Annotated in this window: 48 protein-coding genes and 1 pseudogene (2 of these 49 cut by a window edge); 16 read left to right on the forward strand and 33 right to left on the reverse strand. The window is 71.8% G+C overall.

The genetic code is table 11. The features are described from left to right. A protein-coding gene (locus ACSDR0_RS21045; RefSeq protein ID WP_435290560.1) for an aminotransferase class V-fold PLP-dependent enzyme crosses the window boundary here: on the reverse strand, positions 1-765 show its 5' portion. 507 nt of this gene lie to the left of the window's left edge; 765 of the gene's 1272 nt are visible here — the first part of the coding sequence; the start codon lies at positions 763-765; its stop codon lies off the left edge, out of view. Here ACSDR0_RS21045 and ACSDR0_RS21050 point away from each other — a divergent pair. After that, a complete protein-coding gene (locus ACSDR0_RS21050) occupies positions 764-2152 on the forward strand; it encodes a PLP-dependent aminotransferase family protein (protein WP_435290561.1) in 1389 nt (462 codons plus the stop codon). The two genes, ACSDR0_RS21045 and ACSDR0_RS21050, sit on opposite strands and share 2 nt — an antisense overlap. A 71-nt stretch (positions 2153-2223) precedes the next feature. On the opposite strand, the gene ACSDR0_RS21055 is transcribed toward ACSDR0_RS21050, so the two are convergent. Next, on the reverse strand, positions 2224-2988 hold the full coding sequence (locus ACSDR0_RS21055; RefSeq protein ID WP_435290562.1) for an SDR family oxidoreductase: 765 nt from the start codon (positions 2986-2988) through the stop codon (positions 2224-2226). A gap of 68 nt (positions 2989-3056) precedes the next feature. On the opposite strand from ACSDR0_RS21055, the gene ACSDR0_RS21060 reads away from it, so the two are divergent. Further along, entirely contained in the window at positions 3057-3671 is a 615-nt protein-coding gene (locus ACSDR0_RS21060) for a TetR/AcrR family transcriptional regulator (RefSeq protein ID WP_435290563.1), read from the forward strand. A 301-nt stretch (positions 3672-3972) separates the two neighbouring features. On the opposite strand, the gene ACSDR0_RS21065 is transcribed toward ACSDR0_RS21060, so the two are convergent. Beyond that, complete coding sequence (locus ACSDR0_RS21065; RefSeq protein WP_435290564.1) at positions 3973-4437, reverse strand: MarR family transcriptional regulator; 465 nt, start codon at positions 4435-4437, stop codon at positions 3973-3975. A 391-nt stretch (positions 4438-4828) separates the two neighbouring features. Here ACSDR0_RS21065 and ACSDR0_RS21070 point away from each other — a divergent pair. Next, positions 4829-4960 (forward strand): annotated as a pseudogene (locus tag ACSDR0_RS21070) (transposase); the annotation flags it as partial. Positions 4961-5156: 196 nt separating this feature from the next. Here ACSDR0_RS21070 and ACSDR0_RS21075 read toward each other — a convergent pair. From ACSDR0_RS21075 to ACSDR0_RS21090, 4 genes are all read right to left on the reverse strand, one after another. After that, positions 5157-5750 carry a dihydrofolate reductase family protein gene (locus tag ACSDR0_RS21075; RefSeq protein WP_435290565.1) on the reverse strand — a complete coding sequence of 198 codons (594 nt, stop codon included), beginning with the start codon at positions 5748-5750 and terminating at the stop codon, positions 5157-5159. Positions 5751-5774: 24 nt separating this feature from the next. Next, positions 5775-6575, reverse strand: a complete 801-nt coding sequence (locus ACSDR0_RS21080; RefSeq protein WP_435290566.1) for an SDR family oxidoreductase — start codon at positions 6573-6575, stop codon at positions 5775-5777. 292 nt (positions 6576-6867) lie between these two features. Next, on the reverse strand, positions 6868-7287 hold the full coding sequence (locus tag ACSDR0_RS21085; protein ID WP_435290567.1) for an organic hydroperoxide resistance protein: 420 nt from the start codon (positions 7285-7287) through the stop codon (positions 6868-6870). A gap of 18 nt (positions 7288-7305) precedes the next feature. Then, entirely contained in the window at positions 7306-8118 is an 813-nt protein-coding gene (locus ACSDR0_RS21090; RefSeq protein WP_435290568.1) for an SDR family NAD(P)-dependent oxidoreductase, read from the reverse strand. 136 nt (positions 8119-8254) lie between these two features. On the opposite strand from ACSDR0_RS21090, the gene ACSDR0_RS21095 reads away from it, so the two are divergent. From ACSDR0_RS21095 to ACSDR0_RS21105, 3 genes are all read left to right on the forward strand, one after another. After that, positions 8255-8533, forward strand: coding sequence for a sigma-70 family RNA polymerase sigma factor (locus ACSDR0_RS21095; protein ID WP_435290569.1), 279 nt, complete (start codon positions 8255-8257; stop codon positions 8531-8533). 3 nt (positions 8534-8536) lie between these two features. Next, positions 8537-9241: an RNA polymerase subunit sigma-70 gene (locus ACSDR0_RS21100; protein WP_435290570.1), complete on the forward strand. Its 705-nt coding sequence runs from the start codon at positions 8537-8539 to the stop codon at positions 9239-9241. A 66-nt stretch (positions 9242-9307) separates the two neighbouring features. Beyond that, on the forward strand, positions 9308-10927 hold the full coding sequence (locus tag ACSDR0_RS21105) for an IS1634 family transposase (protein WP_435290571.1): 1620 nt from the start codon (positions 9308-9310) through the stop codon (positions 10925-10927). Positions 10928-10953: 26 nt separating this feature from the next. Here the strand turns inward: ACSDR0_RS21105 and ACSDR0_RS21110 are convergent, their stop codons facing one another. From ACSDR0_RS21110 to ACSDR0_RS21130, 5 genes are all read right to left on the reverse strand, one after another. Then, positions 10954-11211: a hypothetical protein gene (locus tag ACSDR0_RS21110; RefSeq protein WP_435290572.1), complete on the reverse strand. Its 258-nt coding sequence runs from the start codon at positions 11209-11211 to the stop codon at positions 10954-10956. Positions 11212-11225: 14 nt separating this feature from the next. Beyond that, positions 11226-11771 carry a hypothetical protein gene (locus ACSDR0_RS21115; RefSeq protein WP_435290573.1) on the reverse strand — a complete coding sequence of 182 codons (546 nt, stop codon included), beginning with the start codon at positions 11769-11771 and terminating at the stop codon, positions 11226-11228. Between the two features lie 263 nt (positions 11772-12034). After that, positions 12035-13801, reverse strand: coding sequence for a glycoside hydrolase family 71/99-like protein (locus ACSDR0_RS21120; RefSeq protein WP_435290574.1), 1767 nt, complete (start codon positions 13799-13801; stop codon positions 12035-12037). Between the two features lie 161 nt (positions 13802-13962). After that, positions 13963-15486 carry an ROK family protein gene (locus ACSDR0_RS21125; protein ID WP_435290575.1) on the reverse strand — a complete coding sequence of 508 codons (1524 nt, stop codon included), beginning with the start codon at positions 15484-15486 and terminating at the stop codon, positions 13963-13965. A gap of 177 nt (positions 15487-15663) precedes the next feature. Next, on the reverse strand, positions 15664-16857 hold the full coding sequence (locus ACSDR0_RS21130) for an ROK family transcriptional regulator (RefSeq protein ID WP_435290576.1): 1194 nt from the start codon (positions 16855-16857) through the stop codon (positions 15664-15666). Positions 16858-17002: 145 nt separating this feature from the next. Between ACSDR0_RS21130 and zwf the strand changes: the two genes are divergently transcribed. The 7 genes from zwf (at position 17003) to ACSDR0_RS21165 (ending at position 25324) form a co-directional block, all read left to right on the forward strand. Further along, positions 17003-18478 carry a glucose-6-phosphate dehydrogenase gene (gene zwf / locus ACSDR0_RS21135; RefSeq protein ID WP_435290577.1) on the forward strand — a complete coding sequence of 492 codons (1476 nt, stop codon included), beginning with the start codon at positions 17003-17005 and terminating at the stop codon, positions 18476-18478. Positions 18479-18549: 71 nt separating this feature from the next. After that, positions 18550-20445 carry a phosphogluconate dehydratase gene (edd, locus tag ACSDR0_RS21140; RefSeq protein WP_435290618.1) on the forward strand — a complete coding sequence of 632 codons (1896 nt, stop codon included), beginning with the start codon at positions 18550-18552 and terminating at the stop codon, positions 20443-20445. 58 nt (positions 20446-20503) lie between these two features. Further along, entirely contained in the window at positions 20504-21460 is a 957-nt protein-coding gene (locus tag ACSDR0_RS21145) for a glucokinase (RefSeq protein ID WP_435290578.1), read from the forward strand. Then, the gene (eda, locus tag ACSDR0_RS21150) at positions 21457-22068 is read left to right on the forward strand and encodes a bifunctional 4-hydroxy-2-oxoglutarate aldolase/2-dehydro-3-deoxy-phosphogluconate aldolase (RefSeq protein ID WP_435290579.1); all 612 of its coding nucleotides are present in this window, start codon (positions 21457-21459) and stop codon (positions 22066-22068) included. Before ACSDR0_RS21145 ends, eda begins: the two co-directional genes overlap by 4 nt. Positions 22069-22340: 272 nt before the next feature. Then, the gene (locus ACSDR0_RS21155; RefSeq protein WP_435290580.1) at positions 22341-23591 is read left to right on the forward strand and encodes a TIGR03118 family protein; all 1251 of its coding nucleotides are present in this window, start codon (positions 22341-22343) and stop codon (positions 23589-23591) included. A gap of 717 nt (positions 23592-24308) precedes the next feature. Next, positions 24309-24929: an AAA family ATPase gene (locus tag ACSDR0_RS21160; RefSeq protein ID WP_435290581.1), complete on the forward strand. Its 621-nt coding sequence runs from the start codon at positions 24309-24311 to the stop codon at positions 24927-24929. A gap of 68 nt (positions 24930-24997) precedes the next feature. Beyond that, on the forward strand, positions 24998-25324 hold the full coding sequence (locus ACSDR0_RS21165) for a cupin (protein ID WP_435290582.1): 327 nt from the start codon (positions 24998-25000) through the stop codon (positions 25322-25324). A gap of 192 nt (positions 25325-25516) precedes the next feature. On the opposite strand, the gene ACSDR0_RS21170 is transcribed toward ACSDR0_RS21165, so the two are convergent. Next, positions 25517-26008, reverse strand: coding sequence for an Lrp/AsnC family transcriptional regulator (locus ACSDR0_RS21170; RefSeq protein WP_435290583.1), 492 nt, complete (start codon positions 26006-26008; stop codon positions 25517-25519). A 113-nt stretch (positions 26009-26121) separates the two neighbouring features. Between ACSDR0_RS21170 and ACSDR0_RS21175 the strand changes: the two genes are divergently transcribed. Further along, the gene (locus ACSDR0_RS21175; RefSeq protein ID WP_435290584.1) at positions 26122-26592 is read left to right on the forward strand and encodes a DUF2000 domain-containing protein; all 471 of its coding nucleotides are present in this window, start codon (positions 26122-26124) and stop codon (positions 26590-26592) included. A gap of 29 nt (positions 26593-26621) precedes the next feature. Here the strand turns inward: ACSDR0_RS21175 and ACSDR0_RS21180 are convergent, their stop codons facing one another. The 6 genes from ACSDR0_RS21180 to ACSDR0_RS21205 all read right to left on the reverse strand — a co-directional run bounded on the left by ACSDR0_RS21180 (position 26622) and on the right by ACSDR0_RS21205 (position 32727). Continuing rightward, complete coding sequence (locus ACSDR0_RS21180) at positions 26622-27515, reverse strand: ABC transporter ATP-binding protein (RefSeq protein WP_435290585.1); 894 nt, start codon at positions 27513-27515, stop codon at positions 26622-26624. Continuing rightward, positions 27512-28324 carry an ATP-binding cassette domain-containing protein gene (locus ACSDR0_RS21185; RefSeq protein ID WP_435290586.1) on the reverse strand — a complete coding sequence of 271 codons (813 nt, stop codon included), beginning with the start codon at positions 28322-28324 and terminating at the stop codon, positions 27512-27514. The genes ACSDR0_RS21180 and ACSDR0_RS21185 overlap by 4 nt, the downstream gene beginning before the upstream one ends. Next, the gene (locus ACSDR0_RS21190) at positions 28321-29178 is read right to left on the reverse strand and encodes an ABC transporter permease (protein WP_435290587.1); all 858 of its coding nucleotides are present in this window, start codon (positions 29176-29178) and stop codon (positions 28321-28323) included. The genes ACSDR0_RS21185 and ACSDR0_RS21190 overlap by 4 nt, the downstream gene beginning before the upstream one ends. Beyond that, complete coding sequence (locus tag ACSDR0_RS21195; protein WP_435290588.1) at positions 29175-30140, reverse strand: ABC transporter permease; 966 nt, start codon at positions 30138-30140, stop codon at positions 29175-29177. Before ACSDR0_RS21195 ends, ACSDR0_RS21190 begins: the two co-directional genes overlap by 4 nt. Before the next feature lie 300 nt (positions 30141-30440). Next, the gene (locus tag ACSDR0_RS21200) at positions 30441-31991 is read right to left on the reverse strand and encodes an ABC transporter substrate-binding protein (RefSeq protein ID WP_435290589.1); all 1551 of its coding nucleotides are present in this window, start codon (positions 31989-31991) and stop codon (positions 30441-30443) included. Between the two features lie 283 nt (positions 31992-32274). After that, complete coding sequence (locus tag ACSDR0_RS21205; protein WP_362896948.1) at positions 32275-32727, reverse strand: Lrp/AsnC family transcriptional regulator; 453 nt, start codon at positions 32725-32727, stop codon at positions 32275-32277. Positions 32728-32838: 111 nt separating this feature from the next. Between ACSDR0_RS21205 and ACSDR0_RS21210 the strand changes: the two genes are divergently transcribed. Next, positions 32839-36327 carry an indolepyruvate ferredoxin oxidoreductase family protein gene (locus ACSDR0_RS21210; RefSeq protein ID WP_435290590.1) on the forward strand — a complete coding sequence of 1163 codons (3489 nt, stop codon included), beginning with the start codon at positions 32839-32841 and terminating at the stop codon, positions 36325-36327. A 39-nt stretch (positions 36328-36366) separates the two neighbouring features. On the opposite strand, the gene ACSDR0_RS21215 is transcribed toward ACSDR0_RS21210, so the two are convergent. Both ACSDR0_RS21215 and ACSDR0_RS21220 read right to left on the reverse strand, forming a co-directional pair. Next, positions 36367-37368: a carbohydrate kinase family protein gene (locus ACSDR0_RS21215; RefSeq protein WP_435290591.1), complete on the reverse strand. Its 1002-nt coding sequence runs from the start codon at positions 37366-37368 to the stop codon at positions 36367-36369. Positions 37369-37472: 104 nt separating this feature from the next. Further along, the gene (locus ACSDR0_RS21220) at positions 37473-38537 is read right to left on the reverse strand and encodes a LacI family DNA-binding transcriptional regulator (protein WP_435290592.1); all 1065 of its coding nucleotides are present in this window, start codon (positions 38535-38537) and stop codon (positions 37473-37475) included. A gap of 294 nt (positions 38538-38831) precedes the next feature. Between ACSDR0_RS21220 and ACSDR0_RS21225 the strand changes: the two genes are divergently transcribed. Continuing rightward, positions 38832-40121 (forward strand): ABC transporter ATP-binding protein, encoded by a 1290-nt coding sequence (locus ACSDR0_RS21225; protein ID WP_435290593.1) that lies wholly within the window; start codon positions 38832-38834, stop codon positions 40119-40121. Positions 40122-40301: 180 nt separating this feature from the next. Here ACSDR0_RS21225 and ACSDR0_RS21230 read toward each other — a convergent pair whose 3' ends face one another. From ACSDR0_RS21230 to ACSDR0_RS21285, 12 genes are all read right to left on the reverse strand, one after another. Further along, a complete protein-coding gene (locus ACSDR0_RS21230) occupies positions 40302-41030 on the reverse strand; it encodes a hypothetical protein (RefSeq protein WP_435290594.1) in 729 nt (242 codons plus the stop codon). A 235-nt stretch (positions 41031-41265) separates the two neighbouring features. After that, positions 41266-41904, reverse strand: coding sequence for an amino acid-binding protein (locus ACSDR0_RS21235; protein ID WP_435290595.1), 639 nt, complete (start codon positions 41902-41904; stop codon positions 41266-41268). Between the two features lie 94 nt (positions 41905-41998). Beyond that, entirely contained in the window at positions 41999-43279 is a 1281-nt protein-coding gene (locus tag ACSDR0_RS21240; protein ID WP_435290596.1) for a hypothetical protein, read from the reverse strand. Between the two features lie 190 nt (positions 43280-43469). Beyond that, positions 43470-44501 carry a methyltransferase gene (locus ACSDR0_RS21245; protein ID WP_435290597.1) on the reverse strand — a complete coding sequence of 344 codons (1032 nt, stop codon included), beginning with the start codon at positions 44499-44501 and terminating at the stop codon, positions 43470-43472. Positions 44502-44546: 45 nt separating this feature from the next. Further along, positions 44547-45863: an MFS transporter gene (locus ACSDR0_RS21250; RefSeq protein WP_435290598.1), complete on the reverse strand. Its 1317-nt coding sequence runs from the start codon at positions 45861-45863 to the stop codon at positions 44547-44549. Continuing rightward, complete coding sequence (locus ACSDR0_RS21255) at positions 45860-50554, reverse strand: non-ribosomal peptide synthetase (protein ID WP_435290599.1); 4695 nt, start codon at positions 50552-50554, stop codon at positions 45860-45862. Before ACSDR0_RS21255 ends, ACSDR0_RS21250 begins: the two co-directional genes overlap by 4 nt. After that, a complete protein-coding gene (locus ACSDR0_RS21260) occupies positions 50554-51228 on the reverse strand; it encodes a DUF6875 domain-containing protein (protein WP_435290600.1) in 675 nt (224 codons plus the stop codon). Before ACSDR0_RS21260 ends, ACSDR0_RS21255 begins: the two co-directional genes overlap by 1 nt. Continuing rightward, positions 51225-52664: an FAD-dependent oxidoreductase gene (locus ACSDR0_RS21265; protein WP_435290601.1), complete on the reverse strand. Its 1440-nt coding sequence runs from the start codon at positions 52662-52664 to the stop codon at positions 51225-51227. Before ACSDR0_RS21265 ends, ACSDR0_RS21260 begins: the two co-directional genes overlap by 4 nt. Next, complete coding sequence (locus ACSDR0_RS21270; protein WP_435290602.1) at positions 52661-52783, reverse strand: hypothetical protein; 123 nt, start codon at positions 52781-52783, stop codon at positions 52661-52663. Before ACSDR0_RS21270 ends, ACSDR0_RS21265 begins: the two co-directional genes overlap by 4 nt. 360 nt (positions 52784-53143) lie before the next feature. Then, positions 53144-54223 carry a LacI family DNA-binding transcriptional regulator gene (locus ACSDR0_RS21275; protein ID WP_435290603.1) on the reverse strand — a complete coding sequence of 360 codons (1080 nt, stop codon included), beginning with the start codon at positions 54221-54223 and terminating at the stop codon, positions 53144-53146. Further along, positions 54213-55829 carry a glycoside hydrolase family 13 protein gene (locus ACSDR0_RS21280; protein ID WP_435290604.1) on the reverse strand — a complete coding sequence of 539 codons (1617 nt, stop codon included), beginning with the start codon at positions 55827-55829 and terminating at the stop codon, positions 54213-54215. Before ACSDR0_RS21280 ends, ACSDR0_RS21275 begins: the two co-directional genes overlap by 11 nt. A 50-nt stretch (positions 55830-55879) precedes the next feature. Next, positions 55880-56415, reverse strand: partial view of a sugar ABC transporter permease gene (locus tag ACSDR0_RS21285; RefSeq protein WP_435290605.1) — the 3' portion only. 343 nt of this gene lie beyond the right edge of the window; the window shows 536 of its 879 coding nt (coding positions 344-879); its start codon lies off the right edge, out of view; it ends in the stop codon at positions 55880-55882.

A 56415-nucleotide genomic window follows, 5' to 3' on the forward strand; every position in this document is an offset into this window, starting at 1 on the left:
GTCGATGAACAGCGGCTCGTAGCCGGCGCGCAGGACCCGGTCGGACACGTACAGAAAGCCCGAGCCGCGGGGGCCGCGCAGGAACTTGCGGCAGGTGGCGGTGAGCATGTCGCAGCCGATCTCGGCCACGTCGACGGGGTACTGGCCGACCGACTGGCAGGCGTCGACCAGGTACAGCAGGTCCAGCTCGCGGCAGTGCCGGCCGATCTCGGCGACGGGCTGGACCAGGCCGGAGTTGGTGGGGATGTGGGTGGCGGTCACCAGCCGGGGGTGGTGCGCGCGCATCAGCGCGGCCATCGCCGCCACGTCCACCCCGCCCTCGGGGGTGTCGGGCGCGTGCACGATCTCCACGCCGAACCGCTTGCGCAGCGACAGGAAGGCGATCTGGTTGGAGATGAAGTCGTTGCGGGTGGTGAGGATGACGTCGCCGGCCTGGAACGGGATCGCCGACAGGGCGGTGGCGAAAGCGTGCGTGGCGCTGCCGGCGAAGGCGACGTTACCGGGCTCGCAGTTGATCAGGGCGGCGATCTCGGTGTAGAACCCGCGGACCTCGGCCGCCCGGGCCGCCGAGGCCTCGTAACCGCCGATCCGCGCCTCCAGGTTCAGGTGGTCGAGCATCGTGGCCAGCACGGGCGCGGCCAGCAGCCCGCAGCCGGCGTTGTTGAAGTGGACGACCTGCTCGCAGCCGGGGGTGTCGGCTCGCAGAGCGGCGATGTCCGGTAGTGATTCTCCACGGGGGACAGAAGTGCTACTGTCATCTCTCATGGAAGACGGTAGCACTTCTGCAACGCTGGTGACCAGCCTGCGCGCGCTGCTGACCGGGCTGTCGCCGGGCGACCGCCTGCCGAGCAGCCGGGAGCTGACCCAGCGCTACCGGGTCGGCCCGGGGACCGTCTCGCGCGCGATCGCCGTGCTGGCCGCCGAGGGCGCCGTGCTCACCCGTCCGGGCAGCGGTACCTTCGTGGCACCGCGCACCCGGACCGGCGCCGGGGCCGCCGACACGGTCTGGCAGACGGTCGCGCTCACCGACCGCGCCGTCGACACCGGCCCGCTCACCGACGCGCTCGGGCCGCCACCCGCCGGGACGATCATGTTGGACGGCGGTTACCTGCACCGGTCACTGCGACCGACCCGGCCGCTGAGCGCGGCGCTGGCACGCGCGGCGCGCCGCCCCGACGCCTGGGACCGCGCCCCGGCGAACGGCCTGGCGGCGCTTCGGGCCGTGTTCGCCGGCATGGCCGGCGGCGGCATGACGCCCGACGACGTGCTGGTCACCGCCGGCGGGCAGAGCGCCCTGTCCATGGCGTTCCGGGCCATCGCCGGGCCGGGCAGCCCGATCCTGGTGGAGTCGCCCACCTATCCGGGCGCGCTGGCCGCCGCCCGGGCCGCCGGGCTGCGCCCGGTACCCGTCCCCCTGGACGACGACGGGGTCAGACCCGACCTGCTGGCCGAAGCGTTCGCCATGACCGGCGCGCGGGTGTTCTACTGCCAGCCGACCTACCACAATCCGACCGGCGTCGTGCTGGCGCCCGAGCGCCGCCGGCATGTCGTCGACGTGGCCCGGGCCGCGGGCGCCTTCGTCGTCGAGGACGACTTCGCGCGGTACCTCGGCCACGGCGGGCGGGTGCCGCGGCCGCTGGCGGCCGACGACCGTGACGGCACGGTCGTCTACCTGACCTCGCTCACCAAACCCGCGGCACCCAGCCTGCGCATCGGGGCGCTGGCGGCCCGCGGGCCCGTGATGGAGCGGATGAGAGCGGTCCGGATGGTCGACGACTTCTTCGTCACCCGCCCGTTGCAGGAGACCGCCCTGGAGCTGGTCGGTTCCCCCGCGTGGGATCGGCACGTTCGCGCGCTGACCCTGGCGCTGCGGGAACGCTGCGCGGAGCTGGCGGCCGCCGTCACGCGCGAGCGTCCGGACTGGACCGTCACCCAGCCCCCCGCGGGCGGGCTGCACCTGTGGATCCGCCTGCCGCCCGGCACCGACGACACGGTGATCGCCGGCGCCGCCCGCCGGCACGAGGTCGCCGTCAGCGCCGGCCGCCGATACTTCGCCGCCGAGCCCCCCGCGGCTTTCCTGCGCCTCGGGTTCGCGGCCGCCAACGACCTCACGGAGCTCACGGAGGCCGCGCGCCGGCTACGGCACGTCTGACGTCGAGGACGGCGCGGCCGCGCCGGGAACGTACGGCGCGTACGTCCGCGGCCGTCGTCGACGACCGGCGGTCAGGCGCGCGGTCCGAGGAACAGGCCACCACTCGCGTCGACGACCTGACCGGTGATCCAGCGCGCCGCGTCGGAGGCGAGGAACGCGACCACGTCGGCGACGTCGTCGGGCCCGCCCAGGCGACCGAGCGCCGTCGTTCCGGCGATGAGTTCGGCCAGGCCCGGCGCCTCGAAGAACGATCCGTTGGTCGCCGTCCGGGTGGCGCCGGGAGCGACCGCGTTCACCGTGATCCCCCGGACTCCGAGCTCGTTGGCCAGGGTCATGCTCATCGTCTCGACCGCGCCCTTCGTCATGGCGAAGGACGTCTGGGTGGGGTTGGCCATCCGGGTCGCCACGGACGAGATCGTGACGATGCGGCCGCCGTCGCGGAACAGTGGCAGTGCTCGCTGGATGATGAAGTAGGGCGCTCGCACGTTCACCGCGAAGAGGTGGTCGAACTCCGTCCGCGTCGTGACTCCGAGCGGGCCGGCGGGAGCGGCCGCCGCGTTGTTGACGAGGATGTCGAGTGGCCGCCCGGCCAGGCCGGCCTCGACTCCCGCGAAGAGTGTCTCGACGTCGCCGTCCACGCCCAGCTCCGCCCCGACGGCGAACGCGGTTCCACCCCTGCGTTCGATCTCGCCGACCGTCGCCGTCGCACCGTCCTCGTCCGTGCCGAAGTGCACGACGACCGCCGCCCCCTTCGCCGCCAGCCCGGCCGCGATCGCCCGCCCGATGCCGCGCGACGCTCCCGTCACGAGAGCCGTCCTGCCGGTCAGATCACTCATGCCAGCCGCCTCACTCTGTGAGTCACTACCGATCTGGTAGTGACTATCATGGTGGTAGTGTCTATCACATGCCCGACCAGCACTCAACGTTGCGAGCGCAACGGCGATCCGAGACGCAGCGCGTGATCCAGGCACACGCGGTACGGCTGTTCACCGAGCGCGGCTACGACGCCACGACCGTGACCGACGTCGCCGAAGCCGCGGGCGTGTCGCCCATGACCGTGTACCGGCACTTCCCCACGAAGGAGGACCTCGTGCTCGTCGACCAGCACGGCCGGCTCGTCGCCGAGCGGATCGCCGCGTCGTCCGCCGCGCAGCCCCTGGTCCGCCGCATCGGCGGCGCGCTCGTCGGCTCGGCCGCGACGTTGACCGGCGGCCACGGAGACGACCCGACGGCGAACAAGCGGTTCCTGCTCGCCCGCCTCCGGCTCATGATCTCGACGCCGGCCCTGCGGGCCAAGCACCTGGACAACCACTACGCCCTGCAGAAGGCGATCGTCGACGCCCTTGAGGGCGATGCCACCGATCCCGACACGGTGTTCCACGCCCAGGTGGCGGCCAGTGCCTGCCTGGCCGCCATGCACACGGCACTGGTGCGCTGGGCCGAGGACGACGGACGGACCGAGCTGTCCGGCCTGATCGCGAAGGCGCTCGCCGCCGCCTTCGGCGATGACATCGTCTGACTCCCGGCGGCGTCGGCACCTCGGAGCCCGTCGGGCGCGCGGGGCGCCGATGACGGCTTCCCTTCCCGGGGTGCCGGCAAGGATGGTGCGACCAGGTGCGCGTGATCGCGAATACCCAGGTCGGAGCATTGGGCCCGGCGGACGGGGGCGGCGGGTTCCGCGGGCGTGCTCTGGCGGCGAGCCGGGCGAACGCCCCCGCACGGAATCCATGTGACAGGTGATTTAAATTACCTGTCACCTTTTATCGTGATGCGCCTTGTCGACGATCGGATGCCCGGCGACGGCGCGGAGCGGTCCGGCCTTAATGATCGTCTTGGCCTGCGCCCGGATCCTCGCGGATGTGCAGCACCTGCCTCCTCTGCAGTTCGATCTGCTCGTCGACGAACCCGGTCAAGAGCTCCAGTTGCTGCGGCGAGTATCTCGACAGCCGCCGCTCGGACTCGGTGACGGTCTGGCTCCACATCCGTTCGGCGAACCGGAGCGCCTTGCCGGTGGCGGTGATGAGGACGCGCCTGCGGTCGGCGGGATCCCTCGCCCGTTCCACGTAGCCCGCCTGCGCGAGCCGGCCGATGGCGAAGGTGAGCGCGGTGGGGGCGACGCCCGCGGCCGCCGCCAGGTCGCCCGCCGCCATCGGGCCCCGGGTGATGAGGCACGACAGGCAGCGGGCGTCGGTGCGGTTGAGACCGAGAACGGAGCTGATGGCCTGGTCGACCTGGTCGGAGATGTTCTGCAGGTCGGTGAGGGCCAGCATCAGCCGGTTGACCATCTGCTGTTTGGTATCGCCTGACAACGCCAACCCCTGTGTCGATGAGTGAGTCGGCGCCAGCGTAACCAGTCGGCTAGCCCCGTTTTCCGCACGTGAGTGATCTTCAGCGGAGGTCTCGTGGATCGATATCGAGAGGATCCAGGAGATGGAGTTGGAGGTGGGTGGGTTGCGGGATGGCCGGAGGTGACTGGCCCGTGCCCGGGATCAGCCGGATGCCGGCCCGAGCTTGCCGGTGCAGACGGCGGGGCGGCCGGCGTACAAGCCGTTGACCTTGGTCGGTTGTCCATCAGGTGCGGGTCGGTGACGGCCAGTGGGCCTTTGAAAACCGGTGCCTGCGTCGGCGATCAGACAGGGGCCACTCGCCGGGCTCGGCCGATTACCGAGTCTGGCAGTGCACTGCCTGGTGGCCACCGCCGTCAATGCCGACGGCCGGCGCGAGATCCTCGGCCTGGACGTCACCTCGGCCGAGGACGGCGCCGGCTGGCTGGCTTTCGTGCGCGGCCTGTCCGGGGTGCAACTGGTCATCTGGTTTATGCACTTGCTCCCGGCGCCCTAGGCCAGGAGTTTGACCGAGGAGGAACTTCGATTGTCCGCGCTCCGTTACAGTCGTGCGCTTCGTGGCCGGCTCCTGCGACGCACTGCTGCACCCGGCCAGTACCAGGAATCCCGTCAGGATGATCGGCAGTGTTCGCCCTATAGGTCCTCACATTTGCGCATGTCTAGGATGCTTCGCGGTCTGCCGCGTGGACGATCTCGTAGGTGAGATAGGCGAGGCCGTCACCGACGGTCCGCGTGCCAAGCAGACGCAGGGGCGTGTGGTCACTGGTCTTGCCGAAGAGACGCTCACCGGTCCCGAGCACGACCGGGAAGACGATCAGCCGCAGCTCATCGGCCAGGTCGCTGTCGATCAGTGTGCGCGCGAGCCGGTAGCTGGCATAGACGAGGATCTCCCCGTCGAGCTCCTGCTTCAGCTTCGCGATCTCGGCCACCACGTCCCCCTTCAGTAGCGTCGCGTTACTCCAGCGTGGGTGTTCGAGGGTCGAGGACGCGACGTACTTGGGCATGCTGTTGAGCTTGTCCGCCCACTCGCCGCTTCGAGTCAGCCATCGCGCGGCGAACCACTCGTCGCTCCGTCGGCCCAGGAGCAGGGCCTCCGCGCCCAGAGCCTCGTCGGTCTCGAGCTTGGCCCACGCCTCGCGATCTTTGCCGCCGAATTGATTGAACCAGCCGCCCACCCTGGAGCCCTCCTGCCCGTCCGGGTCCTGGACGACTCCGTCGAGCGTGACGTTAGTGCTGATGACGATCTTTCCCATGGCGGTTCTCCTTCGTCGGACTAGCTAGGTGGCCGGGTTGGCGTCGTCGGAGTCGAGCCATGCCTCGAATGTCGGACCGGCGAGCATGGCGTGCGGTTGGGGCAGCAGGCTGCCGTCTTCCCAGATCTTGTCGTCGGGGTCGTTGGGATCGCTGACATCCTGGACCCGCAGGGGGAGGCCACTGCGGGCCACGAACAGCATGGCCAGGTCGATCAGGTTCTCCTCCCGGGGACCTGCGATCTCGGGTAACGGTCGCTCGGAGCGTTTCGGTGATGCTGCCCATGCCGGGTCGGTGGCCAGGTCGACGAGCGCTCGGGCGACGGCGCGGGAGGCCACCGGCTGGATGCGCATCCTGCGCAGGTGGGCCACCTCGCCCTGGGTGCCCCAGTCGATGAGCTGGGGAACCATCTCATGGAACAGCGCTGCCCGCAGCACCCGCACGGGGATGGGCCCGGAGAGCACGGCCTTCTCGTGGGTGTGTTTCGCCGCGCCGTGCCCGGTGGTGAAGCGGTCGATGCCGAGGACGGATACCCCGACTATGCGGTGCACGCCCGCTTTCTGGCCGATCTCGTGCAGGTTGCGGGCCGAGGCGGTGAAGAATTCGGCGGCCGCTTCCGGCGTCGGCCGTTGATGTCCCTGGGCACTCCCGCTGGAGGCGTCGATGACGCACTCCACTCCGGCCAACGCCGTCGTCAACCCCTCGCCGGTCACCACATCCACCCCGGTGGACCGGACCATCGGCACGACGTTGTGGTCGCTCGCCTCGAGCAGTTCGACGACACGGCTTCCCACCCTTCCCGTGGCTCCCGTCACAGCGATCTTCATGGGTCTCCCTCCTGGCTCTCCGTTCGGTCCTGCATCTCCCAGGCGTGCTCGAGGACATGCCAGGTGATGCGGCAGGGGGCGTTGCGTCTGGTCCAGGCCCCTGGGCGCCACGGGTGTGCCGTCCGGGGGAGCCCTCCCGCACCGGTCACCTGTGAGGATGAGCGGCAGCATGCCAGCGCGAGCCAACGCGGTCGTAGGCCCGCGCCCGACGCCCTCGACGACATCGAGGGCGAAGGACTGCTTCTGGGAGACATCGAGGCGAACGGCGATCCGAGACAACGGCATGCAGCGGTCAGTTCCTGACGACGACATCGACGTCGATGTTGCCGCGCACCGCATTCAGGGACGGGCAGACCTGATGTGCCTGGCCCACCAGTACCTGCGCCTCCTGTCGCGACAGGTGGGGCAGCGACACCTCGAGGCTGACCACGAGCTGAAAGGCGCCATCCTTCTTCCGGCCGAGGCCGACCTTCGCGCTCACGGCGGAATCGTCGACATCGGCCTTGGCCTGCTTGCCGACCAGGCGAAGCGCCGAATGGAAGCATGCGGCGTATCCGGCCGCGAACATTTGCTCGGGATTGGCGCCCTGGCCCATGCCGCCCAGTTCCTTGGGCACGGACAACCGTAGGTCGATCTTGCCGTCGGTCGTCCGGACGTGTCCGTCTCGGCCGTCGCCCGTCGCGAGCGCCTCAACGGTGTACAGAACGTGCATGTCAACCTCCTTCCGCTTCTAGTCGTCGACTCTGCCCATGGTCAAGTTGACGGTGGTTCCGGTCATCCCGCTCGCTCTATCTGAAGCCAGGAAGACCGCCATGCTCGTCGTCTCCTCGAGCGTCATGAGGCGCTGAGGATGGGTCGTGCTCGCGAGCACCTCCTGCCACTGCTCCCACGTCACGCCCAGTTCGTGGGCGCGCTGGTGGAAGGCGTCCTTGATCAGGGGCGTCTCCGGTATGGCGTAAGGTCGCAGACCGACCACACGAATGCCGTGGGGTGCGAGTTCGGCGGACAGGTCCCGGGTGAGCGCCTCCTTGGCGGCCTGCGCCGGACCGTACCCTCCCACCAGAGGGAAGCCGACGCGGGAGTGGACAGCCGTGGCGGTCATGATCACTCCCGATCGGTTCACGATCATGTGCCGCGCGGCCAGGCGCGCGGTCAGAAAGTACGAGGTGAGCAGGGTGGCGACCGGCAGGGAGAACTGTCCAGCCGCCAAGTCGGTCAGCGGGACTCCCAGAATGGGCGCATTGTGCTCATCGCCGTAGGCGTACGGGGTGCCGACCGCGTTGAACGAGATGTCGACGTGGCCCGCGCTGGCGATCACCGACTGCAGATGCCTGTCCACGGCCTGCTCGTCGATGGCGTCCACTTCTGCTGCTTCCGCGGATCCGCCGGCGGAGACAATGTCTTTCGCCACCACCTCGACCGGAGCCAGGCGGCGCCCGGTGAGGAAGACGGCGGCCCCCTCGGAGGCGAAAGCGCGAGCGATGGCGCCACCGATCCCGCCTCCGGCTCCGTAGATCACCGCAACCTTGTCCTTCAGGATCATCTGGGTTCCTTTCTGGGCCCGAGCTGTCGACCATGTAGACGCCGCGATATCAAGAAAGGGGGCGCCGCCCCTTTCGCCCCTCGGCTGGCGTCTGTACAGGATGGAAAGGTCGCCGAGGCGCGGGAGAGTGGAGCCAGTGACAGCCGACCTGATCACCAGGGCTCGGGCCGGGGACGGCGAGGCGTTCCGGGAACTGACCGAGCCCTACCGCCATGAGCTGCAGGTGCACTGCTACCGGATGCTCGGGTCGTTCCAGGACGCCGAGGACGCCCTCCAGGATGCGCTGCTGGCCGCCTGGCAGGGCCTGCGTGGGTTCGAGGGACGCGCTTCGATACGCACCTGGCTCTACCGGATCGCCACGAACCGGTGCCTCGACGCGCGCCGGTCGGCCGGCCGGCGCCCGGCCAAGGAGTGAGACATGCCCGAGGTCGACCCGCCCGCACCGACCCGGCCCGGCGAAGTCGTGTGGCTCGAGCCGTACCCCGAAGCCCTCCTGGAGGGTGTGCCGGGCCCGGAGGCTCGCTATGAACATGCCGAAGCCATCTCCCTGGCTTTCGTGACCGCACTGCAGGTCCTGCCGCCTCGCCAGCTCGCCGTCCTCGTCCTGCGTGACGTCATGGGCTTTCACGCGGCCGAGGTGGCCGAGATGCTCGACTCGAGCGTTGACTCGGTCAAGAGCGCTCTGAAACGGGCACGCGCTCGTCTCCAGCGCGGATGGCCTCAGGCCGCCGAACCGCCTCCCGCCTCCGGCTCACCCTCCGAGCAGGCGCTCGTGGCGAGCTTCGTCCGCGCCTACGAGGCCGGTGACGTCGACGCTTTGATCGCCATGTTCACCGACGACATCACCGTCTCCATGCCGCCGATTCCCCTCGAATACCAGGGCCGGGACGCCGCGGCGCGCCTGTTTGCCGGCATCTTCGGCTCCGGCAGGCGGGTCGACCTGGTGCCAACGCGAGCCAACGGCCAGCCGGCCTTCGGCGCCTATCTCCACGGCTCCACCGGCATCCGCCATGGAAGCGGTTTGTTCGTCCTCACCCTCGCCGGCGACCGGATCTGCGCCTTCACCCGCTTCGACAACGATGTGCTCCCGTCGTTCGGGTTGCCGCGATCACTTCCCGGCTAGCCGTGTTTTCCGAACGTCGAGGTAACTGAAGATCGTTGGGTTTGCTGTTCTGATCGTTTGCGCGGTATGACCTGGCGGGTGAGACAGCGTGCGCAGTGGGGCCGGGCCAGTGTCGAGAAGATGCTCGGAGCGTTACCGGTGGTGGCCGGGTTCTGCTCGCGGCTTCGGATCCGGGAGTTGGTGGATGCGGCCTGCCCGGTGCGTGATGTGGCTGAGTTGACGCACGGGCAGGTGATCGACGTGCTGGTGGCCAACCGGCTGACCTCGCCGGCTCCGTTGGTGCACGTGCGGGAGTGGGCGCACGCCTGGGCGGTGGGTGAGGCGTTCGGGGTGGAGCCCGGCCTGCTCAACGATGACCGGATCGGCCGCGCCTTGGACGCGATCGCCCCGCACCTGGATCACCTGGCCGGCTCGGTCGGGCTGGCCGTGATCGAGGCGTTCGGCGTGGAGGTGACGCGCCTGCATTGGGACCTGACCTCGATCTCATTGCAGGGCGACTACAAGCAGGCTGAACCCGGCTTCGCCGCGCCGAAGTTCGGCCATCCCAAAGACCGCCGGCCGGATCTTAAGCAGATCCAGGCCGGGCTCGCCGTCAGCTCCGACGGGGCGATCCCGCTCTTCCACCGCTCCTATGACGGCGGGGCCGGCGAGGTCATACCGGCGATGCAGGCGCTGCAACGGCTGGCCGGCCCGCAACCGATGTTGATGATCGGCGATTCGAAGCTGATCTCGTATGCGAACCTGGCCGCGATGACCGCCGAGGGCGTGGCCTTTATCGCGTCGGCCTCCAAGATTTACATGCCGGCCGAGGTGTTGGCCCGGCAGCGACTCGACCAGGCCCAGGCAGTGGACTACGTCGCCGCCCGCGACGCCGGCAAGGACGCCGGGCGGCGCGGCACCTGGCACGTGGCCGAGGACGGCATGACGCTGGCCGGGTCACGCAAGAAAGACCCCATCCTGGCGTTACGGCGCATCTTCGTGCACTCCTCGGCCCGCGCCGAGGCCGCCGCCACCGCCCGGGCCAAGAAACTCGATCGGGCCCGCGACGACCTGGCCCGGCTGGAACGCGGCCTGGGCGGACGCCACTACCCCGACGAGCAGACGGTCGCCGACCGGATCACCGCGATCGGCCGCGCCCGCCGGGTGAGCCGCTACCTGATCGCCGCGATCGGCAGCGACCCTGCCACCGGCAAACCCACCCTGGCCTGGCACTTCGACCAGCACGCCCTGGACGCCGAGGCCGCCACCGACGGCTGGTACGCCCTGCTGACCAACCTCGACCCTGACGCGGCCGACGTCGAACAGATCCTGCGCCACTACAAAGGCCAAGAAGCCGTCGAACGCCGCCACCAGGCCTTCAAAGGCCCCCTCGCCGTCACCAGCCTGTATCTGAAGAACAACCGCCGCATCAACGCGCTGATCACCGTCATCTGCCTGGCCCTGCTCATCTTCTGCCTGATCGAACGCCAGGTCCGCCAGACCCTGGCCGCCCACGGCGCCACCAAGGTCAACGGCTTGTACGCCGGCCGACCCGCCATCCCCACCGGCAAGCTGATCCTCGACGCGCTGGCCGGCATCCGGCTGATCCCGGGCACGGGCCAGTCACCCCCGACCATCCCGCAACCCACCGACCTCCAACTCCATCTTTTGGATCTTCTTGATATAGATCCACGAGACCTCCGCTGAAGATCACTCACGTGCGGAAAACGGGGCTAGCCGAAGTCGGCGGCGTGCTCGCGGGCCCAGTCGGCGAACGTGCGCGGCGGCCGGCCGGTGACCCGCCGAACGGTGTCGGTCAGCGCGGGCGGCCGCCCGACCGCTGCCGCGAGCTGGCCGAGGACGGCGTCGACGATCGCGGGCGGCGCGTAACGGGTCATCTGCTCGCAGGCGTCGTGGGCGGGAATCTCCTCCATGCGCAGGGTACGCCCGATCGCCGCCCCGATCTCGTCGACCTGGTCGGCGTGCGTCATGGCCTCAGGGCCGGTCAGGGCATACTTCGCCCCGTGATGCCCGTCCTCGGTGAGAGCACGCACCGCGACGGCGACGATGTCCCGCTCGTGGATCGGGCGGTGCACGCCAGCGGGTAGGGGGCACGGACGATGTCGCCGGCCTTGATCTGCGGGGCCCACTGCAGGCTGTTGCCGGCGAACTCGTTGGGGCGCAGGAACGTCCATCGCATGCCGGTCCGGGCCACGGCCTGCTCGAACGCGGCGTGGACCTCCGCCACCGCGTCCGGTTGCCGCTCGACGTCGTCGGGAACGTCGCCCATGCGCAGCAGTTCGGACCTGCGCTCGGTGACGATGTTGAAGAAGCGCGGGGTCACCGCTTTGGTGGCCACGAACACCTCGAACAGGTCCGCGGGCAGGCAGGCCGCCAGGGCGCGGCTGCCGTCGGGGTCGATACCGACCCGATAGCCGAACAGACCATCGGCGCGGGTGCGATCCCGCTCGTACACGGCCACGCTGACACCGGCCTGCCGCGGGCCCTGCGCCAGGCACAGGCCTCCGGTCCCCGCGCCGATGATGATCACGTGTGGTGACGTCTCCGTCACGGCATCCAATTACTCCAAAAATTGGACTGTTCGATTTCAGAGCACCGCCTGATGATGTTCGGGCGCCACCGACCTCACCGTCGCCATCGTGTGATCCCCGACACGGGCCCCCGCCGTCGCGGGCCCGGCGTGACGGCGTGCGCGGGCGCGGATTCCCGGCGGGGGTGCGGTGCCGACCGGTGACACGACTCGGCCGGGGTACGGCGCCGCGAGGGACGCCGTACCCCGGCCGGGGTCGGGGATCAGGAGTTGGTGATGGTGATGTCGTCGATGTAGGCGGTGAAGGCGCCGGCCGTGCCTGCGCGGTCGTAGCCGACGAGGATCTTGTCGATGGTCTTGCCGTTCAGCGCGGAGCCGAAGTCGCTCTGGATCCGCGTCCACGAGCCGATCGTGCCCTTGGCCGCGCCCGGGTGCATGTCGACGCCGGTGGTCGTGACGGCGGCGCTGTCGCGGAGCGTGGTGCCGTCCGTCATCACGAAGTCCACCGCGACGTTGCGACCGCCCGCGTCCTTCGGCAGGAAGGAGTACTGCAGCTTGGTCGCGGCGGTCGCCGGGATGTTCACGTCGAACACCTGGAAGTAGGCGTGCGAGGCCGCGGCGGAGGCGGCGCTGCCCCGGATGCGCAGGGCGGACGCGCCGATCTGGTTGTCCTCACCGGTCGCGACCGCGAGCGACTGGCCGGTGACGTTGGTGGTGCCGCCGCCGCCCGGCGTGTTCGTCCACGTCGGCTGGGCGTCGGTCCCCTGCTCCACGCTGGTGCGGAAGAAGACCGGACCGACACTGAGCGGGATGGGCACCGTGGTCACCAGCGGGTCGAGACCGGTGATCATTCGGGTGGCCCTGCCCGCCAGGCGCAGGTAGAAGTCGGACGACACGTACTTGCCGTCGGCGCTGGTGGTCAGGAAGTACTGGTTGGTCGGCACCTGCGAGGAGTCCTCGGCGGCCGGCGCGAGGGCCGTGCCCTCGTCGTACTCGTCGAACATCGCGATGAACGCCTGCGGCACCCCCGCCCGGCGCACGCTGGCGGCCTGCTCCCACATGAAGTCGCCGGACCGGCGCGGGATCATGTTGCGCGCGCCGCCGTTCCAGTTGGACCAGGCGAAGCCCGGGTAGATGACCGGCTGGTAGGCCTGGCCTGTCGCGTTCAGCGCGTCGCGGTCGCCCGTGAGCAGGCCGTTCGTGTCGCCGACGTACCCCACCATCCACGGCGAGATCATGTCGAACGCCCGGTACACCGGGGCGAACCCGGGCTTGCCGGCGCCCGTGCGCCACTCGCGCGGCACGCCGCCGATGACGTACAGGCCGCGGTCCTTGAACCAGCGCACGATGCGCTCGGCCTGGGCGGCCGTGCCGGGCCGGTCCTCGAAGCCGAAGCCCCAGATCTCGACCACGGGCTTGCCGTTCTCCCTGGCGTACGCCGGGGAGTCGGTGAGGTGGAGCTGACCTGTGATCACGTCGGTCCAGTCCCGGGTGAGGACCTGCTCCACGTTGGCGTCGGTCAGGCCGCTGACGTCGTACTCGACGTAGAACCCGCGGCCGTGCCTCTCCGCGGCGTCCCTGGCCCTGGAGGTGATCGTGTTGCGGACCTGGGCGTTGGCCGAGCCGGGCTCGGCGACGTCGCTGCCGAAGCGCTGGATCGCGGCGCCGTCGATGCCGTGCTGGCCCATCCACTGGAAGTGCTGGTCGACGACGGCCGTCGGGTAGGAGGAGAAGAGCGTCGCGGGCTGGCCGTTGCCGAGCGCCGCGTACCCGGTCTGGTATCTGGCCGAGGCGGGGTACTTGCTCATCTCCGGGTAGAGCTCGAAGGTCTGGTTGCCCGGTGACGGCTGTGTCCCGCGGGACCAGTGCCGCCAGTTGTTGAGCGGCGAGCCGTCGCCTGGGGCGTTGAACCAGCCCTGGTAGCCCGCGTAGACCTTGTTCTTCACGGTGGGGGCGGCGGCCTGCGCGCCGAGGGCCGGGGTCGTGGCCGACCAGCCCAGGGCGGTGGTCGCGAGGAGAGATGCGACCAACGTCGCTCTCAGTACGAGTTTGTGGCGGTTCTTCACGATTGGCCTTTGATGGGGGGTGAGGGAGGTTACGAGTATGTAAATCCATTGGATTGACTATGTCAATCCACGCGGATCATCCCGTCACCGTCTCTGTAAAGTGCCCGCGCCGCCCGCGGGTGCGGTCACACGGCGTCCGAGTGCGCCGTTCGCGTCCGTGAGCCCAGGCTGGGCGTGAACACCTCGTGGAACACGCTGGACGCGGCCCCCACCGCCGCCGCGGCACGGTTGAGGTGCGACTGGGCGACCTCCACCTCGCGCAGGTGCCTCGCCATCGGGAACCTGTTGACGGCGGCGGCGATCTGCCCGTGGTAGATGTCGGCCACGGCGGGCAGGACGGCGGGCCCGCCGATGATGAGCAGCTCGACGTCCAGCAGGTCGATGAGCCCGGCGGCGCCCAGGCCGATCACCCGGGCCACCTCCTCGATCACCGCGACCGCCCGCCGGTCGCCGCGCGCCGCGGCCGCGCAGACCCACTCGTAGGCGGCGTCGTCCGGCGGGACCACCATGCCCGCGGCGCGGGCACGGTCCACCACCGCGGACGTCGGGGCGCACTCGGGAACGAGGTCGGGGCCGCCCTCCGGGGTGAGCCGGCCGGTCGCGATCGCGCACAGCTGGCCGACCTCGCCCGCGTTGCCCGTGCGTCCCCGGTAGACGTCGCCGTTGAGGAAGGCTCCGCTGCCGACACCGGCCCCCAGGTAGAGGTAGACGAAGTCACCGGCGCGGTCGGCCGCGCCCAGCCAGCGCTCTCCGATCGCCGCCGCCGTGGAGTCCTTCTCGACGATGACGTCGACGTCCAGCCGGGTGGCCAGCTCGGCCTTGAGCGCCACGTGCTTCCAGTCCCGAAACAGCGGCGGGTCGAGCAGCAGCCCGGCGCGGGTGTCGAGCGGGCCCGGCACGGCGACCCCCACCCCCAGCAGGGTCTCGGAGGCGGGGCGGGCGGCCTCGGCCGACTCCAGTGCCAGGCGGGTCATCTGCGCCAGGCACCACTGCGGGTCGGGCTGTTCGGGCAGGAGCAGGTGCCGCTGGTCGAGCAGGTCGCCGCACAGGTCGACGGCCACCACGGTGATCATCTTTGGGTCGAGGTGGACACCGATGGCCGAACCGGCGTCAGGACGCAGCCGCAGCGGCACCCGCGGCTTGCCCGCGCCCACCGGCTGGCGGGCGTCCTCGGTCAGCAGGCCCGAGGTCAGCAGGTTACGGGTGATCCGCGACACCGCCTGCGGCGTGAGGCCGGTGCGCTCGGCGATCTCCACCCTGCTCGTGGAGACGGCCTGCCGGATGCTCTCGATCACCAGCTTCTCGTTGTAGGAGCCGAGGGCGAGCTGGTTGAAGGCACGAAGCCCCGGGCGCGCCTCGGCCTGCGGCCGGAGCCGGCCTCCCCCACTCTCACGCCGGGCCGGCACCGGCTCGGCCTGGGGCGGGCGCCCGGCGCGCGAGCGGCGCTCGGGACCGCCTCCGGGGTTCTGCCGCACACCCGGGCCGCTCACGCCGGAAGCGGGCGTCCCGCTCGGCGCGCCACGGGTGAGGCGCCACCCCGCGGCACGGGCGCGGGGCGGACGTGACGGCGCGCTCCACGGCGAGGTGGACGGGCCCTCCGAATCGGCCGCCGTCCGCGCCGGCTCGCGCTCCCCGTCCACTTCACGCATGCACTCATCCAACACCCTCCCCGCGTCGACGAAAAGCGCCGGCTCCTTCGCGGGCCACCCCGCCTGGAGCGGGACGGCCCCGGCGGACGGGAGGGGGCCGACGGCCCGGAGCCCTCAGGCGAGGGAACGGAGCGACCGCCGACCGGCGGCCAGGAACGCGCCGACGGCCCGGAGCCCTCAGGCGAGGGAACGGAGCGGCTGCCGGCCGGCGGAGTCGACGGCCTCGGGCGACAGGATGTGGTCCAGGACCATGTGGGCGCAGCCGATGATCCCGGCGCTCGGGCCGAGCCTGCTGCGCTCTATCCGCAGGTTGCGGGTGGCCAGGGCCGTCGAGCGGCGGTGGATGACCTCGCGGACCCCCGAGACCATCGGCTGGAAGGTCTCCGCGACGTCGCCGCCGAGGACGACCACCGAGGGGTTGAGCAGGTTGACCGCGCTGGCGACGACCTCGCCGAGCATCCGGGCGGCGTTGCGGACCACGGTCATGGTCTCCGCGTCTCCGGCCCTGACCAGGCTCACCACGTCGGCCAGGGTCTTGACCTCGTGCCCCCTGGCGCGGAGCTGGCGCAGGATCGCGGTGCCGCTGGCGACGGAGTCGACGCAGTCGATGTTGCCGCAGCGGCAGAGGACTCCCCCGCCGTCGCGGACCGGGATGTGCCCGATCTCCCCCGCGGCGCCCAGCGCCCCTCGCAGGATCTCGCCCCCGGCGATCACCCCGGAACCGATCCGGGTGGAGACCTTGATGAACAGCAGGTCGTCGGCCTCGCCCGCGTAGATCTCGCGGTGCTCGCCGATCGCGATGACGTTCACGTCGTTGTCGAGGAAGACGGGGACGGGGAAGCGCTCGGCGATGATCGGCGGGATGGCCACGCCGGTCCAGCTGGCCATGATCCGGGCGCTCTCGGTGCGGCCCGCCGCGAACTCCACCGTGGCGGGGACGCCCAGGCCGACCCCGCGGATCAGGGAGGCGGGGCGGTCGCCGAGCAGGTCGCTCCAGGTCTGCATGACCAGGGGCAGGACGACGTCCGGGCCCTCCTCCACGTCCACGGACAGGGCGGCGTCGGCCAACACCTTGCCCGTGAGGTCGCAGACGGCGATCTGCGCGCGGCTCGCGCCCAGCGAGCCGACCAGGACGACCCCGCCGGAGGCGTTGAAGATCAGGCGGGTGGGCGGGCGGCCTCCGGTGGAGGGGCCCTCGCTGTTCTCCACCACGAGGCGCCGGTCCAGCAGCTCGGTGACGCGCAGTGACACCGCGGGTCTGGACAGGCCGGTGACACGCCCTATGTCCGCGCGGGTGACCGCCTCGCCGGAGCGGATGAGGCGCAGCACCTCACCGCTGGTGGCCAGCGTGGCAGCGGGACGTCGAGGCATCCGCCAAGTGAATCACACCCACTTAAGGAATGAAAACTTCCTACTTTCTCATCTCAAATGACAAAACTCCGCTTGTGTAGAGCGCAAGATCTAGCTAGTGTCCGATCTATCCCTAATTTCGGTAATCCCTATGGAGCGCTTCCTCATGTCTGAGACCCCGCAACCCGCCGACCTCATCGTCTTCGGCGGCACCGGCGACCTCTCCATGCGGAAGCTCCTCCCGGCGCTCTACCACTCCGACCGCGACGGGCGTCTCGCCCCCGAGACCCGCGTGATCGCCATGTCCCGGGGCGGGCTCGACGACGCCGACTTCCGCGGCAAGGTGGACGCCGAGGTGCGCAGCTCGGTGCCGGTGGACGACCTCGACACCTGGCAGCGCTTCCTCGGCCGCCTGCACCACGTCACCGTCGACATCGGCGGCCAGGACCCAACGGGGTGGGCGAGGCTCGCCGGCATGCTCGGCGGGCACGAGCAGCGCGAGCGGGTGTTCTACCTGGCCAGCCCGCCCATGACGTTCGGCCCGTTCTGCCGGGAGGCGCACCGCGCCGGCCTGGTCACCCCCGCCTCTCGGGTGGTGCTGGAGAAGCCCCTCGGACGCGACCTGTCCAGCGCGCTGCGCATCAACGACGAGGTCGGCGCCATCTTCGACGAGCGGCAGATCTACCGCATCGACCACTACCTGGGCAAGGAGACGGTCCAGAACCTCCTCGTGCTCCGGTTCGCCAACGCGTTCCTGGAGCCGATCTGGAACTCCCTCTGGATCGACCACGTCCAGATCACCGTCGCCGAGACCGTCGGCACCCCCGGCCGGCGCGGCTACTACGACCACGCGGGCGCGCTGCGCGACATGGTGCAGAACCACCTGCTCCAGCTGCTGTGCCTGGTGGCGATGGAGCCGCCGTCGCGCAACGACCGCGAGTCGATCCGCGACGAGAAGGTCAAGGTCCTGCAGTCTCTGCGGCCCATCACCGGCGGCGAGGTGGACCGTTTCACCGTACGCGGCCAGTACACGGCGGGCGAGTCCGGCGGCGTCCAGGTGCCCGGCTACCTCGACGAGCCCGACAACACCGCGCCCACCGAGGGCTCCCGCCGGGTGGAGACCTTCGCCGCGATCCGCGCCGAGGTGAAGAACTGGCGCTGGGCCGGGGTGCCGTTCTACCTGCGTACGGGCAAGCGCATGCCGTACCGCCACTCGGAGATCGTGGTGCAGTTCAAGGACGTTCCCCACTCGATCTTCCCCGGCAACACCCCCAACCGGCTGGTGCTCCGGCTGCAGCCGAGCGAGGGCATCCAGCTGAACATCATGGCCAAGGAGCCGGGCGCGGGCGAGGTGGCGCTCAAGCCGGTCCCGCTCAGCCTCAGCTTCGCCGAGACCTTCACCGGCCGGGTGCCCGAGGCCTACGAGCGGCTGCTCATGGACGTCCTCACCGGCAACCCGACCCTGTTCATGCGGCGCGACGAGGTCGAGGCCGCCTGGCGGTGGATCGATCCGATCCTCGCCGAGTGGGAGTCCCAGGGAACCCCGCCCGAGCCGTACCCGGCGGGCAGCGCGGGTCCCGCCACGGCCCACGAGCTCGTCGGCCGCAGCGGCCGCGTCTGGCACGAGGAGGGACTGGCGTGAGCGCGCGAGCGGAACACCCGGACCGGAACGACCACACCACCACAGACGCCGACCACGACCGAGGAGGCCGGATGCACCCCGTGATCCAGGAGGTGACCGACCGTCTGGTCGAGCGCAGCCGCCCCAGCCGCACCGCGTACCTGAGGCGGCTGCACGCCGAGGCCGAGGCGGCCCGGCTGCGCGGTCCCGCCAGGGCGAGCCTGGGCTGCGCCAACCTGGCGCACGGCTTCGCCGCCGTGGGGGACGGCGACAAGCGGGACCTGCGCGCCAACGTCAAGCCGGGCGTGGCGATCGTGTCGAGCTACAACGACATGCTGTCGGCGCACCAGCCGTACGAGGCCTACCCGGCGATCCTCAAGGCCGCCGTCAGGAAGGCGGGCGGCGTCGCGCAGTTCGCCGGGGGCGTTCCCGCGATGTGCGACGGCGTCACCCAGGGCCGGGCGGGCATGGAGCTGTCGCTCTACAGCCGCGAGGTGATCGCGATGGCCACCGCGATCGCGCTCTCGCACGACATGTTCGACGCCTCCCTCATGCTCGGCGTCTGCGACAAGATCGTTCCAGGCCTGCTGATCGGGGCGCTGCACTTCGGCCACCTGCCCGCGGTGTTCGTCCCCGCCGGGCCGATGACCTCCGGCCTGCCCAACAAGGTCAAGGCCCGCACCCGGCAGCTGTTCGCCGAGGGCAAGGTCGGCAAGGACGAGCTGCTCGACGCCGAGGCGAAGTCGTACCACTCCCCCGGCACCTGCACCTTCTACGGCACCGCCAACTCCAACCAGGTCATGATCGAGGTCATGGGCCTGCACCTGCCCGGCTCGACGTTCGTCAACCCGCGCACCGAGCTGCGCGAGGCCCTGACGAAGGCGGCGGGCAGGCGGGCGGTCGAGCTGACCGCGCACGGCGCCGAGTACACCCCCGTCGGCGAGGTCGTCGACGAGAAGGCGATCGTCAACGCCTGCGTCGCGCTGCTGGCGACCGGCGGCTCGACCAACCACACCATGCACATCGTCGCCATCGCCGCGGCGGCCGGCATCGAGCTCCTCTGGGACGACCTGGCCGCGCTGTCGAAGGCCGTGCCGCTGCTGACCCGCATGTACCCCAACGGCCAGGCGGACGTGAACCACTTCCAGGCCGCGGGCGGCATGCAGGTGCTCATCGGCGACCTGCTGGACGCCGGGCTGCTCCACGGCGACGTGCTGACGATCGCCGGGCGCGGGCTGGACCACTACCGCTCGGCCGTCGAGCTGAAGGAGGGCGAGCTGGTCTGGCAGGAGCGCACCGAGGGCAGCGGCGACCTCGACGTGCTGCGCCCGGTCTCCGACGCGTTCTCCGCCGACGGCGGCATCCACATGCTCGACGGCAACCTGGGCCGGGCGGTCAGCAAGGTCTCCGCGGTCAAGGAGGAGCACCTGGTCATCGAGGCCCCGGCCAAGGTCTTCGACGACCAGCTGGAGCTGCTGCGCGCCTTCGACGCGGGCGAGCTGGACGGGCAGGACTTCGTGGCGGTCATCCGCTACCAGGGGCCGAGCGCCAACGGCATGCCCGAGCTGCACAAGCTGACCCCGCCGATGGCGGTGCTGCTGGACAGGGGGCAGCGCGTGGCGATCGTCACCGACGGCCGCATGTCCGGGGCGTCCGGCAAGGTGCCCGCCGCCATCCACCTGTCGCCCGAGGCCGCCGACGGCGGTCCCATCGCGCTGGTGCGGGACGGCGACCCGATCCGCCTCGACGCCGCCGCGGGCACCCTGGAACTGCTGGTCCCCGCGGAGGAGCTGGCCACCAGGCCCGTCCAGGGCGCACCACTCACCGACGCCCAGTGGGTGGGCACCGGCCGCGAGCTGTTCGGCGCCTTCCGCCGCGCGGCGGGCCCGGCCGAGCGCGGCGCGGGTGTCTTCGCCCTGAACGGCCACGCCGAGGCCGTCGCGAACGGCACCCGCCCGGCGACCGCCCAGAGCGGAATCCGGGCGTGAGCGCACCCGTCGTCTCCTTCGCACGGCCCACGGTCGCACGGTCCGCGAAGGAGATCTCGTGAGCCTTCCCTGGCTCGTCGCCGACATCGGCGGCACCAACGCCCGGTTCGGGCTGGTCACCGAGCGCGGTGGACAGCCCGAGGCGGTGGCCGTGCTCGCGGGCGCGGAACACGATGGCCTACCCGAAGCGGTAGCCGCCTATATCGCAGATCATGCGGGCGGAGTTCAGCCGGGAGCCGCGTGCGTCGCGATCGCGGGGCCCGTGGAGGGCGACCGCTACCGGCTCACCAACGCCGGGTGGACGGGGTCGGTGCGCGACCTGGGCATCCCGAACGCCTGGCTGCTCAACGACTTCGAGGCCCTGGCCGCGTCCCTGCCGTACCTGCGGGGCGACGACCTGATCTCCCTGGGCGGGCCCGAGCCCTCGCGCGGCGTCAAGGCCGTGCTCGGACCCGGGACCGGCCTCGGCGTGGGCGGCCTGGTGCCCTCGGCCGGGGGCTGGGTGCCGATCCCCGGGGAGGGCGGGCACGTCACCGCGCCCGTCCTCGACAGACGGGACCACGAGATCGTCCGGGCACTGCGCGCGGACGGCCTGGAGCACGTGGTGGCCGAGCACCTGCTGTCCGGGCCGGGACTGTCGCGCCTGCACCGGGGACTCGCGCTCGTCCACGGGACGGACGCGCCGGCGCTGTCCGCCTCCGACATCGTGACCCGGATGGACGACTCGCTGTGCGCGGAGACCGTCGAGGTCTTCTGCGCCATGCTCGGCACCTTCGCCGGGAACGTCGCCCTGACCCTCGGCGCGCGGGGCGGCGTCTACCTGGGCGGCGGCGTGCTGCCGCGTATCGTGGACCGCGTCCGCTCCAGCGACTTCCGCCGTCGCTTCGAGGCCACCCCGACCCTGAACGACTACCTTTCCGGCATCGCCACGGCGCTGATCGTGGCGCCCCAGCCCGCCCTGACCGGCGCGGCGGCCTGGCTGAACCAGCGCCTGTCCACCCTGGAGTTCGCATGAGTCTGCTCGACATCGCCCCGGTCGTCCCGGTCGTCGTGATCGACGATCCTGAGACCGCGGTCCCCCTGGCCCGCGCCCTGGTCGCGGGGGGCCTCCCCGTCATCGAGGTGACCCTCCGCACCGCCGCCGCCCTGGACGCCATCGCGCGCATCGCCGCCGAGGTCCCGGAGGCGGTGATCGGCGCGGGCACCATCCGCACCCCGGCCGACGTGGCGGCCGCCGTGGCGGCCGGTTCCAAGTTCCTGGTCAGCCCGGGAACCACCCCGGGTCTGGTCGACGCCATGGAGGTCAGCGGGGTGCCGTTCCTGCCCGGCGTGGCGACCGCGTCGGAGGTCATGGCCCTGGCCGACCGCGGGGTGACCGAGATGAAGTTCTTCCCGGCCGAGGCCGCCGGCGGCCTGCCGTACCTGAAGGCGCTCGGCGGCCCGCTGCCGCAGGTCAGGTTCTGCCCGACGGGCGGCATCAAGCTCGCGACGACCCCCGACTACCTCGCGCTGCCGAACGTCGGCTGCGTGGGCGGGACCTGGCTCACCCCGGCCGACGCGCTCGCCGCCGGCGACTACTCCAGGATCGAGAAACTGGCCGCCGAGGCGGCCGCCCTGCGCTGATCCTCCCCGTCCGGCAGGACCCCGACGAGACCTCGCGAGACCCCGCGGGCGCGCCTTCTCCTCCCTTGGCCCGCACGCGGCCATGAGTCGCCGTGACCCGGTGTGACGCTCATGGGATCCGGCCCGTGGACGCCCTGCCCGGCGGCCATGGGCCGCCCTTTTCCGCTCTTCCGACTCCTCCCAGGTCCAGGCCTTTCACAAACGGACTGAACCGCGCACGAACCCCACGCGTATCTCGCGGCGAAAGGCACTCCCTCACAGAGGAGCCATGAATGCGAGTACGCATCGTCACGATCTGCGCCACGGTTCTGGTCATGGGCGTCGCCGGTACGGCGTCCGCCGGGACCCATCAGGCGCAGGCCGGAGCGAAACAGACCAAGGCTGGAAGCGGCCCGGAGAAAGCCGGCCGGCAGAACCTGCGAAACCATTTCGCGGTCACCAACCTGGTCTCGGACGTCAGCGGACGGGCCGCGGTCACCGACCCCACGCTGGTCAACCCGTGGGGACTGGCCATGGGCAAGACCCTCTGGGTCTCGGCCGCGGGCACCGGCCTGGCCACGGTCTACTCCGGCGGCGCGGGCACCGTGAAGCAGGAGAAGACGCAGGTTCGCGTCCCCGGCGGCAGGCCCACCGGGCAGGTCGTCAACACGGGCGAGGAGTTCGTCGTCAAGGGTCCCGGTGGTTCCGGGCCGGCCACGTTCATCTTCGCCAGCCCCAGCGGGGCGATCACCGGCTGGAACGCCGAGGCCGACCCGGACGACGCGATCATCAGCGCGTTCGTCAAGGGCGCCGACTTCAAGGGCCTGGCCCTGGCCCAGACGAACCGGGGGGCGATGCTGCTGGCCGCCGACTTCGCCCGCAACAGGATCCACGTCTTCGACGGCGACTTCGACCGGATCTCGTTCGGCCGGCGCGCGTTCCAGGACCCCGGCCTGCCGGAGGACTACGCGCCGTTCAACGTGGAGGTCGTGGGCAACTCCATCCTCGTCGCGTACGCCAAGCGCGACCCCGAGACCGGCAAGTCGGTGGCCGGGCAGGGCAAGGGGTTCGTCAGCCAGTTCAACGGCTCGGGCCGGTTCGTCGGCCGCTTCGCTGCGCGCGGAGCCCTCAACGCGCCCTGGGCCATGACGCTGGCCCCGAAGGGCTTCGGCGCCCACTCCGGCGCCCTGCTGGTCGGCAACTTCGGCGACGGCCGGATCAACGCCTACAACCCGCGCAACGGCCGCCCGCTCGGCCCGCTGCGCTCCTCCGACGGCAAGGCCATCACCCTGGGCGGCCTGTGGGACCTGGAACGCGGTACCGAGACCGTCGGCGGCACGAACTCCCTGTGGTTCAGCGCCGGCAGCGACGGCGGCACGCACGGCCTGCTCGGCCTGATCCGGCCTTCGGGAGCGGCCAACCCGACGAGCTCCCCCACGGGCACCGCGTCCCCCTCTCCCTCCGCCTCGCACCCGAGCTCCCACAACTCCGGTTCCAACAACTCCGGCTCCAACAACTCGAACAACTCCGGTTACAACTACTGACGGACCACCGACGGGCGTCAGGGCCCGGGGTTTCTCCGGCGGCGCCGGCACCCTCACACCAGCGGATCGCGCGACCGGGCCGGCAGGCCGGATCGCGGATCGGCGGAGGGGTGCCGGCGCCGCGGCGCGTCCGGGCCGGTGCCCGGGGAGCGGGCCTCCGGCCGCCCCCGGAAGGCGTCCGGCCCGGCCCCACCCGAGACAGTCACCCCTCGGTGACCGCGCCACCGTCCGGCTTCCTTTAACCTTGAACGAACGAGGGGAGTACTTCCCAAGAGCCGGCCCGGTCAATACGGACGCCCTGCGGCGTCCCCGGACGGTCGCCCGCGAGGTGCGGGTGAAGGAGACCTCGAATGGCCGAGCGCATTCGAGGAGCGAGCATGCCCCTGACAATCCCCTCCCCCACCGGGCACCATCTCACCGGCCTCCCCCCTCCGCGACGTCCCTTTCTCCGGTGCCGGGTTCTCCGGGTCCTTCGGCGCGACGCCCCTCCCCGCCGTACCCCCACCGCGGCACGCCCCGCGGCCGGCGCCGGCCCGTACCGCCCGGGTCGTCGCACGCCACCATCTCCGGACGCGCCTCACGAGTAGCCCTCGGTCCGATCTTCGCCAGGTTCGCCCCCTCCGGCGACCGCCGGGCCGACGGCGAACTCGATTCCGCCACTGGAAGGCTGCGAGACGCACTATGAGAGAAGTTCCCCATACCAGCGAGGTGCACGCGATGGCCACCACACCGGCCAGCCGGTCCTCCGTCGAGGATCTGCGCTATCCGGCGGGGTCGCTGGTGCTCCTCGCCGGGCTCCCCGGCGCGGGCAAGAGCACCCTGCTCGACCGGCTGTACGGGCTGCGCGGCGACGAGAGGAACCCGGTGCGCGCCGGTGAGGCCCGCGTCATCGACTCACGCCAGTCCCGCAACTGGTGGGCCCGCTACCTGGGCCCGATCCCCCCGCGAGCCCGCATCCCGCTCGTGCACACCACCCACGTGGTGCGGATCGCCCGCGCCCTGCTGAAGGGACACAGCGTCGTCGCGCACACCCGCGGCACGTGGCCGCACATCCTGTACGGGTTCGCCTGGCTGGCCCGCAGGGTCGGCAGCGAGGTCCACCTGATCCTGCTCGACGTGGAGCCGAGGACGGCCCGCGAGGGGCAGCTCTCGCGCGGCCGGGTCGTCACGAGCGCGACCTTCGCCCGGCACTGCCGCCGCTGGCGGGTGATCATCGACCGCGCCCGCGGCGGCTCCTTCCCACCGGCCGCGAGCGTCACGATCCTCGACCGCCCCGCCGCGAACCTGCTTCGGGCCATACGTTTCGACGAGCGGCCCTCCGCGCGGCGTGACGGATGACTTTACCTTCGCCTGGCTCTGCGCCTCTCCGGGCCAGGGCAGGTTCAAAAGCGACCGGGAGGAATTCAATGATCGACGTACTGGCTCTCGCCGCGGAACACCTCGCCCTCGCCAGGGCGAGCACGCACGGCCGCAGTGCCCACACCTACCTCAACGAGGGCACGCTGCGTCAGGCGATCATCGCGCTGACCGCGGGAACGGCCCTCGGTGACCACGACGCCCCACCGGCCGCGAGCCTGCACGTCCTGTCGGGACGGGTCCGGCTCATCGACGACGAGCGGACCGTCGAGCTCGGCGCGGGCCAGACCGCTCCGATCCCGCAGCGGCGGCACTCGCTGGAGGCCGACGAGGAGTCGGTGGTCATCCTCACCAGCGTCGTCAACATCGGCGGCTGAGGCCCGCGCGGGCGGGCCTCGGCCCCGCCCGCTCCCCGCCGGGTGAGAGCCGCTCATGAACGGCCCCCGGCGCCCTCACGAGCGGATTCCGGCGTTTCGCGCTCGCTCGGGCCATGGACGCCGAGGATGGCCGCGGTCGGCTCGCCCGCCCGGGAGGGCGGCCTCCCCGGGCGAGGGCGCACGGGCCCGCTCTCAGCGCCGGCGGGTCCGTGGCGGGCTGGGCCGCTCGGGGGGCAGGACCTCGACGGAGGTCTTGCGGATGTGGTCGTAGACCAGTGAGGTGCGGACGTCGGCGATGTTGCGGTGCCGGGAGACGTGGTCGAGGACGAAGTCGCGCAGGTGGCCGGTGTCGCGTACGGCCACCTGGATGATGAAGTCGTCGCCGCCGGACACCACGAAGATCGCGAGGGTCTCGGGGAGCGCGGCGACGTGGTCGCGGAAGCCCTCGACCGCCTCCCTGATCTTGGGGTGCAGCCGGACGTTGATGAGCGCCTGGACCGGGCGGCCGATGGCGGCGAGGTTGACCTCGGCGTGGAAGCCCTCGATCACCTCCCTGTTGCGCAGGGACCGCACCCGCTCCAGGCAGGTCGAGGGTGCGATGCCGAGCCGCTCGGCCAGCTCGCGGTTGGTCTGGCGGCCGTCGCGCTGGAGCTCGGCGAGTATGGCCGTGTCAAGTTCGTCCATGGGCACATCTTCCCAGGAATCTCCGAACTTCCTTCGGAAACAGCGAGGTCGAGTTGTGTTTCCTGCGAGGCGGATGCGAACGTCCTCTCACAAGTTCGGAGAGAGGAAAGCGGATGACCATGCTGGCCGACTGGATCGACACCCTCGACCGCCGGACCGACCTGCCCACCCGGCGGCTTCCGGTGAAATGGGTGATCGTGATCGACCATGACCTGCCCCGCGGCCTGCAGGCCAACGCCGCCGCCTGCCTGGCCGCGTCCGTGGGCGGTGCCGTTCCCGCGATCCTGGGTTCGGCGGGCACCGACGCCTCGGGCCGCACCCACGCCGGGCTGCCCTGGACCGGGTGCACGGTGCTGGCCGCGCCCGCCGACGCCGTCCGCCGGATCAGGAACGAGGCCGCGGAGGAGGCGGAGCTGGTCGTCGCCGACATGGCGGCCATCGCGCAGCGGACCAACGTCTACGACGAGTATCTGGCCGGGCTGGCCCGCGCCGGCGGCGAGGACCTCTCGTACTACGCGGTGAGCCTGCTGGGCCCGCGCCAGACCGTGGAGCGCCTCACCGGCAAGCTCCCGCTGCTGCGCTAACGCGGCCGGGAGGGCCGGCCAGCGGCCGGTCAGGTGACGGGAAGCCTCGGCACGCTGTCGATCAGGCGCCGGGTGTAGGGGTGGCCCGGAGAGCCGAGCACGGTGGCGGTGTCGCCCTGCTCCACGATCCGGCCGTGTTCGAGGACCGCCGTGTGGTCGCAGAGCATCGCGACCACGGCGAGGTCGTGGGAGACCATCACGACGGTCAGCCCGTGGCTCTCGCGCAGCTCGGCCAGCAGGTCGATGACGCGTACGCGCGTGGAGACGTCCAGGGCGCTGACGGGCTCGTCGGCCAGCAGGACCCGCGGCTCGCACACGATGGCCCGCGCGATGGCGACGCGCTGGCGCTGGCCGCCGGAGAACTCGTGCGGGTAGCGGCGCGCGGCGTCGGCGGGCAGCCCGACGGCTTCGAGCGCGGCGGCGACGCGCAGGTCCGCGGCCGAGGCGTTCCACCGCGCCGCCGGTACCAGGCCGAGCGAGCGGAGCGGCTCGGCGACGATCCTGCCCACCCGCTGCCGCGGGTCGAGCGAGGAGTACGGGTCCTGGAACACGATCTGCACGCTGCGGCGGAACGCGCGCATCCGCCCGCGGTCGCGCGGCGAGAGCGGCGCCCCGTCGAAGAGGATCTCTCCGGCGGAGGGTACGGCCAGGCCGAGCAGCAGGCGCAGGAGCGTCGTCTTGCCCGCCCCCGACTCCCCGACCAGAGCCGTGCTGCGCCCCGGCAGCACCTGGAAGGAGACGTCGGAGAGCACGGGGGCCGCCGTCCCGCGGTAGGCGAAGCCCACCCGGCGCGCCTCCAGGATGGGCTGGACCACCGCGTCCGGGGTGGTCCCGTTCACCGCGCTGGCAGCGGGCCCGGCGGACTCGGTGGGCTTGACGGGCTTGACGGGCTCGGACGGCTGGTCCGGGATGGGCCGGGTCAACGGTTCGTCCAATCCAGTGCGCTGTCGAGGTGCCGGGCGCCCGCCACCAGCGACCGGGTGTACGGGTGGCGCGGCGCGTTCACGATCTCCCTGACGGTTCCCGACTCGACGGCCTCGCCGTCCTTGAGGACGAGGACGCGGTCGGTGATCCCTGAGACGACCGCGAGATCGTGGCCGATGAACAGCAGGGCCATGCCCCGGGCGGTGACCAGGCCGCCGAGCAGGGCGAGCACCTCCGCCTGAACCGTCACGTCGAGGGCCGTGGTCGGCTCGTCGGCGATGAGCAGCGCGGGCTCGCAGGCCAGGGCCATGGCGATGGCGACGCGCTGGCGCTGGCCGCCGGAGATCTCGTGCGGGTACGCCCGCGCGACACGGCCGGGCTCGGTGATCCGGACCTCCTGGAGCGCGTCGGCCACGGCGGCGCGCAGAGCGGCTCCGCGCAGCCCCCGCCTGCGCCTGATGGGCTCGGCGAGCTGGCGGCCGACCCTCATGAGCGGGTCGAGCGCCGTCAGGGGCTCCTGGAAGACGACCGACGCCGCCCGGCCGCGCAGCCCGTTCAGGCGCCGCTCGGAGGCGCCGACGACCTGGGACGGGCCCGCTCCCGGCGGGTCCAGTACGACGCTGCCGGACGCGGTCATGCCGGACGGCAGCAGCCCGATGATCGCGAGGGCGGTCAGCGACTTGCCGGACCCGGACTCGCCGATCAGGCCGAGCCGCTCGCCCGGGTCGATCGCGAAGGACAGGCCCCTGACGAGGTCGTGGCCGTCGGCGGAGCGCACGCGCAGTCCCGTGACGTCGAGCAGGCTCATCGCGTCCTCCTCCGGGTCGGGTCGGCCACGTCCCTGAGGCCGTCGGCGATCAGGTTCACCCCGACGACGAGCACGACCAGCAGCACGCCGGGGGCGATGGCGCCGACCGGCGCGGTGAGCACGGTCGCCTGGGCCTCCTGCAGCATGCGTCCCCACGAGGCGTTCGGCGGGGGCGGGCCGAGCCCCAGGTAGGACAGGGACGCCTCGGCCAGCGCGGCGAGCCCGAGCTGGAGCGCGAGGTTGACCAGCAGCGTCGGCCAGATGTTCGGCAGGATGTGCTCGGTCACCACGCGCGGCCAGGAGGTTCCCGAGGTGCGCGCGGCCGTGACGAAGTCCTGGGCCAGCACGCGCTTGACGAGCACCCGGGTCAGCCTCGCCACGATCGCGGACATGCCCAGCCCGATCGCCAGGACCGCCGAGCCGAGCGACGCCGAGCGCACCGCGACGACGAGCATGGCCAGGAGCAGGGTGGGGAAGGCGATGAGGATGTCGAGCAGCGCCGAGACCGTGTCGTCGAGCCACCGGGTGGCGAACCCGGCCGCGAGACCGGCGAGCACGCCGAGGACGCCGCCGAGCAGGACCGACCCGACCCCGACCGTCAGCGCGATCCGCGCGCCGATCATCAGCTGGGTGAGCAGGTCCCGGCCGAGCTTGTCGGTGCCCAGCGGGTGGGCGCCCCCCGGCGGCATGAGCCGGTCTCCGGAGGTGTCGTCCGGGGCGTACGGGAGCCAGAGGAGGGAGACGACCGCGACGACGACGACCAGGCCGGCGAGCACGCATCCGATCACGAGCGTGGTGGACCGCCGCGACCGGGCGGGGGCGTCCCGTACGGGGGCCGCGGGGGCGGCGTTCATCGCGGGCCTCCTGAGCCGGTGCCGCGCAGCCGGGGGTCGATGAGCCGCTGGGCGAGGTCCGCGGCGAAGCCGATCAGCAGGACCGCGAAGGTGCTGACGAACAGGATGCCCTGGATCACCGGGTAGTCGTGCTGGGCGATCCCCTTGACCAGCATGCCGCCGAGGCCGGGGAGGGCGAACACGCTCTCGACGACGACGGCCCCGAGGAAGGTCGTGGCGAGCTCGATCCCGAGGATGGAGACGACGGGCACGGCCGCGTTGCGCAGGCCGTGCCGCCACATCGCCCCGGTGAAGGAGGAGCCGAGCGCTCTGAAGGTCCGCAGGTGGTCGCTGCCGAGCACGTCCAGGGTGGCGGAGCGGACGTAGCGGACGAGCGAGGCCGACATGACGAGGGCGATCGTGACGACGGGCAGCGCCAGCGAGGTGAGGGCCGCGACCGGGTCGGCCCAGTCGTCCCTCGGGAAACCGCCGGCCGGGAACACCCTCAGCCGAAGCGCGAACACCGTGACCAGCAACATTCCCACCCAGAAGGCCGGGACCGCGATGCCCAGCTGGGACAGCCCGCTGAGCAGGAACCCGTACCAGGTGCCCGCGCGGTGGGCGGCGACGAAGCCGACCGGTACGGCGACGGCGACGGCCAGGAGGAAGGACAGCAGGGTCAGCGGGACGGTGACGACCAGGCGGGAGGCGATCTCCGGGCCGACCGGGAGGGTGCTGACGAACGACTCGCCCAGGTCGAGGACGACGAGCCGGCCGAGCCAGGTGGCGAACTGCTCGGGCAGCGGGCGGTCCGAGCCGATCTGCCGGCGGGCGGCCTCGATCTGCTCGGGGGTGGCCCCGACCGACAGCAGCGCGTTGGCGGGGTCGCCGGGCAGCAGGCGCAGCAGCAGGAACAGCACGACGCAGGCCAGGAGGAGCGAGACGACGAGGAACGCCGCCCGCCGCAGCAGGTAAGTGGTCATAGAGGACCGGACAGCGGGTTAGTGACCATGAAGCCGGACCGCGGGCGATCGAGCATGCAACCGGACAGCGGGTTAGTGACCATGGAGCCGGACAGCGGGTTAGTGATCATGGAGAACCAGGCGACGAGTGAGTGATCATGGAGGGCCGGGCGGCGGGCGAGTGGCCGTGAGAGACCGGACGGCGCGCGTGATCACGAGAAACCGGCCGGTGTCCGATCGCGGAGGATCGGGCGGCACGCGCCGGAGCCCGGCCGGCCGCGCGGGGCGGCCGGCCGGGCAGGCGGGATGCGGTGCCGGGCATCAGCCCTTCTTGATGCCGTAGGCGTGGAACTGCGAGTTGAGGCCGTTGACCGGGTAGCCCGACAGCGACGACGAGGCCACCACGATCTGCGGGTAGAGGTAGAGCCAGTCGCTGGCCGCGTCCTCGGCGATCCGCCGGTTGGCCTGCTTGAGCAGCTCGGCCTGCCGCTCGACGGTGTCGGCCCGCTCCGCCTCGTTGACCAGCTTGGTCACCTCGGGGTTGTCGTAGCCCCAGTAGAAGTCGGGGTTGCCGTACCAGACGACGTCGCGGTCGTTGACGTGCTCCTGCAGCGTGGCGGTGAAGTCGCGGTTCTTGAACACCTTGGTGTACCACTCGTCGGCGGTGATGACGTTGATCGTCACGTTGACGCCGATCTTGGCCAGCTCGCCCTTGATGAACGTGGCCGCGGTGGGGTGCGGGTCGTAGTTCGGGGTGTCGAGCGTGAAGTCGAAGCCGTTCGCGAAACCCGCCTCGGCGAGCTGCTTCTTGGCCAGCTCCACGTCGTAGGGGTCGACCGAGGTGAGGTCCTCGTACCACGGGTCGCTGGGCGGGACCATCGAGCCGATCGGCGTCCCGTAACCGCCCCAGATGGAGTCGAGCAGCTTGCGGTCGTCGATGGCGGAGCCGACGGCCTTGCGGACGAGCTTGTTGTCGAACGGCTTGGCCTTGTCGTTGAAGGCCAGCAGGAGCTTGGTCGTCGACCGGCCGTCGTTGACCTTGTAGTTCGGGTTGTTCTTGAACTGCTCCAGCGCGTCCGGGCTCTGCTCGCTGGTCACGATGTCGACGGCGTCGGTCAGCAGCGCGTTGTTGAGCGCGGTCGCCGAGGTGAAGTAGTGGAACACCACGCCCTTGTTCGTCGGGGCGGTGCCCCAGTAGCCGTCGAACGGCGTCAGGCTCAGCGTGGAGCCGCGCTTCCACTCGCCGAGCCGGTACGGGCCGGTGCCGTCCTCGGACTTCGCCAGGTCCTTCGCCGCGTCGTTGACGATCCAGACGTAGCTGAGGTTGTAGACGAACGAGATCGACTTGTTCTTCAACTTCACGACGACCGTGCCGTCGTCGGGGGTCTCGATGCTCTTGATGACGGCGAAGCTGCTCTTGCGGGCCGACTGCGACTTCTCCGCGGTGACCTGCTCGATGCTGTGCTTCACGTCGGCGGAGGTGAGGGGGTCGCCCGAGTGGAACGTGACGCCGTCGCGCAGGGCGAAGGTGTAGGTGAGGCCGTCGGAGCTAACCTCCTGGCTCTCGGCGAGCAGGTTCTCGACCTTGCCCTCGTCGGTGAGCCTGAACAGGCCCTCGTAGACGTTGCCGTTGAACGCCTCCGTCACGCCCTGCCCGCCACCGCCGGTGTTGTCGAGGTTCTGCGGCTCGTAGAGCGAACCGACCTCGATCGTCGCGGCCGGGTCGAAGGCGGCGGTCGTCCCCGCGGGCGCCGCGCTTCCCCCGGAGCCCGAACCGGAGCCGGAGCCGGAGTCCTGGCTCGAGCCGCAACCGGCGAGGGCCAGCGCGGCCGCGATCACGGCTCCGATGAACGGCGTCGTCTTCCTGTTCACTGTTCTCTCCTGATGGCCGTCCGTGCCATCGGGCCGCGCGGGAGGCGCGGGCATGATCGGCGATGCTCGCGGGGGCCGTTGCGGGCGTGGTTTGGGACAGCTCACTTCGTTACGGTCGGCGGGTGTGCGCCGGAAGGGTTTCGTGCGGTAAGCCACCGACGACGGACCGGTAAGGCGTCGCCAGCGGCTTCTCGGCTAACCCTACAGAAATAGTAGGCTTTTTCCAATTTCGGACAAAATCTGGATTTACGGTCACCCCTTGCCGGCTCCGGGAGGTGCCGATTCACAGGGGCAGGATGCCACCGGGCTTGAGGGCCTTCATGGCGATCTGCGAGGTGAGCTTGTCGAGGCCGGGCAGGCGGCCGAGCTTCTCCAGGCAGAGCTGGCTGTAGGCGTCCATGTCGGGCACCGCCACCCGCAGCACGTAGTCGGGGCGGCCGAACATGCGCAGGCACTCCACCACGTCGTCGATCTCCATGACGGCGGCCTCGAAGGCGGTGACCGTCTCGGCGTCCTGGCCCTCCAGCTCGACATAGGCGACGACCTGGAAGCCCCGCCCCACGGCCACCGGGTCGATCACGGCGCGGTAGCCGGTGATCACTCCGGTCTCCTCCAGGTTGCGGACCCGGCGCAGGCACGGCGAGGGCGTCAGCCGCACCCGCTCGGCCAGCTCCAGGTTGCTCAACCGCCCCTCCACCTGCAGGAGACCGAGAATTGCGCGATCCGTCACATCCATGACATCGGATGCTAACGAGACGCTCCATGCTTGGAAAGATTGACATCGAATTTTGTTCTACCTGGCATAACCTTGCGGCAACGCAGGAGCGCCGACGACGGGACCGAAACCATGACGATCTTCGCAGATGCCCGTGAGATCTCCCTCGACGACCGCTACCTGCTCGACGAGGGCCGGGTCTTCATGACCGGCACCCAGGCCCTGGTGCGGATCATCATCGACCAGATGCGCGCCGACAGGGCCGCGGGTCTCCGCACCGGCACGATGGTGTCCGGCTACCCCGGCTCCCCGCTCGGCGGCTTCGACCAGGAGCTGGCCCGCTCCCGCCACCACACCGAGCCGCTCGGCGTGGTGCACCGCCCCGGGCAGAACGAGGAACTCGGCGCCACCTCCGTCTGGGGCAGCCAGCTCGTGCCCACGCTCCCCCGCCCGCGCACCTCCGGCGTGCTGGGCGTCTGGTACGGCAAGGCGCCCGGCGTCGACCGCGCGGCCGACGCGTTCCGGCACGGCAACTTCGTCGGCGCCCACCCCGAGGGCGGCCTGATCGCGCTCTGCGGCGACGACCCGACCTGCAAGTCCTCCACCCTCCCCTCGGCGACCGAGGGCACTCTCGCCACGCTGGGCATGCCGATCGTCCATCCCGGCAGCGTCCAGGAGCTGCTCGACCTGGGACGCCACGCGATCGCGGCGTCCCGGGCCAGCGGCCTGTGGGTCGCGGTGAAGGCCGTCTCCAACGTCGTGGACGGCACCGGCACCGTGGACGTCGGGCATGACCGGGTCGTCCCGGTCATGCCCGACGTCGAGTACCAGGGCAGGCCGTACCGGCACGTGCCCGACGCCACCCTGCTGACCCCGTGGTCGCTGGAGATGGAGCGCACGCTCGTCGGCCCGCGTCTCGACCTGGCCCGCGCCTACGCCCGCGAGAACGGGCTCAACCGCGTCACCGCCGACCCCCGCGACGCCTGGCTGGGCGTCGTCGCCTCGGGAACCGCCTACTACGACATCCGCGAGGGCTTCCGCAAGCTCGGCGTCACGCCGGAGGAGGCCGGTGTCCGCCTCCTGAAGATCGGCATGCTCTGGCCGCTAGACCCGGAGATCGTCCGGACCTTCGCCCGGGGGCTGTCGGAGATCCTCGTCGTGGAGGAGAAGGCCCCGCTGCTGGAGACCTCGGTCAAGGACATCCTGTACGGGACCGCCGACGCCCCGCGCGTGCTGGGCAAGCTCGACGAGAACGGCGCGCCGCTCATCCCCCGGCACGGTGCCGTCGACGCCGACCTGGCCGCCAAGGCCATCGCCTTCCGGCTGCGCCGCCGGGGCCTGACCGACCTCGGCGAGCAGGTGGCGAAGGGGCTCTCCGCCATCTCGCGCCCGGCGCCGCTGACGCTGCTCACCCCCAAGCGCACCCCCTTCTTCTGCTCGGGCTGCCCGCACAACCGTTCCACCGCCGTCCCCGACGGCGCGCCCGTCGGCGCCGGGATCGGCTGCCACACGATGGTGGTGCTCAACCGCGAGGGCAAGGGCACGCTCACCGGCCTGACCCAGATGGGCGGCGAGGGGGCGCAGTGGATCGGCCAGGCGCCGTTCACCGACACCCCGCACATCTTCCAGAACCTCGGGGACGGCACCTTCCACCACAGCGGCTCGCTGGCGGTCAGGGCCGCGGTCGGGGCGGGTGTCAACATCACCTACAAGCTGCTCTACAACAGCGCGGTCGCGATGACCGGGGGCCAGACGATCACCCCGGCCCTGTCGGTGCCCGACCTGACCCGCTGGCTGGAGACCGAGGGGGTGCGCAGGATCGTCGTCACCACCGACGAGCCCGAGCGCTACCGCGGAGTCAAGCTGGCGGGCATCGCCGAGGTCCGCGACAGGACGGCGCTGGAGGACGCCCAGCGCGAGCTGGCCGCGATCCCCGGCGTGACCGTGCTCATCCACGACCAGCAGTGCGCGGCCGAGAAGCGGCGGCTGCGCAAGAAGGGCGACCTGCCCGACCCCGCCAGACGGGTGGCGATCAACCAGCGGGTCTGCGAGGGCTGCGGCGACTGCGGGCAGAAGTCCGAGTGCCTGTCCGTGCTGCCGGTGGAGACCGAGTTCGGCCGCAAGACCGAGATCCACCAGTCGTCCTGCAACAAGGACTACTCGTGCGTGGAGGGCGACTGCCCCTCCTTCCTGACCGTCCTGCCCGCCAGGGGGAAGGCCGCCGCCAAGAAGCGCGCGCCGGTGCCCGCGCCGCCGGACATGCCCCTCCCCGAGGCGCGCACCGGGGAGATCTCGATCAGGCTGGTCGGCATCGGCGGCACCGGCGTGGTGTCGGTCGCGCAGATCCTCGGCACCGCCGCGATGCTCGACGGCAGGCGGTCCCGGGGGCTCGACCAGACCGGCCTGGCCCAGAAGGGCGGCACCGTCGTCTCCGACATCCTCATCTTCGACGGTGACGGCGACCGCTCGGCGCGGGGCGGCGCGGCCAGCGTGGACGCCTACCTGGCTCTGGACCTGATCGGCGCCACCGACCCAGCCCACCTGGCCGCCGCGGACCGCGACCGGACCGTGGCGGTGGTCTCCACCAGCCTGGTGCCGACCGGTTCGATGGTGCTCGACCCGGCCACCCACCTGACCGACGTGGGCTCGCCGATCGGCGCGCTGGAGTCGCGGACCCGGCGCGACCTGAACGTCTACCTCGACGCCGAGGAGATGGCCCAGGCGCTGTTCGGCGACCACATGCCGGCCAACACGATCATCGTCGGGGCCGCCTGGCAGCGCGGGCTCATCCCGCTCGGCCTGGAGTCGATCGAGCGGGCGATCCGCGCGGGCGGGGGCAGGGCCGCCGAGCGGACCGTCGCCGCCTTCCACTGGGGCCGCGCGGTGGTCGCCGCCCCCGAGGCCGTGGCGGCGGCGACCCGTCCCGCCGCCCCGGCCGTGCCGCTCCCCGCTCCGGAGGCGATACGCCTGGTCGACGCGGTCGCGGAACCCGGCACCGAGCTGCACCGGATCCTCACGGTCCGGGTGCCCGACCTCGTCGCGTACCAGAACGCGCGCTACGCCGCCCGGTACGCCGACGCCGTCCGCGCGGTCCTCGCCAGGGAGCGGGAGGTCTCGCCCGGCGCCTCCGCCGTCACCGAGGCCTACGCCCGGCAGCTGCACCGGCTGATGGCGTACAAGGACGAGTACGAGGTGGCGCGCCTGCACCTCGACCCGGCCGAGCGGGCGCGGATCGCCGCCGAGTTCGGGCCCGGCGCGAGGGTCTCCTACAACCTGCACCCGCCGTTCCTGCGCGCCCTGGGCATGAGGCGCAAGCTCCGCCTCGGCCCCTGGTTCGACCCGGCCTTCCGCCTGCTGTACGGCATGCGCGTGCTGCGCGGCACCCGCCTGGACCCGTTCGGCCTGGGCGGGGTGCGCGGGACCGAGCGGGAGCTCGTCGCCGAGTACACCCGCGACGTGCACCGCGCGCTGGAGCACCTGCGCCCGGAGACCGGGGAGCGGGTCCGCGAGCTGGCCGAGCTGCCCGACCTGGTCAGGGGCTACGAGCACGTGAAGCTGCGCAACGTGGCCGCCTACCGCGAGCGCGTGGCCGCGCTTCTCGACGACCTGCGCGAGGGCTGAGACGCCCGCGACGCCGGGGTACGGCCGTCCCTTCCCGCGTCAGGTCCTCGGGTGGGAGGCGAGTCTCCGCGCGCGGCCGAGGAGGTCCGGCTCGCCGATGGGGTTCTCGTGGGTGCCCGCCGACGTGCAGGCGTGGGCTCCGGCGACGGCGCCCAGGGGGATGGAGTCGTCGAGGGAGCGCCCGGAGAGCAGCCCGTACAGGACCCCCGAGACGAACGCGTCGCCCGCGCCGTTGCTGTCGACCACCGGGCCCGGCAGGGGTGCGGCGGGGAAGCCGCGGAGCCCGTCCGCGTCCAGGACGTGGCAGCCCTCGGCGCCCTCCGTGCAGACCACGGCCCTCGCCCTGCCGCGCGCCAGGATGTCGCGCATGACCTCGTCGCGGCGCGGGCCGAGGGCGGTGGCCGACAGGAAGACCAGGTCGGAGGCGTAGGCGAAGTCCCGGTGGTGGTCGTTCTCGCCGTCCCAGTCGTGCAGGTCGGTGGAGACGGACCCGGCGCCCAGGACGATCCCCGCGGCCGGCCCGGCTCCGGTGGCCGGGTCGGACCCGGTGCGCGGGTTGGACCCGGTGCGCGGGTCGGACCCGGTGCGCAGGTCGGGGTAGACGTGCCGGGAGAAGTCGGTGATCGACACGTGGACGTGCCGGGCCGCGCGGACCGCGTCCAGGTAGAGCTCCCTGGGCAGCCGCTCACCCGGCACGGCGCGCGGGTCGAACAGCGAGGTGCGCCGCCCGTCCGGGCCGACGAGCAGGATGCTGCGCCGGGTCCCCTGCGGTGCGAGCGCCCAGCCGGTGTCCACCCCCTTCTCCTCGAAGTGCGCCCGGATGAACCGGCCCTGCGGGTCGTCGCCGATCAGGTCGACCAGCTTGACCCTCAGCCCGAGCGCGTGGCAGCCGAGGGCGACACCGCTGCCGGTGTTGCCGATCCGGTCGATCACCGGGGGAACCGCGTAGGTGTCGGCGTACGGCAGGGGCAGCGAGGGCACGTAGGCGGTGGTGTCGACTCCGGTACCGCCGATGACGACGACGTCGTGACCAGTGTTCATCGGGCCATGCTCCCCTACCCGGCCGGACGCGTGTCCCTGGGGTTGACCAGGGGCCCGAGCCTGCCGAGGCTGACGGTTGACCAGCGGGCCCGAGCCGATCGAGGTCAGCGGTTGACCAGGGGGCCGGAGCCGGTCGAGCGGCGGACGACGAGCTCGGGCTGGAACATCAGCTCGACGTGTTTGGCGCGGACCCCGTTGATCTCCTCCAGGAGGGTCGCCACCGCCGCCGAGGCCATCGCGCCGATGGGCTTGCGCACGGTGGTCAGCGGCGGGTCGGTGAACGCGATCAGCGGCGAGTCGTCGAACCCCACCACTGACACCTCCCCGGGAACCAGCAACCCGCGGTCGCGGCAGGCCCTGATCGCGCCCAGCGCCATCAGGTCCGAGGCGCACACGATCCCCGTGCAGCCACGCGCCAGCAGCTGCGCCGCGGCCGCCTGGCCGCCCTCCACCGAGAACAGCGAGTGCGAGATCAGCTCGTCGACGTCGGTGACGCCGAGCAGCTGGGACATGGCCTGCCGGTAGCCCTCGATCTTCCTGATCACCGGTACGAACCGGCGCGGCCCCACGGCCAGGCCGATGCGCTCGTGACCGAGGTCGACCAGGTGCTGGACGGCCAGCCGGGCCGCGGCCCGGTCGTCGGGGGAGATGAACGGGGCCTCGACCCGCTCGCTGTAGCCGTCGAGCAGGACGATCGGCAGCCCGCGCTCGATCAGGCGGGTGTAACGGTCCATCTTGGCCGTGGTGTCGGCGTGCAGCCCGGAGACGAAGACGATGCCGCTGACCCCGCGCTCCATCAGGAGTTCGGTGAACTCGTCCTCGGGGGCGCCCCCCGGCAGCTGGGTGCACAGCACCGGGGTGTAGCCGTGCTGGGTCAACGCCTTCTCGATGGCCTGGGCGAACGCCGGGAAGATCGGGTTGTCCAGCTCGGGGGTGACCAGGCCGACCAGCCCGTTGCTGCGCTGGCGCAGCCGCTGCGGGCGCTCGTACCCCATCAGGTCGAGAGCCGTCAGCACCGCCTGTCTGGTCGACTGCGACACGCTGGGCTTGCCGTTGAGCACCCGGCTGACCGTGGCCTCGCTGACCCCGGCCTGCGCGGCGATGTCGGCCAGCCGGATCGTCGTCCCGTCGGAGCGGGAACGCGAGGTCTGCGCGAGCTCACCGTCCATCAAGCAGTCACCCCACCATGCGGCTGAACCAGGCGCGAACCGATCGGCATCCGGCACCCTCTATGAAATTCGTTTCTGCAACTTTTCGCAAATTGTAACATTTCAACCTTCATACTGCGCTCCGGTAAAGGCTCGATGTCACCACGGACCGTCACATCCGGGAACGGAGAAGTAACCGTCAGATGAGCAATTTCTAACGACATCTATGGACACGCGGGCAAGTGTCGCGATGTACTACCTCATCAATCACACGGCTGGGATCCGGGCGGGGGCGTCCGGGAGGAACGAGCGCGCATGAGTACCGTCGTCCTCGACAACGTGAGCAAGGTATACCCGGGTGGATACCTCGCGGTCGACCGCATGAGTTTGCGCGCGGAAAACGGGGAGTTTCTCGTTCTTCTAGGCCCCTCCGGTTGTGGTAAGTCCACCTTGCTCCGAATGATCGCGGGTCTGGAGGAGGTCACCGAGGGAGACCTGTGGCTGGGCGGCACGCTCGCCAACGAGCTCGCTCCCCGCGACCGCGACGTGGCCATGGTGTTCCAGAACGGCGCGCTCTACCCGCACCGGACGGTACGCGGCAACATCGCCTTTCCCCTGGAGATCGCCAAGGCCGACCCGGCGATGGTCAGGGAGCGCGTGACGGAGCTGTCCAAGGCGTTGCACATCGACGAGACCCTCGACCGGCGCCCTGGAACGCTCTCCGGTGGCCAGCGCCAGCGCGTGGCGATGGGGCGCGCGATCGTCCGTCAACCCTCGCTCTTCCTGATGGACGAGCCGCTCTCCAACTTGGACGCGGGCATGCGCACCGAGCTCCGGATGGAGATCTCGTCACTGGTCCGCTCCCTCGGGGTGACCACGATCTACGTGACGCACGACCAGGTCGAGGCCCTCACCCTGGCCGACCGGATCGCCATCATGAACCGCGGCGTCCTGCAGGACGTCGGCACTCCCGGCCAGGTCTACAACGACCCCGCGACCGCCTTCACCGCGGCCTTCCTCAGCTCCCAGCAGATCAACCTGCTCGCGGCCACCGTGCGCACCCCGCAGAACCAGTTCATCCTGCTGGACTTCGGCCCGCACCAGATCATGATTCCCTGGACCGATCCCAGGGCGTACGTCATCTCCCAGCACGTGGGCCACCAGATCATCGTCGGCCTGCGCCCCGACTGCCTGGCCCCGGTCCCCGACAGCTTCGAGGGGCCGACCTTCCTCGGCCGCGTCCGCGCCCTGGAGTACCACGGCCACGAGTGGCTCGCCTACGTCGAGAGCGGGCTGGCCTCCGTGGCCGTTCCCGAGCCTCCCGACCCCCGGCAGAAGGCCAACGGCCTGGGTGTCCCCCTTGTCGGCGGGCGGATCCGCTCGGTCCTGCGGCGGCTGATGCCCGGTACCGCGTTCGACGAGGACGCCGAGCCGCAGCAGGAACAGGAGCACGTCAGCGGCCACCACCGCCGGGCCGACCTCATCGTCCGCCTGGGCTCCCGCCCGGTCTGGCGGGCCGGGGAGCCCGCCCGGGTGGGCGTCGACGTCACCCGCCTGATGCTCTTCACCATGGACGGCGCCCGCATCGACCCGCCGCAGCGGTGACGCGACCGTCGCCCCGGCGTCGTCGCGACGGCGAAGCGGCGGTCGCGGAACCGAGCCGGGCCGCGGTCGCGGGACGAGCCGGACGGAGGTCGCGGGACGGAACCGGGCCGCGGTCGCGCGGGCCGGGGAGCCTGTCCCGCCGTGCCGGGGCCTCTGTCGCGCGGAGCCCGGGAGCGGCGGTCAGATCGGCCTGATCGTCTCGCCGATCCGGTCGAACAGTTCCTGCTTGTCCTTGGCGTCGGTGCTGAGCGTGACGATGCAGGTCTTGATCCCGGTCGGCACGTAGTACTGGGTGCCGTGGACGTCGACGCCGTTGGTCGCGAACGAGTAGACGATCCGCGCCGCCTCCCTGGAGCCGAGCCGCACCTTCCTCGCTTCGATGATCTTCGCGTTGAGCTGTACCAGCTGGGATCTGGTCTCCTTGAGCAGCTGGTCCGTCGACATCTGCCGCCCGGCCTGGCAGAAAGCGTTGAGGTTGGTGGGAAATCCGTTCACGGAGGACTTCGCCGAGTCGGCGTCCGACGCCCAGATGCCGTTGTTGTCGACCAGGGCCTGCAGGCTCTTCTTGGCCTGCTCCAGCGTGGGGCCGGACAGGCCACTGCTCTTCAGCCCCTTGTCGAGGTCGTCCTTGGTCAGGTCGAGCGCGACCCAGTCCTTCGGGACCGCGACGACGACGCCGTTGACGGGCCCCCCGATCGGTTTGAACCCCTCGGGCACGGGTGCGGGGCTCTCGGTGGAACCGGGCCCGGCGCTCTGCCCTGGGCCGGGACTTCGCGCGAGGTCGGGGGCTCGCGCCGGGGCCGCGGGAACGGCGCCCGTGACGGCCGGGTTCACGCTCCCGCAGGCCGTACTCATTCCCAGGCAGAGCCCCAGCAGGCTCATCGTCACGACGTGGTGGCGCTTAGGCATCAGGCTGCCCTCCTCGCGGCCCCGCGGGGGCCCGGTACCGATAACGACCTACGGCGTCCATCGGGGGGAGATCTGATGCGGGTGTGCTCGACGGCCGGCGTCCCGCCGGGCGACCCCGGCCGCCCGTGACGGGCGGGACCGGGCACGACGGGCGGGAAGGCACGGTCACGGAAAGTGGCGCCGAGCCACTCCTTGCCTTCCTACCCCATAACCGACATATCGGAAACGCTGGGATTCAGGAGGTACGCCCCATGATGGAGACGATCTCCAGGACGCGGATGGCACGGTCCAGTTCCACGCGATGGAAGGGCGGGCCGTCGGTCCTGGCCAGGACCAGGTGGCGGCTCGTCCCCGGCAACGGGAGGCTCATCAGCTGGTGCCGGCCGGACCCGAGAACGGCGGGCCGCAGCGTGGCGAGATCGGCTGCCTTCACTCCGACGAGACCACCCGTCTCGTCGAGGGCGTCCGGGGCCTGCCAGCTGCGGTGGACGATGTCTCCGCTCTCCGGCGAGATGATCACCGCCCACTCGGCGCTCACCAGGTCGGGCACGGCGTCCACGAGAGTGGCGAAGGCCCTGCCCGGATCGGCGGCGACATGCTTCAGCAGGTCGTAGTCGGGCGCGGCGCCCGGGATCTCACGAGTGGGCCAGGCACCCTCGACCCGCATCCCGGGAACGCCCGAGAGGCGGTCCCTGACCGTCTCGGCGTCCACGGTGCCGGGCCAGGAGACGGTGAAGTCGTCCACCGCCCGGCCGAGCTCACGTTCCAGGACCGTCACCTGGAGGATGTCCGCACCCAGCGTGCCGAGCACCCTGGCCGCCTGGCCCAGGGCGCCGGGCCTGTCGGGAAAGGAAACGCGTAGCCGCAACATCATGCCGATCACCTCGCTCTGCGCACCAGACTGTCCTAGCCAGGTTTCACGAAGGTTCCGGGGAGATGTCCAGAATAAGACCCAAAATGCGTAAAAATCAGGACTGATAGGCCCCGGCGGCGGGAGTCCCGGACAACGCGTCACCGGAGAGGTCACGGGCCAGGCCCGCCCCTCCGTACCAGGTGGGGCCGAGCTTGACACCGCGGCCGAGCGCCGGGGAGCCGGGGAGCAGGCGCAGGTCCGTCCGGCTCCTGAAGCGGGGATCGGCCACGATCGACCTGGGGCCGAGCTTGAACTTGAGGGAGCGGCCCTTGTAGACGCCGGCGTCCTCGTCGGCCCCCTTGCCGTCCTCGAAGCCCACCTCGCCGCCGACCACGATGATGTTGTTGCGCAGCTTCAGGATCGCCGGGGAGCAGCCGTCGTGGCAGGCCCAGCCGAGGGTCTTACGGGCGGGCAGGTGGACCGAGTTGTGCACCGCGACGGTCCCCTTCACCGGTCCGACCACGTGGCCGGGGCCGCGGGTGACGAGGAAGGAACCCCTTCGCGAGGAGGTGACCACGTTGTGGGCGAAGATGTTGCCCCCGGCGGTCTTGCCCTTCTGCGCGCCGAGCTCGACGAAGGTCTCGTTGTTCCTGGCGACGTTGTGGGTGACCCGGTTGCGGTCGCCGTTGAACACCTCGACGGCGGCGCCGTCGGTGCCGTAGTCCTTGCTGCTCGCGTAGCTGCCGGTGATGACGTTTCCGGTGACGAGGTTGTCGTCGCCGTTGAGCAGCACGCCGAAGGCGCCGGAGTCGTCGTCACCGCCCTCGTCGTTGACGCTCATGCGGTTGTTGTCGCTCAGCACGCTGTTCTTGACGACGTTGCGCGAGCCGATGAAGTGGACCCCGGTGATGTTGCGGTCGGCGACGACGCGGTCGAGCTCGTTGCGGCTGCCGCCGACCTCGAAGCCGGCCCACTGGCAGTTGCTGGCCCGCACCCCCACGACCCGCACGTAGGAGCCCGAGATCACCACGCAGGCCGCGTCCTTGCCGCTGATCCTCGGGGCCGCGCCCTTGCCGTACGGCTCGACCGAGATGGGGCTGGCGGCGGTGCCCCGGCCGGCCAGCGTCAGCGCGCCCGGCCAGCTGCCGCCGCGCTTGAGGCGCACGGTGTCGCCGGGGCCCAGGGTGGCGGCGTTGACGTTGTCCAGGCTGCGCCAGGCCGCCGCGGCCGAGGTCCCGGCGGCGGAGTCGTCACCGGACCTGGAGTCGACGTAGTAAACGGTGCCCGCCGTGGCCGCGGTGACTCCCGGCACGGCGACGAGCATGTTTCCCGCCACGAAAACCCCTGCCACGGGAGCGGCCCACAACCTCGTCGAGTTCATTCTGGTACGCTCCATCGCCTTCACCACCAGTGCTTCAGCGCAGATCTTCGCACACCCGGGGTTCACTCAGCGATCCGAGTGACGTACGCACAGCTGGCCGTTACCTCCGCCTCGTTCCCGCGGGCGCGGGAGGCGGGGCGGGGAGCCGGGAGGGCGGCGCGCGAAGCCGGGGAAGGCCGGCCTCCGCGGTCGCCGCCCGCGCGGCTCATCGCCTGGTGGCGGCGGTCAGGAAGTGAGCCGGGGAGCGCGTCAGCGCGTACTCCCTCGGTTCGTGACAACCGGCCTCGGCGAGCCACCGGGTGACCGTCTCCGGGGAGTACAGGCGCCCGCCCTGGGTGTGGTGCAGGTTGAGCTCGAAGAGCGGGGTGAACGCCCGCGCCGCCGCGTCCCCCGGATGGCCGGGAGCCCTGTCGAGCACCAGCGCGACCCCGCCGGGGCGCAGCGTGCGCGTCGCGGCCCGCAGCAGGGCCGAGGCCTGCTCCTCGCCGAAGCCGTGCAGCAGGTTGAACAGCAGCACGGCGTCCTGGTCCCGGTAGGAGAGATCGCCCAGGATGTCCCCGGCGAGGAGGGTGACGCGGTCGGCCATTCCCTCCGAGGCCACCGCCGAGCGGCCCGCCTCGAGCCCCGAGGGCAGGTCGACGACGGTGGCGCGCAGATCCGGCCGGTCGCGGCAGTAGGCGATGCTGTAGCGGGCGTGCCCGCCCCCCAGGTCGAGCAGCCGGGAGGCGCCGTCCGGCAGGGGGACGACGGCGGCGATCTCCTCCCCCAGCCACCCCGCCTGGTCCTGGAGCATCCGCTGGAAGCGGGCCAGCACCTCGGGACGCCCGGCCAGCCAGGTGTAGAAGTCCGCGCCGCGCTTGCCGGAGCGCACCGACTCCTCCAGCCCGCCCCAGAGCCCGGCCATGACCTCCTGCCAGAACAGCAGCATGTTGCCGTACCCGCCGAGCAGCGGGCGGGACACGGCGGTCAGCGCGTACCCACCGGGCTCGGACGTCACGTACCCGGTCGCGGCGAGGGCGCCGAGCAGGACGCGCAGGCCGTCCCGGTCGGCGCCGAGCCCGTCGGCCAGCTCGGGCAGGTCTCTGGGCCCGTCCGCCAGGGCCTCGAAGAGGCCGAGCCGGAGCCCGGCCGCGGCGGCGTGCGCCGACATGGCGCCGATCACGTCGAGATGGGGGCCGGGCGCCTCTCCGCTCTCCAGGTAGCGGTGGGCGTCCTCGGGTGTCAGGTGCAGCGGCATCGGACCTCGTTCGTCAGGGTCGCGGGTTCGTGGGGGTGGGAGGGGTCAGGAGACCGGGGCGGGGGCGGTGTCCGTCCTGGGCGCGTCGGGAATCTCGCGCTCGAGGCGGCGGAGCCGGGGAAGGACGAAGGTCGTGACCGCGAGCGCGACGAGCAGGAGCCCGTCGATCAGGAAGACCAGGGCGGTACCCCTGCCGGGGCCCGTCCCGATCAGTTCCCCGACGCTCCCGGCGAGGGCGCCGCCGGGCATCAGCAGGGGGCCGGTGAGATGCTCCGCGGCGGGCGCGGCGCTCAGGTAGGCGATGGGCATCGCGCACTGTCCCAGGGTGCGCGCCGTGGCGAGAACCCGGCCGAGCGCCCCGGCCTCCGTCTTGAGCTGCAGGACCGTCATCACACAGCCGTTGACGACCGGCAGGACGAACAGGAACGCGGGGGCGACCACCGCGATGAGCGCCACCGAGGGGGAGAGACCGTGCGCGGCCAGGGCGAGCCCGCCCGCCGCCATGAAGAGGCTCATCCCGGTGATCCTGCGGCGCGGTCCTCCCCACAGCCCCATGACCAGGCTTCCCGCGAACAGTCCCGCCCCGCCGGCGAACACCAGCACCCCGAGCGTGGCGGGCCCGGTGAACGACAGGATGAGCGGGCGGATCAGCACCCCCGCGACGGCGAACACGAGGTTGAACGCGGCGAAGACCGCCAGCAGGGGGAACAGTCCGTGGGAGCGCAGGTGCCGCAGCCCGAAGAGCAGGTCGCTGCCCAGCGACGGCGGGCTCGCCACGGTCTCGGGCCGGGTGACCGACCGGGGCAGCCGGGTCGCCAGGACCACGACCGTCGCGACGGCGAACGACAGCAGGTCCAGCAGGAGCACCCCGCGCAGTCCCACCACCTCCAGCAGCGTCCCCGCCGCCACCGGGGCCGCGATCTGCAGCCCCCAGGTGGCCTGCATCAGCCCGTTGGCCCGTCCCAGGTGGCGTTCGGGGACCAAAAGCGGCGTCATCGCCTGGTAGACGGTGAGGTGGAAGGTCCCGCAGATCGCGCCGACCGCGGTGGCGACGTAGACGTGCCACACGGCCAGGCTCTGCGCCTGGACGATCAGCAGCAGCGCGGCCGTCGACAGCGCCGCCCCGCAGTCGCTCAGCACGAGCACCCGCTTCCTGTCGAAGCGGTCGACGATCACCCCGGAGAAGGGGGTGATGAGGATGCCGGGCAGCGTGGCGCAGAGCAGGGTGAGAGCGAACTGGGTCTCGGATCCGGACTCCTGGTAGACCCAGACGCTGAGCACGAAACCGGTGAGGCTGGAACCGATCACCGACACCAGCTCGGCGGACCAGATACCGGCGAACCTGAGCGCGTCGGCTCTCAACGGAGCCCTCCTTCCGCGGACATTTCAGGAGACGTCCCGGCGGACGTCTCGGGGGAGGTTTCGAAGGGCGTCCCCGGAGACGCTCCGGGAAGAATCCCGGGGGACGAGGTTCCGAGGAACGCGAGATAGCGTCCGATCAGGGCGGAGCCGGGCGGCGGGCAGGTGAACGAGCAGTCGAACCGCGGTCCGCGCGGCCCCGGCGGCTTCTCGCCCAGATCGGCGGCGAACGGCCCCATGGCGACCGGCTCGCCCTCGGCGGAGCGCCGCAGGATCTCCGCCCGCCAGCGCTCCCAGGGGACCGGCTCGACGTCGTACCCGTGATCGAGCAGGGCCTCCGCCATCTGCCGGTAGGTGATCCCCTCGGCGTCGAAGTAGTGGAAGTCGCGCCCCGCCGACCCCGGGTCCAGGAGCCTCGCGGCGATGGCGGCCGCGAGGTGGTCGACGGGGATGACGTCCTCGGTGACGGGGATGTCGGGCACCATGCGGAGCTGGACGAACGTGGTGAGCAGCCGGTTGAAGTAGTCTCCGGGGTCGCCCCTGCCGGTGAGGCTGTGGCCGCCGACCCTCGCGGGCCGGTGGACCGTCACCGGCAGGCCGTGCTCGCGGGCCTGCCGCGCCGCCGCGTCGGCGACCCACCTGCTCTGGTAGTACGGGGAGTCCAGCCCGGCCGGGTCGTCCGGGGCCTCGTCCTCGGTGATCGGGCGCTCCCTGCCCGCCCAGCCGAGATAGACGCCGAGGGTGGAGACGGTGTGCAGCGGGGTCGGCCGCAGGTGCGCGGCCAGCCGGACCATCTCGACGGTCCCGCCGACGTTCACCGGGCCGAGCATCCGGTACGGCTGGACGAAGTTGACGATCCGCCCGGCGTGGCAGATCAGGTCGACCCCCTCCGCCACGGCGTCGTAGACGTCGGGTTCCAGCCCCAGCCGGGACGCCGTCAGGTCCCCGGCCAGGCCGGTGACCCTTTCCCGGTGGCCGGGTCTCCAGAGGCCGTACCGGGTCAGGACCTCACGGACCCGGTCGGCGGCGGCATGCTCGTCCTCGGCTCTGACCAGGCACGTCACCTCGGGAACGCCCCGGTCGAGCAGCTCGGCCAGCAGGTGTGCCCCGAGGAGGCCCGTCGCCCCCGTCAGCAGCACCCGCCGGGGCCACTCCGCCGTCGCCCCGCCCGGCGCGGAGCCGATCGAGCCGAGGGTGCCCGGCGCGCCGGGCACGCCACGCGCGTTCCCCGCTACGCCGGGCACGGGACCGGACGCCTCGCGCTCGTCCCCCGCCACCTCGCGCGCCGGGCCGAGGGCGTCGCGCACGTCGCCGGGCAGCACCGCCAGCGTCCTCAGGTCGTCGTCGCCGAGGGCCGGTTCCGGCGTGACCGCCAAGGCGGCGAGTTCCGCCAGGTCGGCCGCCTCGAAGAGGCCACCCAGGGAGATCTCGACCCCGGCGTCCTTGCGGACCTCGCCGAGCACCCTGGCGGCCAGCAGCGAGGACCCGCCGAGGGCGAAGAAGTTGTCGTGGCGCCCCACCCGGGGAAGGTCGAGTACCCGGGCCCACACCCCGGCCAGCGCCGTCTCCAGCGGGCCGCGCGGCGGAACGTACCCGGGCGCGTCCCGCGAGGCGGCCGGGAGCCGCCCGGTGTCGATCTTCCCGTGCGGCGTGCGCGGTATCTCGTCGAGCGGGACGAGCACGGCGGGCACCATGTGCCGGGGCAGCCGCTCGCGCAGGAAGCCCCGCAGTTCCTCGGAGTCGGCGGTGCGCGGCGCCACGTAGCCGATGAGCCTGTCCCCCTCGGGGGAGGCCACGACGGCCGCGTCCCGCACCCCCGGGTGCGCCACGACGGCGGACTCGATCTCGGCGGGCTCGATCCGGTAGCCGTTGACCTTCAGCTGCCGGTCGGCCCGCCCGAGGAACTCCAGCGTCCCGTCGGGCAGGTATCTGGCCAGGTCCCCGGTCCGGTACATGCGAGCCCCCTCGCGCCCGGCGTGGGGGTCGCGGACGAACCGCGCCGCGGTCTCCTCCGGCCGGGCGACGTAGCCCCGGGCCAGGCAGTCACCGCCCAGGTGGAGCTCGCCCGGCGTGCCGGTGGGCGCCAGGCCGCCCCTGCGGTCGAGGACGTACGCGCGGACGTGCGGCAGGGGGCGCCCGATCGGCAGGTGTTCCCGCCCGGCCGCCTCGGCGCCGTCGCGGGTGCGGTGCACCGTGGCGCACACGGTCGCCTCGGTCGGGCCGTAGTGGTTGAACAGCTCGACCCGGCCGCCGGTGGCGGCGGCCCAGGCGCGGACCGCCCAGAGCGGTACCCGCTCTCCCCCGACCATCATCGTGGTGACCGGCCAGTTCGCGGGTACCGTTCCGGGTGCCAGCACGGCCGCCCACCCGCGCCACAGGGAGGCCGCGGTGTCGACCGCGGTCACGCCGTGCCGCGCGCAGAAGCGCACCAGCTCCGGCCCGTCGAGCAGGGCGGGGTCGGGGTGCAGCACGACGGCGGCCCCCGAGCACAGGGCGGGGAACACGTCCCCCACCGAGGCGTCGAAGGTCAGCGGCGGCAGCATCAGCACCCGCCCGCCGGGCCCGAACCCGTGGACGGTACGGAACGACTCGGTCAGCCGGGCGAGTGTCCCGTGGGTCACCATCACCCCCTTGGGCCGCCCCGTGGACCCCGACGTGTAGATCACGTACGCGAGGTCCTCCGGTCCCGCGGGCGGCACCCCACCGGGGCCGCCGGAGCCGCCCACGTCGCCGAGAGCGCCCGTGCGATCCGGACCACCCACGTCACCGGGGTCACCTGCGAGACGTCCGGGGCCCCGGGCCTCCCCGCGCCCCCCGCCATCGACGTCGCCGACGTCCCCGGCGATGAGAACCGTGCCCGGGTAGCCCGCGAGCGCGTCGCGGTGCCCGTCGGAGGTGACGGCGGCGACCGCCCCGGCCTCCAGGAGTATCCCGGAGATCCTGTCCGGCGGGTCGGCCGGGTTGAGCGGCAGGTAGGCGGCACCCGCCTTCAACGCGGCGAGCAGGGCGACCACGGCGTCCTCGCCGTTCGGCAGGACGATGGCGACGACGGATTCGCGCCGCGCGCCCGCCTCCCGCAGCCGCGCCGCCAGCCGCGCCGAACGGCGTTCCAGCTCGCCGTAGCCGATCGTCCCCGTCTCGGAGACCAGCGCGGGAGCGCCGGGTGCCTCGGCCGCCCGCCGGGCGATGAGATCGTGGACCGCCGTGAAGTCCCCCGCGGACCGGGGAGCGTGAGGCGCCGGTCCATCGCCCGGGGAGGCGGAGCTGTACTCCTCGCCCCGTGGAAGGCCGCCGGGCGAGGCGGAGGCGCCCGGCGTACCGGCGTGGACCTCGTCGTGGACCCCGTTGCGGACCTCGCCGTGGACCTCGTTGTGAACCTCGTCGTGGAGCGGGATCTGCCAGACCCGCAGGTCCGGCGTGGCGGTGAAGGCGGACAGGAAGACGACGACGTGGCGCAGGAACCGGTCGACGGTGCCCTCGTCGTAGAGGTCGGCGGAGTAGTCGGCGTGCAGCTCGATCCCTCTCTCGCTCACGCTCACGACGAGGGTCAGGTCGAAACGGGCGCCGGGGGACGATTCATCGAGTTCCCACGTCTCCGTGGTGAGGTTCGCCGCCCGCTCGGTGGACCGTCCCCCCTCCCCCATGACGAGCAGCGTCTGGAAGACGGGGTTCCTGCGCAGGTCCCGGGGCGCCCCGGCCAGCTCGGCGATCTCCTCGAACGGCGTCGCCTGGTGGCCGAGCCCCCTGATGACCGAGCCGCGCACGGCGCGCAGGAGCTCGGCCAGGGTGGGGTCGGCCCGCAGGTCCGTCCGTACCGGGATGAGGTTGATGTAGCAGCCGACCGAGCCCTCCAGCTCGATCAGGTGCCGGTTGACCAGGGCGGTCCCGACGACCACGTCCTCCTCGTCGGAGTGCCTGGCCAGAGTGGCGGTCATCGCCGACATCGCGATGACGAACAGGGTGCAGCGCCGCGCCTTGACGAGGGCGTACAGGTCCGACACCAGGGGGTCGGGCAGGCGCAGGGACCTGCGGGCCCCGCCCAGTACGGGTTCGCGAGGCCGGGCCCGGTCCTGGGGGAGGGTGGTGACGGCGGGCGCGCCGGACAGGTGCTCGCGCCAGTGCTCCCGTCCCGCCTCGTGCCCCGCCGCTCCCGGCCCGGCGAGCCAGGCGGCGTAGTCGGGGAACTGGGCGGAGACCGGCCCCGGCGGCTCCCCGCCGTCGACCAGGACCCGGTAGTGGGCCCAGAGGTCCTCCTCCAGGATGCCGAGCGAGGGCGCGTCGCACATGATGTGGTGCAGGCACCAGCTCAGGATGTGCTCCTCGGCCGCGACCCTGATCAGTACGGCCCGGTGCAGCGGGGCGCCGTCGAGGGTGAACCTGCGTGAGAGCACGTCCCTGACGATGTCGCGCGCCCGATCCTCGTCGGGCGCGTCCACCACCCGCAGTTCCGGCCCGCTCTCCCGTACCACCTGGGCGGGTCCCTCGACGATGACCAGGCGCAGCGCCTCGTGCCGGCCCACGACGGTGGTGAAGGCCGCGCGCAGCGCGTCCGTGTCGAGCGGCCCGACGAGGCGCTGGAAGGTCCAGCAGACGTAGGAGGCCCCGCCGGGCCCGGCCTGGTCGAGGAACCACAGGCGCGCCTGGGCGGGGGTGAGCGGGATGGGCGCCGCGGGGTCGCGGCGCGCGGCCGGCATCACTCCACCCCTTCCATGATGGTCTCCATGACGATCTCCCGCAGGTGGGCGGGCACCCTGCCCTCGAACCGGGTCAGGTACGCGCGGCGGTGGGCCGGGTCTCCCCACAGGAAGGGGAGGTCCGTGGCGACCATGTGGCGGATCGCGAGCAGCGGCACGGGACCGGCCAGGGGACGCAGCAACGGGTTCCACAGCCCCGGCTTGTCGGGCGGCCCGTCGTGGAACTCCCCGATCATCAGGCCCTCCTCGACGAAGCCTTCCTTCAGCGCGTTCTGCGCGCCGTCGACGAGCGCCAGGCGGTCGCCGAGGCCGGGAAGGAGCAGCAGGATCGTGGTGAACACGGCCTCGGGCCCGTCCAGCGGCGCGAGCCCGGTGAACCAGGCCCGGTACGGCTCCACCGCGGCGACGACGTCCTCGACGGTCTCGACGGCGCGAGGTCCCGCTTCGGGCACCGCGAGGTAGAACCTGTTCCTGCTCAGCGAGCCCTGGGCGTACGGGCAGACCGGGCCGTTGCGGCCGAGGTCGGGGTGGGGGCGGCACAGGTAGGTCTCGGCCCAGTCCACGACGGCGCGCAGCGCGTCCCCGTGGGCGAGGACCTCGGGCGGCGGGGACGGGGCGTCGAGGTCCGCGACCTCGATCAGGCGGAGCGACGGGTCGTCGGGGTGCACGATCACGGGGACGTCCTTCGCGGGGAAGAGCTGATCCGTACGGCCGCGAGGGCGGCTCCCGCGGCCAGTGCCGCGCCCGACCAGCGCAGCACGCGGTCCTGCCGGCGGGCTCGGCGCAACGCCTCGCCGTAGGGCATGTCGGTGTGCGAGACCATGGTGTAGAGCGGCCGCCACAGGGTGGGGAAGGCGCGGTTCAGCGCGAGGTCGGCCTGCCTGCGGGCCAGCCGCAGCGGTGACCGGGTGCCGTCGCGCAGGTCGGCGAAGTTCCGCTCCGACAGGTCGGCGAGGATGTCGGTGTGCGGTTTGCGCAGCCGTTGATACTCGTCGAACGCGGCCGCGCGGTCGCCGGGGTGCCGGGCGAGGCAGCCGTCGAGCACCAGGCAGTCCTCCAGGGCCGAGTTCATGCCCTGGCCGTAGAACGGGTAGACCGCGTGGGCGGCGTCGCCCGCCAGGACCACCCGGTCGGCGTGCCTCCAGCGCGAGGTGCGGATGGTCACCAGGTTCCCGACCGGGTTGGCGGCGTACTGCGCGGCCAGGTCGGGCACGAGTTCCACCACGCTCGGGAACACCCGCCGGAAGAAGCCGATCACGTCGCGCTCCTCGGCGAGTTCGGCGAAGCCGGGGGCGCCGGAGTGCGGCAGGAAGAGCGTCGCGGTCAGCGAGCCGTCCACGTTGGGATGGGCGACGATCAGGGCGTTCTCGCCGGGCCAGACGTGCAGAGCGTGCAACGGGACGCGGGAGCCGCCACCGGGGGCCGCGGGGATCGTGAGTTCCTTGTACCCCCATTCGAGGAACTCCTGGCGGTAGTCGGCGGCGAGCCCCCGCTGCATGGCGGCGCGTACGGCGGAGAACGCTCCATCCGCGCCGACCACGAAGTCCGCGCCGGCCCCGCGCGTCTCCCCGGTGATCGCGTCGGCCAGGGTCAGTTCCCCGCTCTCACGGTCGACTCCCGCGCAGCGGACGCCGAAGAGGTGCCTGACCCCCTCGTGTTCCGCGGCACGCTCGACGAGGAGGGTGGTCAGCTCGTCCCTGCGGACCGAGTAGAGGATCTCCCCCGGGTCGGTGCCGTACGCCTGGAAGGTCGCGGGCCTGTCCGGACGGTGGATCATGCGTCCCCGCATGGGCACGAGCCGGTCCCCGAGAGCGTTCCAGAGGCCGACGTGCCGCAGGGCGCGGATGCCCCGGGCCGACAGGCCCAGGTTGATCGAGCGTCCCTCGCCGTCGCCCTTGCCGTCGCGCGGGTCGGGACGCATGTCGTAGACGTCGACCGGGTGGCCGCGCCGGGCGAGAAGGATGGCGAGCAGCGACCCCGCGGGGCCCGCCCCGACGACCGCGGCCCGCGCGACCCGGTCCGCGGGGGTGGCGGGGGTGGAGGAGGTCGAGGAGGTGCTGTAGGGCTCGTGGCGGCTCGGGCCGCCGGATAAGTGGGAAACGTCCTTCACGGTGTCTCCTGCTCCGCTTCGCGGCGCGAGGGCGTGCCCACGCGGCCGGGGATCGGGAAGATGGACCGGGAGGAAGGATCGACGGTCATGGCGATCTGGGCGGTATCGTGCACACTCAAACCGGCCTCCTGGGGCGGGCGCGCGAGATCGACGGATCGAACAACGGTGAGGTCCCGGACCGCGGGCGGCCCGGATCAAGCACATGCCGAGCGGAAGAACCGGCGGCTCTGACGGCCTTCGCGATGTTCGAGAGGACCGGCGGCTCTGGCGGTCTTCGCGGTGCCCGGAAAGACCGGCGGCTACGGTCTTCGCGGTGTTCCGGAGGACCGGCGGCTGCGGTCCTCACGGCGTTCCGGAGGACCGGCGGCTGCGGCGGTCTTCGCGGTGAGGATCGGAGTATAGGGAGGGCCGGGCACGCCGGGGAAGCCCGTGACGGTGGCAGAAATGGATCGTCGCGAAATGTCAGCGGGCGGGGACGCTCAGCGAACGATCTTGGGGCCCGAACCCGTCGAGCCCCGCACGATGAGTTCCGGCTGGAAGATCAGCTCGGAGTGCTGGCCGGGCGCGCCCGCGACGGCCTCCAGGAGGGTGTGCACGGCGGCGGTGACCATCGGCTGCACGGGCTGGCGCACGGTGGTCAGCGGCGGGTCGGTGAACGCGATCAGCGGCGAGTCGTCGAACCCCACCACCGACACCTCCCCCGGTACGGAGAGCCCGCGGTCGCGGCAGGCCCTGATCGCACCCAGCGCCATCAGGTCCGAGGCGCACACGATCCCCGTGCAGCCGCGTGCCAGCAGCTGCGCCGCCGCGACCTGGCCGCCCTCCACCGAGAACAGCGAGTGCGAGATCAGCCCGTCGACGTCGGTGACGCCGAGCAGCTGGGACATGGCCTGCCGGTAGCCCTCGATCTTCCTGATCACCGGTACGAACCGGCCGGGGCCGACGGCCAGGCCGATGCGCTCGTGTCCCAGATCGGCCAGGTGCTGGACGGCCAGCCGGGCCGCGGCCCGGTCGTCGGGGGAGATGAACGGGGCGGGCACGTCGGCGGCGTGCCCGTTGAGCAGGACGATCGGCACGCCCTGCCCGATCAGCTGGGTGTAGCGGTCCGAGCGCGCGGTGATGTCGGCGTGCAGCCCGGAGACGAAGATGATGCCGCTGACCCCGCGCTCCACCAGGATCTCGGTGAACTCGTCCTCGACCGCCCCGCCGGGCAGCTGGGTGCAGAGCACGGGGGTGTAGCCGTGCTGGGTGAGCGTCTTCTCGAAGGCCTGGGCGAACGCCGGGAAGATCGGGTTGTCCAGCTCGGGGGTGACCAGGCCGATCAGCCCGTTGCTGCGCTGGCGCAGCCGCTGCGGGCGCTCGTACCCCATCAGGTCGAGAGCCGTCAGCACCGCCTGCCGGGTGAGGGCGGACACGCCCGGCTTGCCGTTGAGCACCCGGCTGACCGTGGCCTCGCTGACCCCGGCCTGCGCCGCGATGTCGGTCAGCCTGGCGGTGCCGTTGCCGGTGCCGCCGGCGCCAGGACCGCCGGGGCCGAGCTGCCCGGTGCTATGCGACATCGGGTTCCCACCAGACGGCGGAGTCGGGGGCGAGCCGCACCAGGCCGCCCGTCACAACCGTCTCCGTGCTGGCCAGCAGGATCCGCCCGGGAGCGGGCAGTTCCACGGGCTCGCCGGTGAGGTTGACCGTGCAGGCGAACCCGTCGCCCCTGGCGAAGGCCAGGGTGCCCTCCGGGGAGTCGATCCAGGTCAGCGGGGCGTCGTCGAAGGAACGGCGCTCGCGCCTGATCCGCAGCGCCTCCCGGTAGAGGTTCAGCGTGGAGGCCGGGTCGCCGAGCTGGGACGCGACGCTGAGCGGCCCCCAGGAGGGCGGCATGGGCAGCCACGTCCCCTCGGTACCGGGCAGGCTGAAGCCGAAGTGCGGCTCGCCGTCGGCCCACGGGATCGGCACCCGGCAGCCGTCGCGGCCGTCGTCGGGGTTGCGCAGGCGCTGCGGGTCGCGCAGGAACTCCTCCGGCAGATCGAGGACCTCGGGCAGCCCGAGCTCCTCGCCCTGGTAGACGTAGGCCGAGCCGGGCAGGGAGAGCGTCAGCAGGGCCGCGGCGCGGGAGCGGCGCAGGCCGACCTCGCCGCCGCCGTACCGGGTGAGGTGGCGCTTGACGTCGTGGTTGGACAGCACCCAGGTGGAGGGCGCGCCGACCAGCCCGGCCGTCGTCAGCGACTCCTGGATGACCGCGCGGAACCCGGCGGCCTCCCAGGGGGCGTTGAGGAAGTGGAAGTTGAACGCCTGGTGCATCTCGTCGGGGCGGACGTAGTTGGCCAGCCGCTGCGAGGACGGTGCCCACGCCTCGGCGACGCCGATCCGCTCCCCGGGGTAGGAGTCGAGCAGTTTGCGCCAGGCGCGGTGGATCTCGTGCACGCCGTCCTGGTCGAAGAACGGCACCACCTCGGTGCCGATCATCCGGACCTGGTCGGCGTGGCCGACGTCGGGCAGGCCGTCCGCCTTGACCATGCCGTGGGCGACGTCGACGCGGAAGCCGTCCACGCCCATGTCGAGCCAGAACCGCAGGATCGACTCGAACTCCGCGTGGACCTCGGGGTTCTCCCAGTTGAGGTCGGGCTGCTGGGGCGCGAACAGGTGGAGGTACCACTCGCCGCCGGGCAGCCGGGTCCACGCGGGACCGCCGAAGACCGACTCCCAGTCGTTGGGCGGCAGCTCCCCGCCGGCGCCCCGGCCGGGGCGGAAGATGTAGCGCTCCCGCGCGGGGTCTCCGGGGGGCGCCGCCAGGGCCTCCAGGAACCAGGCGTGCCGGTCGGAGGTGTGGTTGGGCACCACGTCCACGATGACGCGCAGGCCGTGCCGGTGCGCGTCGTCGATCAGCGCCCCGGCGTCGGCCAGCGACCCGAAGATCGGGTCCACGTCCCGGTAGTCGGCCACGTCGTAGCCGAAGTCGGCCATCGGCGAGGTGAAGAACGGGGTGAGCCAGACCGCGTCGACCCCGAGATCCGCCAGGTACGGGAGCCTGCCGCGCACGCCGAGCAGGTCCCCCACGCCGTCGCCGTTGCCGTCGGCGAAGCTTCGCACGTAGACCTGGTAGATCACCGCGTCGCGCCACCATCGGGTGACGGTCCCGGCACCACGGTCCGCCCGGACAAGCTCGGTCATATTAAATCCCCCGATCAGATGACATATCAGGACGTAATAGCACGGTGGTGTTACGACTTCGTGGCACCGGCGGTAAGCCCGGTGACCAGATGCCGCTGGACGAGCAGGAAGACGACCGCCGCCGGAACCGCGATCAGCACCGCCGCGGCCGTGAGCAGGCCCCAGTCCGACCAGTGCTGGCCGACGAACTGCTGGAGCCCGATGCCGAGCGTGCGCTTCTCCTCCTGCGACATGAACACGGTGGCGTAGGCCACCTCGCCCCAGGCGGTCATGAACGAGTAGAACGCGGTGACCGCCAGGCTCGGCCTGGCCAGCGGCAGGATGACCCGCCAGAACGCGCCGAACGGCGTCAGGCCGTCGACCAGTCCCGCCTGGTCGATCTCACGCGGGATGGAGTCGAAGTAGCTCTTCATCATCCACGCGCAGAACGGCACCGCCACCGTCATGTAGGCGATGACCAGGCCGGGGATCTGGTTGAGCAGCCCGAGGCCCGCCATCAGGTTGTAGAGGGGGACGATCAGGATCGCCACCGGGAACATCTGGATGACCAACAGCATCCACATCACCCCGCGGTAGCCGGGGAAGC

It is taken from the genome of Streptosporangium sp. G11 (assembly GCF_051192615.1).
Taxonomy (GTDB): Bacteria; Actinomycetota; Actinomycetes; order Streptosporangiales; family Streptosporangiaceae; genus Streptosporangium.

Excerpts from the sequence above, each read along its gene's own strand:
- ACSDR0_RS21050 (WP_435290561.1), top strand. The coding sequence starts at position 764 with ATGGAAGACGGTAGCACTTCTGCAACGCTGGTGACCAGCCTGCGCGCG.
- ACSDR0_RS21055 (WP_435290562.1), bottom strand. The coding sequence starts at position 2,988 with ATGAGTGATCTGACCGGCAGGACGGCTCTCGTGACGGGAGCGTCGCGC.
- ACSDR0_RS21060 (WP_435290563.1), top strand. The coding sequence starts at position 3,057 with ATGCCCGACCAGCACTCAACGTTGCGAGCGCAACGGCGATCCGAGACG.
- ACSDR0_RS21065 (WP_435290564.1), bottom strand. The coding sequence starts at position 4,437 with ATGGTCAACCGGCTGATGCTGGCCCTCACCGACCTGCAGAACATCTCC.
- ACSDR0_RS21075 (WP_435290565.1), bottom strand. The coding sequence starts at position 5,750 with ATGGGAAAGATCGTCATCAGCACTAACGTCACGCTCGACGGAGTCGTC.
- ACSDR0_RS21080 (WP_435290566.1), bottom strand. The coding sequence starts at position 6,575 with ATGAAGATCGCTGTGACGGGAGCCACGGGAAGGGTGGGAAGCCGTGTC.
- ACSDR0_RS21085 (WP_435290567.1), bottom strand. The coding sequence starts at position 7,287 with ATGCACGTTCTGTACACCGTTGAGGCGCTCGCGACGGGCGACGGCCGA.
- ACSDR0_RS21090 (WP_435290568.1), bottom strand. The coding sequence starts at position 8,118 with ATGATCCTGAAGGACAAGGTTGCGGTGATCTACGGAGCCGGAGGCGGG.
- ACSDR0_RS21100 (WP_435290570.1), top strand. The coding sequence starts at position 8,537 with ATGCCCGAGGTCGACCCGCCCGCACCGACCCGGCCCGGCGAAGTCGTG.
- ACSDR0_RS21105 (WP_435290571.1), top strand. The coding sequence starts at position 9,308 with ATGACCTGGCGGGTGAGACAGCGTGCGCAGTGGGGCCGGGCCAGTGTC.
- ACSDR0_RS21110 (WP_435290572.1), bottom strand. The coding sequence starts at position 11,211 with ATGACGCACGCCGACCAGGTCGACGAGATCGGGGCGGCGATCGGGCGT.
- ACSDR0_RS21125 (WP_435290575.1), bottom strand. The coding sequence starts at position 15,486 with ATGCGTGAAGTGGACGGGGAGCGCGAGCCGGCGCGGACGGCGGCCGAT.
- ACSDR0_RS21130 (WP_435290576.1), bottom strand. The coding sequence starts at position 16,857 with ATGCCTCGACGTCCCGCTGCCACGCTGGCCACCAGCGGTGAGGTGCTG.
- zwf (WP_435290577.1), top strand. The coding sequence starts at position 17,003 with ATGTCTGAGACCCCGCAACCCGCCGACCTCATCGTCTTCGGCGGCACC.
- edd (WP_435290618.1), top strand. The coding sequence starts at position 18,550 with ATGCACCCCGTGATCCAGGAGGTGACCGACCGTCTGGTCGAGCGCAGC.
- eda (WP_435290579.1), top strand. The coding sequence starts at position 21,457 with ATGAGTCTGCTCGACATCGCCCCGGTCGTCCCGGTCGTCGTGATCGAC.
- ACSDR0_RS21155 (WP_435290580.1), top strand. The coding sequence starts at position 22,341 with ATGCGAGTACGCATCGTCACGATCTGCGCCACGGTTCTGGTCATGGGC.
- ACSDR0_RS21160 (WP_435290581.1), top strand. The coding sequence starts at position 24,309 with ATGGCCACCACACCGGCCAGCCGGTCCTCCGTCGAGGATCTGCGCTAT.
- ACSDR0_RS21165 (WP_435290582.1), top strand. The coding sequence starts at position 24,998 with ATGATCGACGTACTGGCTCTCGCCGCGGAACACCTCGCCCTCGCCAGG.
- ACSDR0_RS21170 (WP_435290583.1), bottom strand. The coding sequence starts at position 26,008 with ATGGACGAACTTGACACGGCCATACTCGCCGAGCTCCAGCGCGACGGC.
- ACSDR0_RS21175 (WP_435290584.1), top strand. The coding sequence starts at position 26,122 with ATGACCATGCTGGCCGACTGGATCGACACCCTCGACCGCCGGACCGAC.
- ACSDR0_RS21185 (WP_435290586.1), bottom strand. The coding sequence starts at position 28,324 with ATGAGCCTGCTCGACGTCACGGGACTGCGCGTGCGCTCCGCCGACGGC.
- ACSDR0_RS21190 (WP_435290587.1), bottom strand. The coding sequence starts at position 29,178 with ATGAACGCCGCCCCCGCGGCCCCCGTACGGGACGCCCCCGCCCGGTCG.
- ACSDR0_RS21195 (WP_435290588.1), bottom strand. The coding sequence starts at position 30,140 with ATGACCACTTACCTGCTGCGGCGGGCGGCGTTCCTCGTCGTCTCGCTC.
- ACSDR0_RS21205 (WP_362896948.1), bottom strand. The coding sequence starts at position 32,727 with ATGGATGTGACGGATCGCGCAATTCTCGGTCTCCTGCAGGTGGAGGGG.
- ACSDR0_RS21210 (WP_435290590.1), top strand. The coding sequence starts at position 32,839 with ATGACGATCTTCGCAGATGCCCGTGAGATCTCCCTCGACGACCGCTAC.
- ACSDR0_RS21215 (WP_435290591.1), bottom strand. The coding sequence starts at position 37,368 with ATGAACACTGGTCACGACGTCGTCGTCATCGGCGGTACCGGAGTCGAC.
- ACSDR0_RS21220 (WP_435290592.1), bottom strand. The coding sequence starts at position 38,537 with ATGGACGGTGAGCTCGCGCAGACCTCGCGTTCCCGCTCCGACGGGACG.
- ACSDR0_RS21225 (WP_435290593.1), top strand. The coding sequence starts at position 38,832 with ATGAGTACCGTCGTCCTCGACAACGTGAGCAAGGTATACCCGGGTGGA.
- ACSDR0_RS21230 (WP_435290594.1), bottom strand. The coding sequence starts at position 41,030 with ATGCCTAAGCGCCACCACGTCGTGACGATGAGCCTGCTGGGGCTCTGC.
- ACSDR0_RS21235 (WP_435290595.1), bottom strand. The coding sequence starts at position 41,904 with ATGATGTTGCGGCTACGCGTTTCCTTTCCCGACAGGCCCGGCGCCCTG.
- ACSDR0_RS21240 (WP_435290596.1), bottom strand. The coding sequence starts at position 43,279 with ATGGAGCGTACCAGAATGAACTCGACGAGGTTGTGGGCCGCTCCCGTG.
- ACSDR0_RS21245 (WP_435290597.1), bottom strand. The coding sequence starts at position 44,501 with ATGCCGCTGCACCTGACACCCGAGGACGCCCACCGCTACCTGGAGAGC.
- ACSDR0_RS21255 (WP_435290599.1), bottom strand. The coding sequence starts at position 50,554 with ATGCCGGCCGCGCGCCGCGACCCCGCGGCGCCCATCCCGCTCACCCCC.
- ACSDR0_RS21275 (WP_435290603.1), bottom strand. The coding sequence starts at position 54,223 with ATGTCGCATAGCACCGGGCAGCTCGGCCCCGGCGGTCCTGGCGCCGGC.
- ACSDR0_RS21280 (WP_435290604.1), bottom strand. The coding sequence starts at position 55,829 with ATGACCGAGCTTGTCCGGGCGGACCGTGGTGCCGGGACCGTCACCCGA.